Genomic DNA, 57,671 nt, shown 5'->3' with positions numbered 1-57,671 from the left:
AGTATTAAAACCAATTTTGATTAAGGACTTATTAAGGAACTTCTTAATCATTGAAGAAATTACCCAACCCACAAGTAAAAAGAGAATGGCAACAATTAAATCAGGTAGAAAAGTGACCACTTTATGCCAAACAGTCATAAAGCCAGAGTAAGCTTTGTCTGTAATATTTTCAGTATCCATTATTTTCTCTCATTATTAGTTGTGTTGGTGCTTGTTGTCTTCGAGGTCGTTGCCATCTGTTTAAATACAGGCTTTAAAATATTTATAAATAGGCTAATAAAAACCACCCAAATAGACGCCAGTCCTAGTGCAACAAGATCTTTCGTTCCTTGCTGATTGTTGGCGGTTATTGCTGCGTGCTTAAAAAACTCATCATCTGAAGTACGAAAGGTCAATTCACTATCATGACTTAATTGCTCAGCTAAACTCTTTTCTATGTCTTTCATCTCATCCTCTAGCAATAATTTATCGCTTTACTCTTTAACGTCTGAATAATTAAAAAGTCACATTAAATTTGTATAAATTTTATTCTTATTTTTTGTCTATACACTTCAATTTTTTAACGATGCACATTCTACGCTAATAAATTCATGGTTTTAGCCTTAATGTTAAAAAATAAATAAAAATTTGTGACTTTTGAGGTTATGATCCGTTATAGAGCCAGAAATTATTTAATATTGCATGAAACTCAATAAGGATTTATTCATGAAAACTTTTAACATTACTCTTTTAGCCGCATTAATCAGCTCACCACTCGCTGCAGAAACCATTGATAAAACATGGGAACTTGGTGTGTTTGGCGATTACGTAAAATCAAGTACCAGTAAAGAAAACAGCATTGACTGGCAACAAATTGAAGCAGGCAGAGGCCTAGGTATTGATTTACAAAAAATCATTAATGACCGTTGGAATGTTCGTTTTGAATTAGCGAAAACTCGCTACGACATTCAAAATGGCAATGATACTGATTACGGTAAGCGCTATGGCGTTGACGCTATTTATAAAATTGAAGATAGTGGCCTTTACATGTTCTCTGGTGTAAGACGTTTTAACAATGTGAACAGCTACAATGCCGTAAATGTTGGTGCTGGTTATTCCTTTCAAATAAATGACCGCTTTTCTTTATACAGTGAAGCAGCTGTTTACCGTGATGTTGATTATGGCCATACAGACCAAGGCTTTAAAATAGGTATAAAATATGCTTTTGGCGATGTAAAGCAAGCACCTATTGTTAACAAAGCTGTAAAACAAGAAGTAATGACAGTGAAGCCAGCCGTTACAAAAGTAATGGTGATTGATACTGATAATGACGGTGTTAGTGATGAAAACGACCGTTGTGCGAATACGCCAGCGAATGTAAAAGTTGATTCAAAAGGCTGTGCGTTATATTCAGAAAAATCGGTAGCGATTAAATTAAATGTTATCTTCGAAAATAACAGTTCATTGGTTAAGCCAGCAATGGTTGATGATATTCAGCGTTTAGCTGACTTCATGAAAGAATACAAAGATACAAGTGTTGTTATTGAAGGACATAGTTCAGCTTCTGGTACTGAAGAGTATAACCTTATGCTTTCTCAAAAGCGTGCTGATACCATTAAAGACCTATTAATCAATAAACATAGCATCGATGCTAGTCGCTTATCTGCGAAAGGTTTTGGTGAAACACAGTTGATTACTACAGGTTCTACTCGTGCTGACAATAGCGTAAATCGTAGAGTTGTTGCAAAAATAGAAACGACTGTTAAAGAAAAAATTATTAAATAAAGTTAAGTAATTTTATCTACGTTATTTAAAAAGGGGGGAGTATGTTTATACTCCCCCTTTCTTATTTAGTCTTTGCCAAATTCTTAGGGAAATTAATTTAATTGATTGGACTTCCCTGGTAACGTCGTGCAACGAAAAATCTTGCGTTATCCTTGGCTACATTATTGATTGTTATTCGTAATTTATCAGGGGTGCGGCAACACTTTAGTAGCAAACTGAAAAAGTATTTCTTCAGTAACGGGTTTGCTCATATGATAACCTTGCCCTATATGGCAACCTTGCTTAGCAAGTAACGCCATTATACTCTCAGATTCAATGCCTTCAGCGACAACCTTAAAGCCAAGGTTAATACCTACATCGATAATACTTTTAACAATCGCTTTAGATTTTTCATCCTTATGCATGCCAAGTACAAAGCTCTTATCAATTTTTAAAAAATCTAACTCCATATCACGTAAATAAGCAAATGAAGAGAATCCCGTACCAAAGTCGTCAATGGCTAATTTAATCTTTTTTGACTTTAATTTATCAATTTTTTCCTGTACTGATTTTATATCATTAAAAAAAGTTGATTCTGTTAACTCTAGCTCTATCAATGCTGGGTTGATTTTATACAGATCAATAAATTGAAAAACTTGTTCAACGAAAAGCGGATCAGCAAAATCTATTGCTGAAATATTTAATGACATTGGAATGTTAGCTAACGCAGTGTTTTCCCAACTTTTTAATGTTCGGCAAGCTTGGTTTAGTAGCCAATGGGTAATGTTTCTTATTAAACCATTTTTCTCTGCTATGTGTATAAAGCAGTCAGGGTAAACAAGTTCATTGGGTGTTTTTTGCCAACGAATAAGCGCTTCTACACCACACAAAGAATTATCTTTTAGACACATTTTGGGTTGATAATGCAGGACAAAATTTTCTTCTTTAATCGCTTCACGTAATTCGCCGTCAATCAGTACGCTACTAAGGGCAATTTTCTCTAATTTTTTATCAAAAAAGTGGTAGGTATTCTTCCCTGATTCTTTGGCTTGATACATTGCCATATCAGCTTTGCGAATCAGCTCTTCTGAGCTAACTGAATCATCGGGCGATAAACTCACCCCGATACTGCACGACATATAGTATTTTTTATCTTTAATATAAAAAGGAACTTTACATAACGTTAAAATGCGTTCATTAATTTGAACAACATGTGAAATATCATTTATGTCTTCTAGGATAACAACAAATTCATCCCCCCCTAAACGGCCTAAAATATCACCCGCTTTTAATGCTGATTGGATACGACTTGCAAATTCGATAAGGTACCGATCGCCTTCTTGATGCCCTGCAGTATCGTTAATCTTTTTAAAGTCATCTAAATCAATAAATAATAAACCTACCTTTAGGTTATGTCGTTGTCCCATGGCAATGGCATGGTTTAACACATCTAAAATTAATGAACGATTAGGTAAGTCAGTTAAGGCGTCATGGTTAGCTCTATACTTCAATAGTGCTTCATTTTTTCTAACATCAGTGATGTCACGACAACACCAAACTCGGCCAAAAAAATCACCATCGACAACTTCAGGCACAGAGTAAAACTCGTAAGAACGGTGATCTATAGTATCAAAGAAGCCATGCACTACCGCTAATTCATTATCTCTTATCGGCTGAATATCATTAGAAAAGCTATCATGATTTACTAATCTTGCCAGAAATAAGTCACAGGTAAGTACTTCGCCATTATTGAGGCGATCAACATCTAAATCCAAAAAATCAATGGCTGCCTGGTTAAGTTTTTCGATGATATTATCAGGACTAAAGCTAAAAATTGCTTCTGTACTTGCATTAAATAAAGCATCTTGCTTAGCAATAAGTTTTTCTGAATGACGCTGAATTTTTTCATTTTTTGCGAGATTTTCTTTTAAACTGACATTAATTTCATTGAGTTCAGTAGAAGACAGCGTTAGTGTGCGTTCCATAAATTCACGTTCTTCTTGCTGTTGGGCAAAAATTTCGTCAATACCACTAATAAAGTCTTTAATACTTTTATGATCATCATATTCATGTAAATGTCTTTTTATCAGACGATTGAGTAACCTATTCATCTGTTTCGCATAGAGTAGTAATGGTCATCGTTTGATTGTGTAATGCACAAGCCTCACTGTTTAACATTGGAGAAAGCTCTCCATAAGAGTAGAAGCCTGTATATGCCCATTTTTCACCCAGAATATCTTTAACAACCTCAACTTCTTCTTCACAGTAATTACCCAAAACTATTCTTCTACCTACGCAACTAATCAGTATAGCTAAGCCATTATTATAATTAGCAGGTATTCTACTTAACGCATGCTCTGCAGCGATTTCAGCACCATCAATTAAGCTACTCGTATTAGCACGCATTAATTGTACTGTTGCGCCTTCTGGCACATCACCTGCAAACGTCATAGAGCCATCTTCTTCATCGATACTCAAAATGGTTCTTGTCATTCTTTTATTGTCAATTTTTAAGACCAGAGGGAATAATAAAGCTGAGGCGGGTAAATCATCGGCGTGTGGACCCAAATATCTTTTATATAAAGCTAGAGCAGGAAGATTATCTAATTCATAAAGCACATTACTTTTTGATTTAGTGATAGTTCTGTCAGGGCCAAACGCATCCCATCCGCCGATGCAACCATAGCCCAACGACAACCTATCACCATAAAAACCCACTAAAACAATTTGGCCTAATTCAGTAGCACTATTATGCCAGACAAGTGTTTCATTAAAGTTGGTGCCATCTCCGGCTAAACCTCCTGTGATTAATATATCTTCAGGTAAAGAAGCCTTTAAAGCGTTGACCAGTTCAGTACCATTTATTTGATGCCCATCTGACAATACCATTACATATCGAAGCCCTTCTTTATTAAGACCATCAGCAAGATTTTTCACCACTTCAAGTACTGAGCTATTAGTAATTGATGCACTTTGAACAGAGATAAAAGAATGGTCAAATTCAATAGCTGTTAAACATAAGCTGTCGTCATAGATTTTTGTTCCTTGAATTTCACCTGCTGTTGTACAGCCAATAATATCTGCTTTTGGGTAGTGGCAGCGTATATCAGCCATCATCGCCTCGTTTTTAACAAGGTCTCGATTTCCAAAAAGTAAAACCAGGCTAGCTTTTTCAATACTCTCGATGGGGTTTTCCCATCGGCCTAAAAGGTAAGTGTTTTGATGAAACTTCATAGGGCCCTTACTCATTAACTTTAAAACGGGTGATATGACAATACTACAAAACACCGATAAAATGTTTCATACTGACGCGTTATACGTTGAGCTTGATCATGTGTATAAACTGATATTATTTGATATGACTGACTTTTAACTATAGCAAATAAACTTAGCAGGATAATTTTTTATTTACAGTCAAATTTATTGATAAATTTACCGATATTAAAAGCCTATATAACTTCTGACGAGTGATTTACTTTGACTCATGTAACGTTATAACCGGGGATATTAAACTTAGCAGGTACTATGCATTCACACGATTAACAATTGAAATTTACAGACAGTAATAAATAGAAAAGCCCGAATATTACTATTCGAGCTTTTTCGATGTTGAGCTATAAATGATATGACTATTTATGCGCAGAATAAATCATGTTAGAACAAGGCACTTCGCAACGCTGTTTAGTTTTCCTTAAACGAGTTACGAAGTAACACTGTTACCACTGATTTAGACCAGCATAATCTATTACATCATGCCGCCCATACGAGCTATAGACCACACAGATATGGGCACGAAATATTCTGAAAATCAAATACCCTTATTATAACCCTCCCCCTCTCTTTTAACATTTCGACTCAAATCAATAATTTTTTTTATTCATTGAATTGATATCTTAACGCTTTATAACCTTTTTCCCGTTTCTTCCACATACGCTGTAATATCGGGAAATCATCAATAAAATCGTAAACTTAAATAACAGTTTTACTACTCCATTCTCGCTGAATTCGTCCAGCGTATTGCGCTAAAATCCCTTCCCAAACTATCTGTAGTGCTATAAATAAAGTATCTAAATGCGGTAGATCAAAACCTTCACCAACGTATTTTCATGTAGTCAATATGACTAAAGCTTCATCTCCCTCAGCCTTATCAGATAATAAAGCTATTCCTTCCTGCCTTCGCTTTGTTGAAATACCTCCATGTAGTTCAACAACCTTTATCCCCTTATTAGTCATCATTTTAGCAAGTAATTCAATGTGCTCTTTTCTTTCGGTAAGCACCATGACTGACCTGTCATTATTAACAGACTGCTTGATGCTGTTAACAACCATTTCATTTCTAGCTTGGTCACAAACTAAATGTTCGGCTCTGTTATAGGTTAGCTTCACCAGATAGCAAAAGTACTTTTCTCTATGACACCCTATCAAAAACAGATAGTTCATCGACCCATCTGTTATGTAATTCCTTTTACATATAGCGTCCAGTTAATAAATAAAAAATTTTGGAATAAATAGTGACAAAAAAACAGAAACCAACGATTTTTTCCTGAAAGCTAACTGTGCCATACAACACAATTTCGTCCTTCTTCTTTTGCTTGATACAACATATCGTCAGCCAACTTAAACGTCGTTTCAGAACACATTTGCTGCGTTGGAAAACAATTGACTCCACCAATACTGATTGTCAGGTATTTATTGCAGGTGTTTTTTTCGTGCTCTATTTTCAGGTCTTCCACAGCTTGGCAACAAGATTCCATTATACTAAATGCATCTTGAGCTGGAGTGTTCGGCAGCAATACCACAAATTCCTCGCCTCCGTAACGAGCAACAAAATCAAAAGGTCTTTTTAATTGCTTAAAAATCACTTGTGCCACCATTTTTAAAGCTTGATCTCCTGCCGCATGCCCGTATTGGTCGTTATATTGTTTGAAATAATCTATATCAATCATAATCAGAGATAAAGGTGTGTTTTTTCTGACGGACATTCGCCACTCAAGAGCAAATATTTCGTAGAACTTTCGACGATTAGGGACACAGGTTAACGAATCTAAATTTGCTAACTGCTCAAGCTGTATGCGCTGCTCTGCCAATTTCAAATGTAGATTAACACGCGCAAGTACTATATCAATGTGAAAAGGTTTTTGAATATAATCACAGGCACCTAGTGCCAAGCCTTGACTTTCATCGACCACATCTGTCAGACCTGTAATAAAAATGACAGGGATAGCAGAAGTTTCCTTATTCTTTTTCAGTTGCTTGATAACTTCAAACCCACTCATTCCCGGCATGATAATATCCAATAAAATAAGATCAGGCTTAAATTTTATTATTTTTTCAATACCTTGCGTACCATTTTTTGCCAAAATAATATTAACCTTTGACTTAAAAAGTTCACTTAAGATTTTAAGATTAGCTTTTTCATCATCAATGACTAAGACAGTTTGTCGCTCAGATATTAAATTTTTCATAAATATTTTTTCCAGCTATACTCAGATATTAGACAAAGATAAATTCTACATGGCTAATGGCTAATTTGAGCATACAGTTTATCGGCATATTCCGATGCTTCTTCATACTCAATATTATCAACAAGTTCAATTATTTTGTTAATAACAAATGAATATTCACTATCCTTACACATTGATTGTATTCCGGGTAAATATTTTTCCACTGAAAAATCAGAAGCTTTCAGCAACGGTCTTATTTTATCCAAATCATTGAGTAGATTTTTGATTGAAAATGAAACTGTTAACTCAGTTTGAGCGGTATTAATTATGCGAGCAATCTCTGTAAGTAGTATATCCAATTCCTTTAATGTTATATCAAATAAAGCCCTGTTTGGGGATCCCTCTTGTAAGGTGTATTCCAGCTCATCACATAATGTCGATAATTCAACAGCGCCTATATAAGCAGCATTCGACTTTAGTGAGTGTATAATACGATGGAGAGTCTCCCAGTCGCCCTCTTGATACAACTGTTCAAGGACTTCTTTCCCTTCTTGACCATTCACAAAATCGTTTATTAAACCTAAGTAAAACTCAATATTGCCTTTTAAATTCCCTAAGGCTAAATCATATTTAATTCCTTTTAACTGCATAATTAAGGATAATTGGTCTTGCATATTTTTAGGAATATCAGCGAGTAAAACAGCCGTATTATCAATATTGAATTCTGCCTCTATAGATGTGTTTACATTCGTTTCAACCTTCACACTCAAAAAACTGACCAATGTTTTATACAAAACATCAAGATCAATCGGCTTCATTAGATGAGTATTCATGCCAACCTCTCGACTTTTGTCAACATCACTTTGCATCGCATGGGCTGTCATCGCGACTATCGGTAAATCAACCAATTTCAATGTCTGGCGAATTTCTTTAGTGGCAGTTAATCCATCCATTTCCGGCATCTGAATATCCATAAAAACTAAGTCGTAAGTCGATTTCTGTAACTTTTCCAAAGCTATCAAACCGTTTTCTGCAATATCTACCTGAATATTCGTCTCCTTCAAAAAACCTAACATTACTTTACGATTAAGAAAGTTATCTTCCACTAATAAAATATGAAACGAAGCTAAATTCGGCGTAGTAACTTGGGTTTTAAAAGTGCTCGGCCGCACTTCCATAAGAGGTGGTAGAACATTCATAATAGAATCTATTAATATCGATTGATTAACCGGTTTTTCAATAAATCCTTGGATAGCCGTACCACTGATGAGTGGTTGAGCCGCGTATTTGTCATAAGCTGAAACCATTAGAATATATGGAGATTTCTTGATAGCCAACTCACTAATATGACGCGCAGTTTCAATGCCATCCATATTGGGCATTCGCCAGTCCATAAAAATAATATCATAGTAAATATCATCGTTTTCAGAGCGTTTAATAAACTCAACTGCCTCTCTACCTGATTCAGCTTCATCAGCATGAATACCGAGGTCATTTAGAAGTGACTGCAATACAACTCTAGCCAGAGGAGCATCATCGACTATAAGTACCTTCAGCCCTGATAACTTATTTTTATCAACCAATATTTCCGAGTTGAAATCGACTTTGTCTACCATTACTGTAAAGTGAAACGCGGCACCTTTACCTGCTTCACTTTCAAGCCAGATTTCTCCATCCATTAATTCACTCAGCTGTTTTGATATCGCTAAGCCAAGACCTGTTCCCCCATATTTTCGTGTCACAGAATCATCTGCTTGAGAAAAAGACTGGAATAATCTGGATTGCTGTTCCTCAGTCATGCCAATGCCTGTATCAATAACAGAAAATTGCAACATTAACTGTTGTTTCCTGTCTTCTTTAATCTGTAATTTGATACAGATAGTTCCTATTTCAGTAAATTTAACGGCATTACTAATTAAATTAACAAGGATTTGCTGGAGCCTATAAGAATCTCCTACAAGCTTGGGAGGTATATTTTTATCTACATGCAGAATCAACTCAAGACCTTTATCATGAGCCTTTAAAGCATTAAGATTGATTGCTCTACATAATAACTTTTCTAATGAGAATGAACTTTTTTCAAGAGTTAGCTTACCCGCTTCTATCTTCGAAAAATCGAGAATTTCATTAATTAATATTAATAGGTCTTCACCTGACTCCAAAATACTTTTAATATTCTCTTCTTGTTCATTATCCAAGTCAGTTTTAAGAGTTAAACGGCTTAAACCAATCACCGCATTCATCGGTGTACGTATTTCATGACTCATTTTTGCTAAAAAGTCAGATTTAGCTTCACTGGCTGCTTTTAACTTTAAGTTAGATACTGCAAGCTCTGAAGTTCTTCGATCAACCTTAACCTCTAAGCCTTTATTTAATTCTATATTTTCTTCATTAATCAAACTAAATTTATTGGCCATCGCAAAAGCAAGTAATATAGATTCCAAGGCAAAACCAATCAGCCCCAAAAGATATCCCGTAATACTTATAGGAGGTAATAGATCAAACGTAATCAAATTATTAAGCATATTCGGCACGGATAGCGTTATATATGCCAATACAAAATATCTTGCAGGCCTAAAACCAAGTCGCCAAGAATAGATACCCGCATAAAAAGCTAACAGCACATAAATACTACTTGTTATCGTCAACAACCAAAATCCTGTTCCAGGATCTGCCATAACAACAGGTATGCAACAAATAACAAAGCGAGCAAAGTAAATGGAAAGTTTATTTAGTTTTGGATGAAACTCTTTCAACTTCAAAAAATGTGAATAAAAATAAATACCAAAAACTATCATCAGAGCAACACCTAACCAATGTAGATGTGGATAAGAGTCGCCTGATATTCGAGGGAAAATCAGTTGAAAATGAGTCCAATAGAAAACCCATGATCCTGTAAATAATGAATAGTAAAGATGACTGAGATCTTTAAAAGCCATGTATATCAAAAAATTATAGATGCACAGCGAGAGTCCGATCCCCAAACACAGTACAACAATTAAATTTTCTAGCGTAACTTGATCTTTAAACGCTTCAACCGGTGTGACACGTATATTAAGTGATAAGTAAAAATAGCTACTTTCAATAAAACCAATAATATAGTGTGTTTCACCTCTATTTAGTGTGATGTTATTACCGTAATGAAAATCGTATTCAGTTGGATAGTTTTCTCCTGAGAATACCTGCTGTACTCCGTTTTGAGAATAAATGGAGAAGCGCATTTCCTCAATTAACGTATTATAGGGGTACAAAACAAAGTCACTGTATTCCGACTGGTTATAAATTTTTATCACAAACCAGAATTTATCTCCACTGGCGTTGATTGCTGTAGGAGGTAATACTTTTTTATCTTCAAGCCACCCAGGTATGTCATCTAAACCGGCAGGAAATTGTACGTCGTCTGCTTGGTAATATGTGACAAGATCGCTAAAGTCTCGGTCAACGGTAGAAGAATTTAATATTAGCGGCTCTACCTTTGTAGCACTTACACTGAATGACATAACACACAACAGAGCGACACACAACAAAGCATTAGCATATATGAATGTTTTTCTTAACATAAAGTCAATCAACCTAATAAGACTAGAAGCGCTACACAGCAATAGTTAAATAGCAGAGGTTTTTAAAATCGCAAATTTACATCAAGACCAAAATGCCGAGGCATTGGCATAATATAATAATCAAACATAAACGTTTGCTGTGCATTAATGGCATAAACGGGCTCATTGTTTTCTTCAATATTTTTAATCCACAGTGATACATCATAACTTTCATTTGCAGACGACCAAGTAAACCTAGCATTTGACTGCATATAACCGTCTGCTTTAATTCCCTCATACCCATAGTCATCATTGTAAGCAGAGAACCACTGTTTACTCACATATTGACTATTAAAGTGCATTGATACCTCTCCCCAGCTCCCCCTAGCCGCAATGTAATCCACAGAAATGTTCATATTTACACTGGGCGCTGAAGGTAATTCGTTACCAGAAAGGTCAACGGGTAAACTTGTAGCCGGGTTTGTTAAGCTAAGTTCATCATACTCTGTATCGAGTAAACCAAGACCGATATTAATTGATAAGTCTTCGGACAGTAGCGCACGAAACTCTAATTCTGCACCATCAATGTACGAGCTACCTGCATTTTCCAGAAATCGTACAGCACCAACAATATTAACCAGTTGTTGATTCTTATAATTATTGTGAAATAGCGCACCATTAAACTGTAAGCGGTTATCCCACCAACGAGACTTTATCCCAATTTCGTAAGCCTCTACCGTTTCAGGCTCAGCTATTGTCAATTCAGTTGTGCTGAAGGTTGCACCACCATTGAAAGCACTACTGCGATACCCCTGACTATAACTACCATAAAGCATAAACTCATCGGATAATTGATATTTCAACCCCATACTACCGCTTACTTTGTCATCGTTGTAACGCTTAGATGACTGATCTACAATTAAGTCATAGACGTGATTAGCATCATAATCGCCCACCCATGAATGTACATTAGAAAGTCTTCCTTTATCCTTGGTATAACGCACCCCCAAGAAACCTTCTAACAACTTATTAATGTCGTAGGTTAAGTGCGTATAAATAGCCTTAGAATCACGCTGTTGTTGATAGCTTTGACCCACTGTAAAACCACTGGTCGCCAAAGAAGGATCAAAAGGCACTCCTAAAGACTCAGTGAATAACAAAAAGCTCAGGTCGTTTTGAATTTTCATTTTATCGTGACTTACAAACACACCAACAATAGCATTAAGGTCGCCCTCAAAATTGGTCGTTAAACGTAGATCTTGTGACCACTGTTCAATCTTACTACTCCAATCTATTTCAAGAATTGAGACAGGTGAACCATCGCCGTTTTCATTTAACGCTTTACCCTTCGACCATGCTGTCACGGAGGTATAATCAATATCTTTTGTCAATGCACCTTTTACGGTTAAATTAAGACTATCTGTTTCTGTGTTATAGGCACCCACTTTATCTTCAGAGCCTTCAAAGTCATCATAGTTTTGTTCAATACGTTGTTCTATTACGCCACCACTAAAAAAGCCCGCCACATCATAACCATTTGGACCTCGCCCTTTAGCAATAATACCCGCCGTATTGCCAAGCGTTTTACCCGACTGTAAACGTAATATTGCATCAATCGACTCTGTTTTATAACGTAACGAGGTTCGAAGCGCCCAATTGTTAATTTCTCGTAAATCTTCAGCGCCTTCATAGTTATTTTCATAAAACCCATCACTGTCGCTGTAGGTAAAAGCGGTTCTTAGTCCCAAAGTATCATCAAGAAATACGGTTTCACCTGCGCCTGAAACGCGAAGGTTATTATTATTGCCGTAGGATAAATGCAAGCGTGCATTTCGCTCAAATTCAGGGACTCTACTCGTAAAATTGATAGCTCCAGCGGTCGTATTTTTACCATATAACGTTCCTTGAGGACCACGTAAAACTTCGGCACGCTCAATATCAAACAACTGTGAAGCTTGCATAAAAGATGCCTCAACTGGTGACTCATCGAAATAAATACCAACAGGGCTAGATTGATTGGTATTAAAATCCGTCATACTAATTCCACGTAATGTGAAAATAGGCTGCGCATCTCCATAAGGTTCTGACACCTGTAGATTTGGCGTTTGTTGAGCAATATCTGATGGCAAGAGAATACCCAAGCTCGACAATGATTGGCTATCAAAAGCCGATATTGAAACCGGCACCTTTTGAATGTTTTCAGTGCGTTTCTGTGCCGTTACCACGATGACTTCCAACATTGGATGTGGCTTTGGGGTTATATTTGATGGTTCTGATAAGACTAAAAAATCTACGTTTGACGCCGATTCCCTCTGTTCATTTACAACTAGTACTTCCTGCATCTGAGCAGAAGAGAAAAAAGATAATAGAAAGAAAGGAACTACAAACTTTAAAGAAAAGCGTGAAGGAAACACCTGCATATTATATTGAAGTCCACAAAAAACCTTAGCATTAACTATAAGCATGCAATAGATTAATTTCAATGAACAATACCTCTATTCAACGGTATACGCTCTTACATTATGCTCTTTCTTATGAATAACATGAAAAATTATAATGTTTTTATTTTTAATATATTATCAAAGACCTATTTCATAAATATTTTATCATTACCCATAAATATAATTTTCTGAATTTTGATACTTAATACGACTATAAAAAATCCTAGTTGTTACTGATTGTAGGTCTACATCTAGCAAAAATATTAACTAATAACAGAAAAAATATAGTATAGATCCTATTTATATTTTCGGAAAAGTTAAGATCAGTAAGGATCCACATGGATGATATTTATCTTTACCAAAAAATTTGTTTTTACAAAATATCACGTTTAGAGTTTATGAACGTATCTAATTTATGATTTTTCATTTTATATCAAAAGGTTATATTAAGGACATAAGTATAAATAATCTCCCTCCCTATATTAATCACTCAGGCAACATAATTATACATCCACCTGCAATATGGATAATGCCGATATTTATGGTTTTTTTGTAAAAGGAAAACTTGATTAGTTGATAAAAATAGAAGATCTCTTTTCGAAATGAATAACGTAGCATAAACGTTTCTAAACCAAGCCCACAGTGAGCACCTGGGTAGTTTATACTTTTCATTTTCTCCTTCTTTAGATAATGATCATTTGACAAGATATCCTTTCACCAGAAAACTAGATAGGGTTGAAAAAAAGCCCGAATATCGCTATTCGGGCTTTCGTTTAATGATTTGAATTACACAAGAATAGAGTTAAAGCCCCACTCTACATCATGCCGCCCATTCCACCCATACCGCCCATATCAGGCATACCGCCAGCGCCGGCATCTTTAACTGGTGAATCAGTGATCATAGCTTCAGTTGTTAACATTAAACCGGCTACAGAAGCAGCAAATTGTAATGCACTACGCGTTACTTTAGTTGGGTCAAGAATGCCCATTTCTAGCATATCACCGTAAGTAGAGTTGCCCGCATTGTAACCGAAGTTACCTTTACCGTTACGCACTTCGTTTAATACGACTGAAGCTTCATCACCACAGTTAGCTACGATTTGACGTAATGGTGCTTCCATTGCGCGAATTGCAACGTTAATACCATGAGTTTGGTCTTCGTTGGCACCTTCAAGATCTTTAATAAGGTCAGCAGCGCGAACTAATGCAACACCACCACCAGCAACAACACCTTCTTCTACCGCAGCGCGAGTTGCATGTAATGCATCTTCAACACGGGCTTTTTTCTCTTTCATTTCAATTTCTGTTGCTGCGCCAATTTTAATAACCGCAACACCGCCAGCTAATTTAGCTAAACGTTCTTGTAATTTTTCTTTATCGTAGTCAGAAGATGAATCTTCGATTTGACCACGAATTTGCATTACGCGACCTTGAATATCAGCCTCGTTACCAATACCGTCAATAATCGTTGTATTATCTTTAGTGATAACAACACGCTTAGCTTGGCCTAAATCTTCTAATGTTGCTTTTTCAAGCTCCATACCGATTTCTTCAGAAATAACCGTACCACCCGTTAATGTCGCTATATCTTGTAACATTGCTTTACGACGGTCACCAAAACCAGGTGCTTTAACCGCTGCGACTTTAACGATACCGCGCATGTTATTTACGACTAATGTTGCTAAGGCTTCACCTTCAACATCTTCAGCAATAATTAATAATGGCTTACCTGCTTTTGCAACACCTTCTAAGGTAGAAAGTAATTCGCGAATGCTGCCTACTTTTTTGTCTACCAATAAAATGAATGGGCTTTCTAATTCAACAGTGCCACTTTCTTGGTTGTTGATAAAGTAAGGAGATAAATAACCACGGTCAAATTGCATACCTTCAACAACGTCTAATTCGTCAGTTAATGCCTGACCTTCTTCAACAGTAATTACGCCTTCAGTACCCACTTTTTCCATCGCTGTTGCAATGATTTTACCCACTGTTTCGTCAGAGTTAGCAGAGATAGTACCTACTTGCTCAATCGCTTTGTTATCGCTACATTCTTGCGATAAACCTTTTAACGCTTCAACAGCAGCAATAACTGCTTGGTCAATACCACGTTTTAAATCCATTGGATTCATACCCGCAGCGATTGATTTCAAACCTTCGTTAACGATAGCTTGCGCTAAAACAGTTGCGGTAGTTGTTCCGTCACCGGCTTCATCATTGGCTTTAGAAGCAACTTCTTTCACCATCTGTGCGCCCATGTTTTCAAACTTGTCTTCTAATTCAATTTCTTTTGCAACAGTAACACCATCTTTAGTGATGATTGGACCACCAAAAGATTTGTCTAATACAACATTACGACCTTTAGGGCCTAATGTAACTTTTACTGCGTCAGCTAAAACATTTACACCACGTAGCATTTTTGCTCGTGCGTCATTACCAAATAATACGTCTTTTGCAGCCATGTTGTTTCTTCCTATGTTTTGTTAGTTTGTCGAACATCGTTCGACTACAATAATTTATGCACTGTAAGTTGAGGCTTAGCCTAACGAATTCCTACAGTTTATATAAAGTCATTAACGTTACTATGACTCAACAATCGCCAAAATGTCTGATTCAGAAAGGATCAAAACTTCTTCGCCATCAATTTTTTCAGTTTTAACGCCGTAACCTTCACTAAAAATAACTTGGTCACCTACTTTTACGTCTAAAGCACGTACTTCGCCATTTTCTAAAATGCGACCGTTACCCACAGCAATAACTTCACCGCGCGTTGATTTTTCTGCAGCACTTCCTGTTAAAACAATACCACCTGCTGATTTTGATTCTATTTCTTTACGTTTAATTATTACGCGGTCATGTAATGGACGAATGCTCATTAATTTTCTCCTGAGAGTTTGTTCGCTCTCAATAAATTTAAAATAAAAGGTTATAAAACTTTGTTGCAATTAAAGATGGGGCTAATTTAAAACTTCACAAGCCCCGTTAAAACATTTTTTATTCTTTGCGCTCATACTCACCCTCAAGCGTTTCCCCTTGATGATGTGCAATCGGCTTTTTGGTGTCTGAACGATGTTCAAATGGTTCGGATGAAACGGGCTCTTCCTGTTGTGTATGTACCGAGCTTTGATAAGTAAAACCCGCTGCGGTTTGATTCATAACAAGACGCGACTGCACTGATTTTATTAACAGGCTTCTAACACTCGGTATCAGCAATGATAATCCAAAAATGTCAGTAACAAACCCTGGGGTCACCAAAAGTATGCCCGCAACCAGTAAAAGTAGTCCTGCAACTATTTCATCTGACGGCATTTCGCCTTGTGCCATTTTAGTTTGTACTGAGTTTAAGGTGGCAATCCCCTGCTGCTTAACATTTTTTGCGCCCAACCATGCGGTAATAATAACAATCGCAATCGTTGGCCATGCGCCAAGCCAAGCGCCAACATTAATCAGTACCATAATTTCGATAATAGGCACGGCAATAAAAAGGATAAATAAAAATCGAAACATTTAACATCTCTTCATTAAGAAAATTGATATAAGATGAAACATATATGGGGTTGAGCAGGTCTTTTTCAAGCATCAGGTAATAACAAAGGATTTCAAATAATGACCAGTGACTCATTTAAATTAAAAGCACTTAAGCTTTTGTTAAGGAAAGTCAGTTAATGTTTCAAGTAATAATGTGTACTTGCCCTGATATAAACAATGCAAAACTTATTGCACAACACCTAATAAAAGAAAGGCTTGCCGCTTGTGTCAATATTATTCCTAACGTTATCTCTATTTATCGCTGGCAAGATACGATTGAAAGTGATGAAGAAATACAGTTAATCATAAAAACACAAAGCGACAAATTTAACGAGGTAGCTAATGAAATAAAACGCTTACATCGTTATGATACCCCTGAAATTATCGCCATGAACATCCAGCAAGGCGACAATAGTTATTTAAACTGGATCAATGAGTCTTTAAAATAGTTGTTATGAAAAAAATTGTCTTACTTTTTTGGTTGGTCTTAACCAGTATCTTTTTACAATTACCCCATGCTCAAGCTCAGGAATCAATTTTTGACACTTCATCTTCGTCTTTATTTAGTAACGATGATGAGTTCCTTAGTGTTGAGGAAGCCTTTGAATTTAATTTCCATCAAAAAGAGGATCAACTAGAGGTCACCTTTACAATAGCTGAAGGCTATTATTTATATCGTCATCAGTTTAAGTTCAGCATTGAAAACGCAGAGATAACCCCCTTTGAACTGCCTAAAGGTGAAGACCATGAAGATGAGTTTTTTGGTGTTCAACAAATATTTACTGAGCAACTTAACTTTACGATTAAGCTGGTTAATGTTGAAAATGACGCCAGTATAAAAATACGTTATCAAGGTTGTGCAGCAAAAGGCTTATGCTTTCCACCAAAAAGTAAAGTGGTCGAGTTATCAAAATTTAGTCATCAAAACATCAGTGATGCTAACAATGTTTTAACGGCTATCTCGGCTGATAATGAAGCTGAAACAACATCGTTAACTGTTGAAAGTGCTAGCGAACAGCATCAATTAGCTGACATGTTAAAAAGTGATAATATTTGGCTAACGCTATTAGCTTTCTTTGTGGGTGGTTTACTGCTCTCCTTTACCCCTTGTGTCTTTCCTATGTACCCTATTTTGACCGGTATTATTGTTGGTCAAGGCGACAAACTTTCTACAGCAAAAGCCTTTCGTTTGTCGTTTGCTTATGTGCAAGGTATGGCAATAACGTACACATTATTAGGTATTGTTGTTGCTCTAGCTGGCGCACAATTTCAAGCAATGTTTCAGCACCCTGCTGTATTAATTGTACTAAGTGTTTTATTTATATTTTTAGCACTCTCTATGTTTGGCATTTTTAACCTTGCATTACCAAGTAGCTGGCAAAACAAACTAAATAACATCAGTAACAGCCAAAAAGGAGGTTCATATTTTGGCGTTGTGGTTATGGGCGCAATTTCTGGCTTAGTGGCATCACCTTGCACTACGGCTCCTTTAACCGGTGCTTTATTATATATTTCGCAGTCTGGTGATATTTGGCTAGGTGCTTCAGCGTTATACGCGTTAAGTTTAGGTATGGGTATTCCGTTACTTGTTTTAGGAAGTTCTGGTGGTAAGTTACTACCAAAAGCAGGAACTTGGATGACCGTAATTAAGAACGTTTTTGGTTTATTACTATTAGCTGTACCCATCTTTTTAATGGAAAGATTTTTACCAGAAGTTGTGACACAAACCATGTGGGCAATATTAGTCTTATCAAGTGCAGGTTATTTTTATACGGTTAATCAACAGACACAAAATAATTTTTGGTTTGGTGTTAGAAGTATCGTGATATTTGTGATGATATTTTTTGGCGCTAATCAAGCTTATCAATTAATCAATCCTAGCCAACAAGTTGCCGCAATCAATCAACAAGTATTGCAAAAACACTTTACGAAGGTAGTAACACTGACTGAATTATTAGCGGAAGTAGAACAAGCGAATAAACAAGGCAAAACCGTGATGGTAGATTTATATGCTGACTGGTGCATCGCTTGTAAAGAGTTTGAAGAATATACGTTCAATGCGCCTTCAGTACAAGAAGCGCTCAACAATACGCTGTTACTGCAAGTTGATATGACTGAGTTTGATTCTGTTGATAATGCGGCGTTTGCTAAAAAATACCAAGTCTTAGGTTTACCTTCTATCTTGTTTTTTAATCAACAAGGTAAAGAGTTAACTCAGCAAAGGGTAACGGGCTTTATGGGCGCTGAAGAATTTACTGAGCACTTACAGAAAATTCTCTAACCCCTCGCCTTCAATAAACAAGCACACTTTAACTCGCACAAATCTGCGGGTTAAAGTGCTGATACTTTCCAATAACCGTTGACAATTTTTGTGTCAATAAATTCCATCAGTTGTATTTCAGGAATAGGTTTAGAAAAGTAGTAACCTTGAATAATATCACAGTCGTTTTCCGTTAAACTGCGTAACTGAGCACTCGTTTCAACACCTTCTGCGATGACCTGCAAACCTAAGTTCTTCACCATAGCAATGGTTGACATAATAATTTGATAATCAGCTCGATTTTCTAACATGCCAAAAACAAAACTTTTATCTATTTTAATAACGTCGACTGGCATTTTTTTCAAATAAGCTAAGGACGAATAACCGGTACCAAAGTCATCAATAGCAAAGCTAAAACCTACATCTCTTAAACCATTCATCATTTCAATTGCACTATCAATATTTTTTACTAAAGTTTGCTCGGTCAACTCTAGCTCGAAGTGACTTGCCTCGAGCGAAAACTCAGCAAGTAAATCGATTAAATAAGGGGTTAGATGAGGATCTGCGAATTGCCCTGCCGACAAGTTTATTGCAATACGGACATCCGTTAGGCCCTTGTTGATAAATATTTGGCAGAGCTCAAAACAGCGTCTGATCACCCAATAACCCAGTTCAACCATATGCTGAGAATTTTCAAGAAGAGGAATAAAATCTTCTGGCGAAACCATACCTCGCTCAGGATGCTGCCAACGAAGTAACGCTTCAAAGCCGTATAGTTTTTTTGTTTTTGCATCTAATTGAGGCTGTAAACTTAAACTGAATTGGTTTTTGGCTAATGCCTGCCTGACTTCACTTTCCATCATCACCCGAAGCGCAACTTTCTTATACATCTCTTCATGGTAAATATGATATTTGGCGCCACCGTCATCTTTAGCTTCATACATAGCTATATCGGCATAGCTGATGAGATCTTCTGACTTAGTCATTTCTTCAGGAGCAAAAGCGATTCCAATGCTTGTACTTACATAAAAAAGGCTATTTTGTATTTTAATTGGTGCTTTAAACGCCTCTAAAATTTCTTCTGCAACAAGCACTGCGTCATTTTCATGGTCTAGATGCCCAAGAACGACAACGAACTCGTCGCCACCAAAACGACAAGCCATATCAATTTCCCTGATGCTAGAGCGTAAACGATTAGCCGCTTGAATTAATAACTTGTCGCCATCGGTATGACCATGGCTATCATTTACTTTTTTGAAGTCATCGAGATCTAAAAATAAAACGGCAATTTGTCCGTCACTGCGTGAAACGTTCAGCAACGCCTTACGCAGTTGATAGTTCAGCATATTACGGTTAGGTAAACCCGTTAATAAATCATACATTGCAATATTTTCGAGCTCTTTCGTTTTTTGATCAACTTCAATGTTTAATTGTTCAAGTTCAAAACTTAACTCGGTGGCCGCATCTGCCAAAACATCTAGTTCATCAATATATTTACCATTTCTTTGTAGGTCTGTTTGACGAAATCGATCAAATTCTTTTTTCGCCAGCAAAGGTAAAACATCTGATAACACCAGTAAGCGGCGCGTAAGAGGGCTAGCAACAAAGTGGACAACAATAGCTAATGCAATAAGAATAACAAGCGTAAAAATCAAAAATTGTTGGCGATTATGTTGAAATTTTCGAGTAAAGGCGGTGACATCATCGATAAGAGCAAGGTAGTAATAACGTTCATTGACATTAGCGATTGGAATTAAATTAATAAGATAACTGTTATCATTTACAGAGGCTTCTATCCCTTGAGTTTTAATGGTTTCGTTGTTAAAATTTTTCTGGCTAGCAACAAACAACTCGCTCACAAGTAAGGTATTTGTAGAAGAGATAAACTGAGCATCTGCAAGTTTAAGTGTCATCACACTATTTGTTGTTGATATAGGGTTATCAACCTGAGAGAAGCTCACCATTGCCAGCTCATTTTCAAGTGCTTGATTAATATCAAAAATCATATCAACAAGCGACACCGTCATGGCAACAACGGCCATATCACCTTTGCCATTTAATACGGGTACGGTTATTAACTGCACGCATTGCGCTTGGCAAAATAATGAATGTTCCGGTTGTTGAAGTTCGAGTACATTTTCGATACTCGCCTGAACAAACCTAGGGATGGGGTTAGACAGATATAGTTGTTCATTATTGTCAGAAATTAACCAAACATTTTCAACATTTTGATTCATTTGTAACGTATCAAATTGTGCAGAAAATTCTTGGGCTAACACATCAAAATTTTGTTGCTCTTTTAAACGGACAATGTCTGAAAAAGATTCCAGCCATATACGTCGTTGCTGCCGCAAAACGTTATTTTGTACGGTAAATTGTGCATGCCCTTTTCTTAAGGTGTCACTTTGATATTGTGTAAATTCTTGATTTAATCTTGATAAAGACTGATAAGAAAAAATAGCGCTCAATAATATTAAAGCACCAACGACTAACACTAATAATTTAACAGGAACACTAATAAATATTTTTTTCATCACTTAAAACCAATACATTAATTGTACAGCCCACATTTTCCAGTGTTCACTGTTTGCTTGAGGGTTAGGTAAAACAATAGGGTTAAGTCGAGCAGTGCCTTTTACCCAGTGGTATTCAGCATTAACTCTAAAGTTATCAGAAAAGTTGTATGAAAATCCTATCATGGCGTCATCTTGATAACCAAAATAGCTCGGCACTAATCCAGCACTTTGCTCTTGTAACTTATGGCCTCTTTTATCATTTTTATCTATATAAAATTTTTCGTAGCGACCAATCAGTGTGAGTTGTTGATCAACTTTGTAGCGAGCTTGAAAATAGCCCCCTTGACCAATGCTGTCTTGATTAAATGGTTGAGTATAAAAGCCTTCCGTTAAAAACCTTGTTTGCAAAATCTCTGAAGTAAATTCCCATTGTTCCCCTTCATACAACGCATTCATCGTGTAAAACTGAAAGACAAATCGTCCATCGACAAAAAAGTCTACCGCTTCTTTGTGATAATTAAACTCAGAGTCTAATAAGCTTAAACCAAATTTCCATTGAGAAAACACAGGGCGCCAGTATACACTCGCCTGTGTATCGAGTTCACTTTCTATACTTCCTTGCGCTAATCTACTTAAGATAACTTCTGAGTCGTCACTGTTAATCGGGCTTTTACCGCGACTAAAATTGAAATCGAATTCACCATATTCATCATTATTATAGGTTATCTTTAATGCAGCTCCATCTCCGCCTATAGCGATATCACGAAAACCATCAAAATAAGTGCCTTGCGGTAAAATAATGGAAGGACGCGCAAAAGGAATATCTCGAGTGCTTGAATGAAGCCAGTGAGCGTTTTTAAAGCGCCCTACAAACAAATTTGCCTGCAATTGCTCTGAACTATAGGCATTCCAATCCACCAAAAAATAGTCAACACGCAAACCTTCGTTGTAGCGATTACCACCATTTAAATACACAGCTTGTGCAGCAAAGCGAAAGTCATCAGACAATTGATAAGAGGTGTTAAGTCCAATTTCAGTTAACTTTAGCGAAAGTTCACCATCGTCATTCACAAAATTACTGCCATCAACATCGATAACACCTTGAGCAACAAAACCATGTATTTTTAAAGGCTCTGCTGAATGGTCATCTTGAGCAATGACATTACATGTCAGTAATGCTGATAAACATATTAATTTATAATTCACTTTATTCATCAATTTTAAGCCGATTGACATCACTTACCTCATTAATATTTTCAATATAACCAATAGCACCTGTTGTTGACTTAACAGCCTGTATTAATTCTTGTTCACTCGAAACAATGGTGGGTGCAATGCCCATACCTGAGAAAGTTAACTTGTTCCAAATACGGTCAAGTTGATAAGGGAATAAACGCAGGGTTTCTTTACAAAATTGTTGGTGAATTTTAGTTGTGCTCGATAAAACAAAAATGGTAATTGGAACACCATTTGCCCATTTGACTTGACGCATAGAATATATACGGCGAAGCTGAGTTGTTGTTATTGACGCAATATCAGCGCTGCTATTGGTAATAACTTCAACGGCAGAGACTGTAGGACTGCCAAAAAGCATGGCAAGCACCATTAACCTGAAGATAATTTGGTTGATAACTAAATCCTTGTTAATGGAAGTGGATAGTTTTTTATCTAGCCAAGCACTCTGTAATAACTATTTATAATAAGCTACTTACTACACAACAGCATACTTTCTGTTACTTATTTGTATATAAATAAGGCTAAACCAATGAATTAACTAATAAATATAGATAGTTATAGTGTAGTAAATTTTGACTGAAATACAAAACTTTATTGTCAGCTTATCAATAAAAAATACACCCCAAGTGATCAGACCAGTATTTTGCTGCTATATTCTGCGAAAACACTATAATAATCGCCTAACAGCAGAAATGTTCGATTTTGTTATTATCTATTCCATCATTGTAGTTTTTATGTGATGATATTTGTTAACTTGCTATTTAATAGGTTTTTCTCAGAAAATGACTACAAAGTTTAAAGTTTTAGTGATAAATGGCCCTAACTTAAATATGTTAGGAAAACGTGAGCCTGAAATTTATGGTGCGCAATCATTAACCCATATTATTGATGATTTAACGCTACAAGCTTTACCACTGGGAATTGAGTTAAGCCATTTGCAATCAAATGCCGAACACCTGCTTATAGAGAAAATACATAATGCTCATAATGAAATTGACTTTATTGTGATCAACCCAGCCGCATTCACCCATACAAGTATAGCGATACGTGACGCTCTTCTTTGTGTAGACATTCCATTTATTGAAGTTCATCTTTCAAATGTCCATGCCAGAGAGTCATTTAGACATCATTCGTATCTATCAGACAAAGCTATAGGTGTTATTTGCGGTTTAGGCGCAGATGGATATAAATATGCATTAGGGTCTGCGTATACATGGTTAACTCAACATAAAAGTTAACGCATAAACAACAGGGGATGGCTGATATTCAGTGGTTCTATTGACAACAAACATTACACATTGATAAAAAGGTATTCAAATGGATATTCGTAAAATAAAAAAATTAATTGAATTAGTAGAAGAATCAGGAATTAACGAGTTAGAAATCTCTGAGGGTGAAGAGTCAGTACGTATTTGCCGTGGTGGTACCTTAGTACAAGCCGCGCCAATGATGCATTCAGCTCCTGCACCTGCTCCAGTTGCAGCTCCAGTTACCAATGATACGCCAGCTGCACCTGCAGTTCTTTCAGGTCACGTAGTACGTTCTCCAATGGTGGGTACATTCTACGCTTCTGCCTCTCCTGATTCACCTGCTTTTGTAGAAGTAGGTAAACATGTAAATGCGGGTGATACTTTATGTATTCTCGAAGCAATGAAAATGATGAACCAAATTGAAGCTGACAAATCTGGTGTTATTAAAGAAATTCTAGCGAGTAACGAAGACGCTATAGAATTTGACCAGCCGCTATTCATCATTGAATAATCCTATATATATCAAAACAAAAGGGTCATTCCATGTTAGATAAAGTTGTTATCGCCAATCGAGGCGAAATTGCACTAAGAATATTACGTGCATGTAAAGAATTAGGTATTAAAACTGTTGCAGTACACTCTACGGCTGACAGAAACTTAAAGCACGTTTTATTAGCTGATGAAACTATCTGCATTGGTAAGGCACCAGCACCTGACAGTTACCTTAATATTCCTGCCATTATAACGGCAGCAGAAGTAACAAATGCAGTAGCTATTCACCCTGGTTATGGTTTTTTAGCAGAAAACGCTGATTTTGCTGAACAGGTTGAAAAGTCAGGCTTTGCCTTTATCGGTCCAAAGGCAGAAAGCATCCGTATTATGGGTGATAAAGTTGCGGCAATTAAAGCGATGAAGATAGCCGGTGTTCCTTGTGTTCCGGGTTCAGATGGCCCACTTAATGACGATGAAGCCGCAAATAAAGCCCATGCTAAACGTATCGGTTACCCGATTATCGTTAAAGCTGCTGGTGGCGGTGGCGGTCGTGGTATGCGTGTTGTGCGCAACGAAGAAGACTTAGTAGAATCGATTGCTTTAACAAAAAGAGAAGCTGGTACTATTTTCAAAAATGACATGGTTTACATGGAAAAATTCCTTGAAAACCCTCGTCATGTTGAAATTCAAATAATGGCTGATGGTCAAGGTGGTGCAATTCACTTGGGCGAGCGCGATTGTTCAATGCAACGTCGTCATCAGAAAGTTGTTGAAGAAGCTCCAGCACCAGGAATTACTCCTGAAATGCGCGCTAAAATTGGTGAGCGTTGTTGTAAAGCTTGTCTTGATATTAATTATCGTGGCGCCGGTACTTTTGAATTTTTATACGAAAACGGTGAATTCTACTTCATTGAAATGAATACCCGTATTCAAGTTGAGCATCCAGTTACTGAAATGATCACCGGTGTAGATTTGATTAAAGAGCAATTACGTGTTGCTGCTGGTCAACCATTATCTTATACCCAAGATGATATTAAAATCGCTGGCCATTCAATAGAATGTCGTATTAATGCTGAAGACCCACGTACCTTTGTTCCTTCACCTGGGAAAATCACTCGTTTCCATCCTCCTGGAGGTTTAGGTGTACGTTGGGATTCTCATATTTACGCTGAGTACTCGGTTCCACCAAATTATGACTCTATGATTGGAAAATTGATCACTTGGGGTGATAATCGTGATGTTGCTATTGCACGTATGCGCAATGCCTTAGCCGAATTAGTGATTGATGGTATTAAAACCAACATTGCCTTACATCAAGATATTTTAAATGATAAAGGTTTTGTTAATGGCGGTGCAAACATCCATTATTTAGAGAAAAAATTAGCTGAATCTGAATAGATTTCAGTAGATTTAATGATAAGCCCTGCATCGCAGGGCTTTTTTATGTTGGGATGGGTGTTCAGGTCTTAACCTAGTAACAAAAATGAAGCCCCGACATCCAAATAGGCGATGTCGTGATATCATGGCTGACAATGAACAACCTATATCTTACTCACTGAATTTTAAAATATGACTGAATTACTTGAAAAACCTTTACCACCTGCTGATGGTGAATGTTGTGATAGCGCTTGTACACCTTGTGTTTGGGACAATTTTTATGCGAAACGCAAAGCATGGCGCCTGCAACAAGTTGCCTTAAAAGAAAAGCAGGTTCAAGAAAGCGAGTCGAATTAATATTAATCGATTTTGTAAGCGATGTTTCTTATGAGTGAATTACTTAAAAAACCTTTACTCCCTGCCGATGATGATTGTTGCGGTGGTGGCGCTTGTTGTCCTTGTGTATGGGACCATTATTATAGCGAACACGAAAAGTGGCGTTTACAGCAAGCTGAATTACAAGCTAAAGAGCAAGCAATAAACGCTGAACAACCTTAGCTCAAGGCAATCACTTTCTTCACCAGTTTATTGATGCCACTGGCCGCTTCAACAAGCGACGTCGCTAGCATATAGGCTGGTGTTGAAACAAGTTTGTGTTTTCCATCAACAATAATATCACCCACTTCGCAATCAACGTGCGCTAAACCACGATTCATTAACGATTCTGCAATATCACGATCTTTACCAATGGTCCCTTGGGTATCTTCACCATAAATAAGGGGGATCATTGCGGGTGCAATACACATAAAGCCGAGGGGTTTATCTGCTTTAATAAAACATTGTGCCGCAGCAAGCACTTCAGCATTAATTTGATAATTTTCTGCATCAAGCGCAAAGTCACATAAATTTTTTGCTGCACCAAATCCACCGGGGAAAATTAATGCATCAAATTCGTCTTGATAGAGCTCGGTAATATCTTCAATATCACCACGAGCAATACGTGCAGACTCGACTAAAACATTACGTGTTTCATCTTCACTAACAACGCCCGTTAAATGATTAATCACGTGATGCTGATTAATATTAGGTGCAAAACAACGGTAAGTTGCGCCTTGCTGCTCGATAGCGAGTAATGTCAAAACACTTTCATGAATTTCACTGCCGTCGTAAACGCCACAGCCAGATAAAATAATCGCTACTCTTTTCATGTTAATCCTTAATTACTATACTTTTTGTCATATTCGGTAATTGACATAATAAAACGACTATTATCGAACACCACATTAATAATGCAAACGGTAAAGCACTACCATCGTAAAAATACGCTAATATCGGTCCCGCCAAGGCGCCAATACCAAAACGTAGTGTACCAATTACAGCGTTTGCTGTACCTGATTCACGGGTAAATTCTTGCATAATAAGTGCATCAGCATTTACCGCTATCATTGATAAACTCCCCATTAATGGCAACACAGCAATCGCGGTATAAACGAGCGAAAGTTGTAAAAAGTTAACCACTACTAATAAAGATGAAAAGCATAAAGCAACGATTAAACCGTACGCCAGCATTTTTGTTGAGCCTTTACGGCTTACTAAACGCGTATTAATAAAATGTGCCATCATCAACGCGACCACATTAACCGCAAAAAGCAGGCTAAATTCAAACTCAGAGACTTTAAAAACGCTCAGATAAACAAAAGGGATTGCGGTGATATAAGCAAAAAAAGCCAGCGATATAACCATTGAACTCACAATATTTAATTGTGATTTTTTATTGGACAACACAGTTTTATAGCGTTGAATAAAACTAACTGGCGCTAAATTCTGTTCTCGTTTAACTTCTGGTAAAAAGCGATAGACTAAAAGTAAAATAATAAAGCTGTAGCCCGCTAAACTTAAAAATATAAGCTGCCAACTATGCAGCAGTAACACTGAGCCAATAGCAGGCGCTATCATAGGCGCTATCATCATAATCATAGATACATAAGAAAACCCTTTCGCTGTATCTTTGCCATATCGCTCTTTTATCGTACCTGGCACAACAACCGTTGCCGCACTACTAATAAATGCCTGAAAAAATCGAAAGGATAAAAATTGTTCAATACTCGTGACAAACGTTATCGCTATACTCATGACGATAAAGCCGGATATACCAAGCATAACGAGTTTTCTTCTGCTGCGCTTATCCGCTTGAGGGCCAAAAAACAATAAACCTAGGGCATAACCTAACAAATAAATACTTAAGCTATTCTGCACCGTTGGCATATCTGTAGACAGTTGCTCAGCCAATATAGGCATTGCCGGTAAATACATATCAATTGCCAGAGGAGAAATAGCAATAATTGCTGCTAATAATGGCAATAGTAGCTTTAAGGATAGCTCTGCTTGTTCGCTAATTTTTAAGTTACTCATGATTTTTCCGGATAATCGTGAACAAGTTTGCCAAGGTCGGCGATAGCTTTATCTATTTTTTCACACCATTTTACACCATAGCTGATACGCATAAAGTTTTTGTATTGGCCTGTGGGTGAAAATATTTCACCGGGAGCAAAGCTAACGCCTTTCGCAATCGCTTGGCTGAAAAATTTACTGGTATCTACATGAGAACGACAACGGATCCATAAGACACTGCCTCCTTGAGGTTGTGAAATACATACTTCATTTGGAAAATGGTTGGCGATTAAAGCGCGCATCCGTTCACAGTTATAGCGTAAGGTTTTTCTTAAAACTTGTAAGTGGCGATCGTACTCCCCACTCATCAAATAATCGGTTAGTGTCCATTGTTGTAACATTGGGGTTGAACAAGACTGAGCGCGCTTAATACGCTTTGCTGCTTCTTCAAATTTCCCCGGTAATAGCCAGCCAACACGATAACCAGGCGCCGCTGTTTTTGAAAAAGACGAACAAGTAAGTACTAAGCCTTTTTCCGAATAAAGCTGGGCTGGCACAGGACGATTTTCGCTAAAATATAAATCACTATAAACTTCATCTTCAATAAGAGGAATATCATGCGATTCTAACAAGCTGACCATGTCCTGGCGCTGTTTGTCGGTCATCATAGAGCCAAGAGGGTTAGAAATAGCGGTAGAAAACAAACACGCTTTAACGGGATGTTGCTTGATAACCTTAGCGAGTTCTTCAACACAAACGCCCTCTTCAGTACAGGTGTAAACTTCTAAGGCTTTCATGCCAAGGCTTTCAATTAATTCAATTAACCCAAAGAAACAAGGAGATTCTACCGCGATAATATCACCGCGTTCCGCGACGCATTGTAAGGCAATTGACAACGCCTCTTGAGCACCACTGGTAATAATTATGTCGTCATGATTAATAGCAACACCCTGTTCCTGATAACGAAAAGCGAGGTTTAAACGTAATTTTGGATCGCCATTTACAGGGCCATAGCTCACCGCTTTCTCAGCATGTTTACTTAACACTGTTCGCATTAAGCGTGCTAAAGCTTTATCTGGTGGGTGCGCATTAACCGGATTAGAAATTCCCAACGCAACCGAGTCAGGTAGATGAACAGCATCGTACACTTGCTCGATTAAACTTCGACAAGAAATTTCAACAGGCTCGCAACTTGCCCATATAGCGCGCATTGGCTTTAAAGTACGTGCTTTTTTTGCTTTTAAATAATAACCAGACTGTGGCCTTGCAGAAATAGTACCTTGGCGTTCTAATTCAATATAGGCTTGCTTTACGGTTGGAATACTAATCTCAAACTGTCTACTGAGCTTTCGTAAACTAGGCAGTTTATCTCCAGCTCTTATGGCGCCACTTTTTTCTTGGAACTCAACAAAGTCGATAACTTGCTGATAGAGGAACTCTGAGGAAGATTTGTCTAAAAGACGCATTTTATCTAGCCATTACAAACTGTACAGGTTGCATTTTACATTTTTTGTATCTGTTACACAACAGAGTGTCCTATAAACTATCCACTAGTAGAGTTATTCACTAGTAGAGTTATTCACTAGTAGAGTTATTCACTTAAACGTTCGAAAGTATTAAAGAGAACACCAGTACTTTACATTGTAAGAAATCATTAGTAGCTAGATAAACATTTGATTAAATAATTATCGATTGAAAAGCCCTGTTGTTATTGAATACACAATATATAAATGTATCTAAACTGAGTAAAATAACGAAGTAATAAAACGTCAAACAAAAATGATGTTAACGTTATTAAGTTAAATGCAGTGTAGAAAAATGATCGTCTAAATTTTCAGGAAAGAATAATGAACAACACACTATTATATGTGATCACCGTACTTATCTGGGGAACAACTTGGATCGCCATTAATTACCAATTGGGTGATGTTCCACCTGAAGCTTCAATTGTTTATCGTTTTGGTTTAGCGGCAATACTTTTATTTGCCTATTGCCGTTTTAAAAAGCTCTCACTTGCCTTTAATAGCAGGCAGCACTTACAGTTTTTATTTTTTGGCTTAATGCTATTTGGCTGTAATTACTATTTTTTATATTCCGCACAGCAGCATATAAACTCTGCCCTTACCTCAATCGCTTTTTCAATGATCATGTTTTTTAATGTCATAAACGCACGTATTTGGTTTAAAACTAAAATTACTCAGCAGACTTACCTCGGTGCTTTTCTGGGTTTAATGGGTATTGTTGTTTTATTTTGGCCACAAATTAACGATACAGAATTAGGCACAGAAACGTTACTTGGTTTATCACTTTGCTTTGTCGGTACTTTATTTGCTTCAACCGGCAATATGGTTTCAATGAAAAATAAACTCATGAACTTACCGATGATGCAAGCCAATGCTTGGGGTATGTTTTATGGCTCGATATTTATGACAATACTGTTATTGGCGCAAGGTAAATCGTTTACGTTTTCATATACTTTACCTTATATCAGCTCACTCATTTACTTATCTATTTTCGGTTCAATTATCGCCTTTGCAAGTTACTTAACACTACTAAATAACATCGGTGCTCATAAAGCTTCGTACGCAAGTGTCATGTTTCCTGCTGTTGCTGTCGTCATATCAACGATTTTTGAAGGCTTTAGCTGGAATGTTTATACCGTAATTGGCTTATTAATTATTGTTGCCGGTAATGTAGTGGTGTTAACAAAACCGAGAAAAGAAAAGATAAATATACCAACAACACCCTAAAAACAGGTGGTTTTAACAAGAAACAAGCGGCATCAATCTATTTAACAGCGATTAAACTTTAGTGCACTATTTTTAGAAAAAACAGTGGCACAACAGCGTACACACCTTCCGGTTTACGCTGTTTTTTTTAGCATAAATTTATTTAAAATAAAGACATATTTTTATTCAAATGCTACTATTTTTAAAAGATCATTAATTAGGGACAGCATGTTTAATAATTCATTGTGTCAATTTTTAATCTTAGCGTTATCTTTACTTCCTTTGAAGAGCGTAGCATGCCAACAAGCTGATATTGCTTGTAATTCGCCTATCCCAACGTTAAAGTTTGACCCTTCGGGTTCCAGTGCTTGGTACCCTTATTATATTAACACGGGCGAAAAACGTGGCATCGTAACTGATGTGGTTGACGTTATACTCGTCAATGCCAATATCAACGGCCAAAAAGTTATTTTACCGCCAATGCGCACTAATTTATCGCTTGAAAATGCGGTGGTTGATTTTGATTTAATTAATCCTGATTGGTTATCTGAAGAGAAAAAGTCTAGCCGCTATGTTTTTAGTGATACGGTTATTCCAATCAAAGAGCATATTATTTATTTGGCAGGTACTCCTACCCCCAAAGATCTAGGAAAAGATGAACAATTAAAAGGTCAAAGTTTAGGTACTGTTAGAGGTTATTACTATCACAATGATCATTTATTTAATCGGCTAGATTACCCTTCAGAAAAAGAATTGGTGAAAGCACTTTTTAGAAAACGAATTACCTTTGCCATTAGTGGCGACAAGCCTGCACAGTATTGGGCAAAAGCGTTATCGGTACCTATTATTTTAGGCCCAATACATTCTGATGGTTTTTTAAGAATAAGACTTCGAAAAGAACTAGAGTACCTACTGCCTCAAATCAATCATGCGATTCAAACTTTAAAAGTGAATGGAAGTATTACCCGTATTATTGACTCTTATATATAAAGGTTATTATTGGCGCCTGATATTAATTGACGTTTTTTATGGTGATTAATTTTTTTCATTCATCGTTATTGTTAATAATAAGTAACTCTATTATTCTATCACCATAAAATAATCAGCTTTTTTTCGTCCTCCCTTAAGGATAAACATGAAATATTTCCACCCTTTAGCGTTACCTTGTTTCCTGACCAGCTCGCTATTACTCGTCACTCCTTGTTCTTTAGCAGCAAATCAAACCAATACAGATATTAATGAAAAACGAGCCTATACCTATCTTAAACAACTCGCTTCACCTACCGAAGGTATTGGAGCTCGCGAAGCTGGAACTGAAAAAGAACAGCAAACAGCAAGTTATATTAAAACCATGTTTGAAAAATTTGGTTACCAAGTTACTGAACAAAATTTTTCATTTAAAAGTGGAAAAATGGAAGGTGAGTCAAAAAACATTATTGCCCAATGGGGTGATTCTACTAAACCTACTATAATTTTGGGTGCTCATTATGATTCGACCGCAATGAAAACAGGTTCAATGGGAGCAACCGATAACGGTGCTGGGGTAGCAGCAATGCTGGCAATAGCCGAAGCACTCACCACTCAGCTTCCTAAAAATTATAATATTCGTTTCGTCGCGTTTGGCGCAGAAGAAATAGGTTTAAAAGGCTCTAATCACTACGTTAGCGATTTATCAGCACGTAACGAAATTGGTAATATTGCTGCCATGATAAACTTTGACACCATTGCCGGTGGCGATAAAGTTTATGTACACAGCGCACATTCAACCCCTTATAAGCGTTGTAAAAGTGATGAGTACAACAGCGACACATCAATGCGCAATGCTTTACTCAGTGCATCAATTAACGTTTTAGGTGAAGACAATAAGTATGTTATTCATCCTGATTATGCGGGCTACCCTGAAGGTGTAACAGGTTCTTGGTCTGATCATGCGAGCTTTGCCTGTGCTGGCGTGCCCATTGCTTATGTTGAATCAACAAACTTTTCTATTAACGGTAAGGATGGCTTTGATGGTTATTCTCAATCGACCAAAGAAAAGCTGTGGACTTGCTATGATCAAAAGAACGCTACCGCTTGTGATAAAAAGACCGAGAAAAACTGGGGAAATATTTGGCACACGCAATTTGACCGTTTAGATCAACTAAATGAAATATTTCCTGGCCGTGTAAAACAACAACTCGATAATAATGTTGATGTGTTAATTGAATTGTTAACTAATCCTGATAAATACTTATCTTTAAAATAAAATTTCAACATAATACCTGAGATTTGTGAGTGGATTTATTAAGACTAAAGCCACTCACGTCATTTAGACCCGCAGCAGTCAACTTCCCTTTATTAGAGTCAAAAAGACTAATAGCTTTGCTTTCCCCAACCATACTGTATTTTCTATACATTCCAATACTCTTTTGCTATTTCTCTTGAAGATGTAACCCCATAATTTTTTTACTTGCAGTGTTATCAATAAATAAATCATTTTCCTTCAAAATATTACGACCATAGCTACTAATTGGTCAAAGAACCTCAACTGCTACAAACTGAGATTAATTCTGTCTCTTCCTTCTGCTTTAGCGCGGTACAAAGCGGTATCTGCTGAACAAATAAGGGCTTCTGGGGTACGGTATTGGCCACTATGTTCGCATGATATACCTTGGCTAACACTCACTCGTAGAGTTGAAGGCAGACCCAGATCGCTAAAATTAATGATGTTTATCTGCTGCTGAATTTGTTTGGCAATTAACTCAGCATCTGCTGTATGACTGCGGGGTAGAATGACGGCAAATTCTTCGCCACCATAACGTGCCGCTAAGCTATCGTTCGAAGGCAAACAAGTATCGATAACCTTCGCTATTTTTTGCAAACATTTGTCGCCATTAACATGGCCAAATTGGTCGTTGAAGTGCTTGAAATAATCCACGTCTATGAGGATTAAACTAATGGGTTGACCATTCATAATGCTGTCATTCCAACTTTTATTCAGCGTTTTTTCAAGATTATACCTATTCGCCAAACCTGTTAAATGGTCAGTGCTGGCTTGTTTGCGAAGCTCGCTATATTCAGCTTTATGTTCTGTTAAGTTATGTAACACGCCAACAAACATCGGGCTACCTTGTGTTAGTGATTCCGGCAAGCGAGAAATCGATAAGTCAGCCTCCAACCAAGTGCTATCCGCACGGGTTAATAACACTTCTTTGGGACCATGACTTAATGGCTGTTTTTTATTATCTTTCCAGTTTAGGAAGATATACTCATATTGTTCCCGATAGCGATCATGTAAAAAGTGAAACCACCGCTGCCCAACTAAAGCGTCTTGGGAATCACCAAAAAATTTCGCGGCCATTGGGTTAATGACTTCGATGACACCATCAGCATTGACTACAAAAATACCTTCCGCAATAACATTTATCATCTCAATAAATGCACCTATTTTTTCGTTTGAAAGGGAAATAGAAAATTTTTCAATCACTGAAAATGAGTCCAGATTATGACTGTTAGCCTGTCTTGAATTGTTAGCTGGAGTCATCAATAAATCCTTAGTGTGTTTACGGCATCAACCTGATGTCAAACACTCTAAAGAAAAAATCACCTTACTACCTTCTGATAATCTTCTGCTTTTAACCCATTGTTTTAAAAGTATTTATTTTTATTTTTTAGGCTTGGATTTAAGGTTTTTATAAGACGGATTATAAACCTGCAAGATAAAGTATCAACATTCAAGTCTCTGATAGCTATGAAAAAACTTGTATTAGTTAGAAAAATTAATTAATGACACGGGATATTTATTCTTAATTATTTAAACTTTTCTGAGTAAGTGTCACATACTATTTACCGTTTCAGGTTAAGATCTCAAGCCTGACACAATAAAATTTTGGCCTTACCTATGCCCCTATTCTTTGGTGTTGGGGATGGGGTTTGAAGTTATTCATCACTTGTTCTGCGGCGTAACAGAAATTTTTTCAAATTAGGTAGTGAGTGTTAACAAACATTGGCTCATCGGTTCTATATTCCAGATCCACTTTCGCTAGAAGAATGAAGATCCTCTAGTAAGCAGCGCACAGTAACAATTCCATTCCTAACTGCTAGCGCCCATTCAAGAGGAAAATGGCTATTTGTCGCCTGCTGAGTCGATGAATAAAAGAATTAACAAGACACCGACGCAAAAATTATCGTGGGTGTCTTCGTAAATTGTTCTTGTCGGTCTTCATGAAATCCCTCTTACAATAGGGCGGCCCCCCAAACTTTTGGGGAACCCGTCGCTGAAAACGTAGCCCTTAACAAGCGACCTTCCCGACCCTAGCTGGACGCTGCGAACATGTAGCCAATCAGATGTTCGTTGTTTTTTTCGGCTCCTGCCTGACCGTAAATCGACGCGCAGGCCCACTTTATTTTTTGGGCCGGTCCAAGCGTTTTGTGGCCATGAGAACCGCCAATTGTGCCGTTTTTCATAATCAAATTCATCAAAATGCTGTGAACGATGTTTTCAGATGTGCCTTCCGGCGCGGTGATCTCCCAGTTTTCCAGATCTTGTGACATTTGCAGAACCGCACAAGGTACTTTCATATCGATTGTCAGGATCGCAGGTGCGATCAAAAAGCCCATATCGGTATCGCCTGGCATGGTTTCACCCGGAAAGCCTTTGGTCCATTCGACGGCCAGGGTGGTCAACATGGCTTTGCTTAGCGTAGCTTCGACAGCGGCAGCATCGCTGCCTGCGGGGATTTTGGAAATTCCCGGTGCGCCAGAGGCAGCTGAGGCATTGATCATATTGATGATGACTGTGGTATTGTTCTTTACAACGGATGAAGAGGATGATTGAGAACCCATGGTAGTACTCCTAATATATGATTGTTTAAGCAGGTTGAAATTGACCCGCACAATGACTATATAACGCTAAAAATTAATAAACCTTTGCCCAATCCCCTAATACCTTTGTTTAGTGCATTAATACTCCTAAGATAACGATTTCCTGTAATGTCTGGGCAATAATTTATACTCAAGCTTGAATCCGGTTGAGAAATTATTAGAGTCTGGATAACCCAAGCGGTCACCCACCTGCAAAACACTAAAAGTGATTTTTTTTAATAGTTTTTAGCTAGTGATATGCGTTTTAATGCAGCCAGGCGAACCCAATTAAGCCATAACGGGTTTTAAAAGCATCATTGGGTTTATTGCGATTAGTGCCTATTTTAGCGATCAGCTCACTGATTTTGATATCTTCAGAAAGCTTGATTTGCAGATATGCAGCGATATTTTTCGCCATGGCCATGGTTTTTTGCTTAATTAAGGGTGTGGCCTCTTTTAGCCGATATTTACTGGGAAAGTTAAAGGCGTACAAAGGTGCTTACGCAGTTTCAAAATAATTCATGGCATGGGTTATTCTGAGGGTTAATTCCTGAGAGATTAACAGACAACTTTACATCTTGGTTATCAGCCATCTTTAAATCCTTTCAAAAAATAATAATTTTAAGGTTCTCAGAACTAACCGCATACCCTTGAAACATGGAAACTAGAGGGTGAATTTACCCTAGCCCGGGGGGGGTGACGTCAAGATTGATCGTCCGGTTTTTACCAACGATTGCAATGCCCTTTGAACCGGTATGATAAACGTTTTCATAAAGGGTTATAGGTATAACAACAGGACCGATCCCGCTTTTAGGATTCCAGCCAGGGCCACTCCGAACTTCCGTAACATAGTAGTTTAGATATTCTGGAATGACTTCGGATGCGCCTAAATCTTCAACTGTGATATGGACTTTCCAGTTGAATCCAGAGGGCTGAGCAACAACTTCGGCCACAGACGGATTTATTAAAATTGAACTTCCATTGATTTTCGCAGAATTTACATTCGCAAATTTCGCGAGATCGGCGGGAACAGATTTACCTATCATTTTTTCTCTCCTAAGTAAAAACACATGATTAAAACAGTTACAACTTATTAAGATTAGTGACTTTGTAATTTTTTTGATTTAGAAAAAGCTAGTAACTTCTGAGACATTAAACAGCGCGCCGCAGATTAAAGATGGCTCAGACTTTTTCCACATTGCACTCGTAGGTATTGTCTCCAACGGTGAACGTTCCCTGCCCATTCCAATTATTGTCGACTCCGAAATCAGCACTAAATGGTGATAAGTAGGTACCTATAGCTGGTGGTGCGAATGAAACTGCTGCCTGTCCACGCACTGCGCCAACATTAACAACATCCCCAAACCCAGTGCTATGTGTAGTGCCGTTGCACGACGCGGTAAAACTGGGGGAGTGCTCGGTGCCTTTGAGAATTGTTCCCTTCGCTTGACCGCTCAGGGTTTGATGGATGGGATCGACCGCCAACCTCAGAATCATTGAACCACCACCGAGAACTTCAGATTCGAACTTGAGGGTTACTAGATATAAAGCATCATTTTTTGACATTGTATTTTCTCCATGCTGATTCGACAGCTGTTTTAAATTAAAGAATTAACAAGACATATATGTTTTGTATTTCTTATTCATTTCTTCCTACACCATTACTATATAACCCTGAAAATTAATAAACCTTTGCCTAATCCCCTAATACCTTTGTTGGGTGCACAAATGATCCTAAGATAAGGATTGTCTGTAATGCCTCGGCGATAATTTATACTCACGCTTGAATGCGGTTGAAAAATTATTAGAATCTGGATAACCCACGTGATCACCCACCTGCAAAATACTCAAAGTGGTTGTTTTTAATAGTTTTTGAGCCAATAACATGCGTTTTTCATGTAGCCAGGCGAACACGGTTAAGCCATAACTAGTTTTAAAAGCATCATTAAGTTTATTGCGATTAGTGCCCATTTTAACGATCAGCTCATTTAGCTTGATATCTTCACCAAGTTTCGTTTGCAGATATGCAGCGGTATTTTTGGCCAAGGATATGGTTTTTTGCTTAATTAATGGTGAAGCCGCTTTTGGGCGAGCCTTTCTAGGTAAGGAAAGGGTGTACAAAGGTGCTTGCGCAGTTTCAAAATAATTGATGGCATGGGTTATTCTGAGGGTTAATTCCTGAGGGATTAACGGACAACTGATATAGTCAAATACCCCAAGAGTATACAGTTCATGCTTATTACGTTTGTTGACATCAACAAGTGATAACACAGGGCGGTGTAACCTAGATTGAGAAAATATCGTATTTTGCGCTTCGTTAACTGACTTGAGCACCTTTTGGTCATGACTTTCGTCATCAACAATGATCAGGCAGCTATTGCTGATTTTTAAGATGCGGCTTTCGTTGTTGTCTGCATTGATGATTTCAACTGGGACATAACCCATTGTTTTTAACTCAAAACTAAGTTGTTTTTTATCTGGCGAACGAATATCAACCAGCAACACATGTTTTTTTTCATAGCTAACTTGCTTGCTATTAGTGTGTTTGTTAAAAGGTCCTAAAATATTGTCAAGGTGATGTAAATGTTCATCCATGTGTTTTTTCCAACCAATTTGTTGTGTCTTTTTACCATCCATTTATTGTCAAATAATTTAGTAAGAAAATCGCATAATGACCTTCCGGTAATCTTCTGATTTTCAAAGTGTTGGTTTTATTGTGTATATTTTATTTTATTTGTCGGAGTTGTTAGCTAGCTAAAGATTGAATTTTAAAGCAGCAAATTTGAGTGCAAACATTAATGTCACTTATTGGTCCACAAAAAAAACCGTAATAAAAAAGCATTAAATCACCAGCGAAAAGCAGCGTAATGATTGGGAGGTGGGAGTTCATAGACCCGTTGAAGAGTAGTTAAATTGTGAAGATTATTAAGACAGAAATAGCCATTAACAAAGAGTTAATGGCTATCACTTTAATAAAAGCTATTTAAGTAAAATGTAATTAAATTATCGTGGGAGTCCCTATAAAAACATTATAAGGTCACGTCTAAACTTAGTCAGGTTTATTTTTAATCATAGGGTCTGCACTAATCAATCGATCTAAAGGGTTTTCGTCACCTCGTGGTATTAGACAAAGTTTAATTTCAATATTTTGTTCGTGTTTGCAATCGTTATTGAAACTGAGGGTATTACCTGCACCGTTTATCATAAAATCCCAATTAGTATCTGGGTTACAGCCATCCTCTGTTTTTTGTAATGCGCCGAAAAAGATATAGGGCTCTTGTGTATTATCAGTATTTAAAGTAAAAATGGCCATGCCCTGACGGTTAAAGTTTAACGTAATCTCTTCTTCCCATAAGCCTTGATTATAATTATAAAATTCAACGACAGGTTTAGACCCTTTATTTATAACTACGCGAGTTTTGGTTTTCTTTATTTTTGGAAACATATGTACTCCATTTTATGTGGTTATTGAATTAAAATTGGTAATTGCTGATTTGCATTTTTGCTAATTTATCGACATAACTATGTACCTCCATCAATTTACCTAAACAATCGTGGGCTTGCACATAAGGCAGCAGTAATTCATAGCTACTAGATGTGCTAATAATAGGCTGTATTGTTAAAATAGCCTGCTGACAAGCATCGAATTTTTCCTTGTTACGGTCAATAACCTTATTACTCGAAACTTGTTTGGCTTGCGTTAAATAGATATTCGCTAGGGATGAGCTTAGCTTAAAATTCTTAGGATGATTCGCGAGTAATTTCTCTATCTTTGGAATTGCTAATTTGATTGCGTGTTGTGCCGTATTCCATTGCTCACTTATTTGATAGTTTTTTATGACCATAGCGATAAGTGAAGATGATGTTTCAGCACCTTTCAGTATTATTTTAAAATCGTCAAGGCTAGTAAGTGGTATTGACGGTTCAATATGGCCAATTTTAGCCAAATATTGCTGAAAAGCTTTAGCGCTGAGCAGTTGCAACCGCCACAGTTTATTAGAAGGATCTTGACCTAACATTGCCTTAAAATGAGTAATAGATGATCGGATCGATTGATGAGCCGCGAGATAATCAGTTAGATAATAGAGATTATTGGCATGATTAAAGTAGGAATAAGCTTGGGTTTCTAATAAGTCTCCATTGTCAAAATGCCTTGTTAACAAGGCTGCAATAATTGTTTGCACTTTTTGCCTAGTCTGCTTAGCCTGTTGCAAATCACCCAATTGTTCTTCGGTTTCAGCTAGCCATTCTAATGTATTGGCAGTATTGGCGTGGGATATATCATCTTTGGTTAGCGTTTTAGCTAAATCGTATTGAATATCAAGAGCTTTTTCAAAGGCGATTTTGGCGGCACTAGGGTGCTGTAGTTTAGTATTAACGCTGCCCATGGCGAGGTAAGCATAAGAAAGTTCAAGTTGGGCAACTTTATCATCTGAATAATGTTTAACCATTGCTTGGCTATATTCAAGATAAAGTCCAAAGAATATTTTGGCTTCAGTGAACGCAGCCTCATCTGTTGCCAACTGGCCTAACCAAAACGCATTCGCCCCCAAAGTTTTTAACAATTCCAGATTATCAGCCTGCTCAACATACAACTTATCCAAGATAACCTTCGCCGCAATAAAGGCCTGCTCAGCCTCATCAGCCTTAGCCCTAGAATAAGCCACCTCACCCATGGCCCCTAAAGTCAAAGCATGCTGAAACCTTGCTTTAAAGTTAAGTGAGCTGTCCGACAATATAAACAAACTACTATCGTCGTAATCGTCCTCTTGATGACTAAAATATTCCAAGGCCTTATTACTGATGCCATCGAGTAAATCCATACGTTTAACACTACGCAATTTATCAGCAAATTCGCCGACCATAAAACCCAATAGGCTTTCGGCTTCTAAACGTTTTTGCAGGGCTAGGCCTTCAGCCTGTTGGCTTTTTACGCTCATAAATATGGCGGTTAAGGTTAATAAACATAATAAAGCGAACGTTGAGCGCCTTAACCAGCGTTTGCGCTTCACTTTTTGTTGTGAGGTATTAATTAACGCCAGTTCATTGCTATCTAACGTAAACACCGGCATATTTTGCAGGCTAAGTGCTTCTTCTAGAGGTTTGCCTTGTGGTAATAAGTAAGCCGAACTTTTATTTTCGCTTAGCCAGTTCTCAGTTGATTGTTGTAAACGACTTTTGATCACAAGGCTGTCTTTGTGAGTACTTATCCATTCACTGGCTCTGAGCCAACGTCTTAATAAAGCTTCGTGCGCTAAACTAAAACAAGGTTCGTTATTTTGTAAGTGAGACACAAATAAACGGCTGTTGACCATAGCCTGCACAAAAGAGGTTTCACTGGCTTGGGATAATTCTGACCAACGCGCCGTGCGACTCGTAATAGTTTCGCCGTCGGGGCTTAATGTGACAAGGTGCGATAACACAGCGGCCAGTTGCGGTTGATGTTCTTCAGGTAATTGTTGATAAATTTCCTCCGCTTTTTTACCAATTGCCCCTTCAATGCCACCTAGTGATGTATAGACAGACACTTGTAACTCATCCGCCTCACTGCGCTGTAAATACAACTCTTGCAAGGTGTATTGCAACATGGGCAATGCGTCTGGGTTATTGGCCGCTTCAGCGCATAACATTTGGTCAAGAGGGGTCGCTGAATTGGCATCGACTGACCATGTTAAATTAGCGGCTTTCGCTGGTAATCTGATCATTTGCATCAGTTCAGCCCGTGTCGGGGCAAGTAAGTCAAAATGTCCCCCGTTACTTTTGTTTGCCATTAAACTGGGGTGATTCACAACCAAAGGATAAAAATCATTGCGGCAGGCACTGAGAACCATAATGGCACCGCTGGTGGCGAGTTTTTGTATTAAGTCTAAAAACGCCCCTCGAGTATCGTTGCTAAAAACAGGTGACGACAACAACACTTCAAGTCGGTCGATAAATAACAAAAACTGCGGCTTGCTATAACGTTTATCTGTTTGTTTAAGTGACTGAATACATTGTTCTATCGAGGTAGTCGAGTCACCTTTAAGCTGTTCCGCTAAACTTTCAGCACTCATGCCAGCAAATACTGGCTGGTCGTTTACGTCCAAGTCGAGCATGGCAGAGGCTAAATCTATGAACAGTCGTTCAAGGCTAATGTCGGCAAAATCAATACTGGTGTGTGATATCACGCCAATACCGTTATACCCATTTGAACTGGTTAACGCTGGCAATAAACCGGCATTCACTAAAGATGATTTTCCAGTTCCACTGGGGCCTAGGATTAAACAAAAAGTATGTTGTGCGCTAACTTGGTTTGATAGTCGTTCTAACAGGGTGAAAATTTGGGTGTTACGACCAAAAAATACTTGAGCGTCTTTGGCTTCAAAGGCCACTAAACCAGGAAAGGGGGAGGCCCCTTGCCAATGACTTTGAACGGCCTTAAGCTCGTCATCAAGAGGAAAGTCTAGTTTAGCAATAATGTGATAGCCGCGTTTACGGATGGTTTCTATATAGGTGGGTGTACTGGGTTTATCGTTTAGTGCTTTGCGTAATTGGGTAATGGCTTTATGTACTGGGTTGTCACCAATATCCATACCCCAACATTGGGTCGCGATATCATCAGCACTTAATACTTGCCCTTGCTGCCCACATAAAAGTAGTAATACATCCATTGCCTTAGGTTCAAGCTGCTTAGTCAGTTCGCCACGGCGCAAGGTGTTAGTACTGGGATTAACTTGCCAATCTCCGAGGAAAAAAAGTGAAGTGTCCTTTAACACACACCATTCCTCTCATTATAACGAACATCCATCGGGTCTGTATCAACTCGGTAATAAGTATTGATCTGACGAAGAAAAATTTTCTCGCCCAATTTTTCAAAGCGAACTAATCGTTTATCTCCCCGTTGGCCTCGGTCAAGTCCAATATTCTGAGCACCAAGCCCTTGTGGTAAAACACTTTGAAATAAAAAACCTTGCTGATGATCTTTGGCTTTGACAAAGTCACTATAACTTTGAGTATCTGCGCTAAGCGCGGCTATTGAAAACGTACTACAAATAAACATTAAAAAGACACGAAGTGTGAATTTCATCGTTTTTCCCTATTTTATTTTTGGTTCTATAAATATTTATTCAAGTCATTCCATTATTTTTGTTATCATTGACACAAAGGTAAGGTTGAACGATTTCATCGCTACCTTCCATAATAAAATATGACAATAAATTAAAAATGCACCTGCTATTATTTGCTATGTAACGGCATTAAGTAGCCAACAATTTTATGACTCGATATATCAGAGTCTTACTCTAAATCAATTAGGTAACCCGATGCAACGACTAGCACCAGCTTTACGCCAAGATAATGTTCCACTCGATTTAATTTCGCTGATCAAAACAATTTTAGCGGCAACTAAAGAAATTTCATTTCGTGTTAGCCAAGGCCATTTAAGTGACTTAATGGGTTCAACATTGGATGAAAACATTCAAGGTGAAGTTCAGAAAGAATTAGATGTTGTTGCAAATGAACTACTTAAAGATATTTTACTGGAGTCTGGTTTTGTTAAAGCGATCTCTTCTGAAGAAGAAGACACCTCAGTTGCTGGTGAAAAAGACGGGAAATACCTTGTTTCTTTCGACCCACTTGATGGTAGCTCTAATATTGAGATTAACTCATTAATTGGTACCATTTTCTCTATCCATGAAGCGCCAAGCGATATGGATGCTAGTGATCCGGATATGTTTAAGCAAGCGGGTAATAAGCAGATTTGTGCCGGCTATGTATTGTATGGTCCATCAACGATGTTGGTAATGACAACTGGCAGCGGAACTCACTTTTACGTGCTAGATCGCACCCACGGTGGTTTCTTATTAGTTGAACGTAATGTTCAAGTGCCTAGCGATACACAAGAGTTTGCCGTTAACATGTCTAATCAACGCTTTTGGCAAGCACCAATGCAGAATTACATTAGTGACTTACTCGCTGGCGATACCGGCCCGCGAGGAAAAAACTTCAACATGCGTTGGATTGCAGCAATGGTAGGCGACATTCATCGTGTATTAACACGTGGTGGTATTTTTACTTATCCCCAAGACAGTAAAAACCCGAAACAACCTCACAAGCTGCGATTAATGTATGAAGCCAACCCAATGAGTTTTCTCATTGAACAAGCCGGTGGACTAGCAATGACAAGCGAAGGCCGCATTATGGATATGCAGCCAAACAGCATACATCAGCGTGTCGAAGTTATCATGGGCTCTAAAAACGAAGTAGAAGCGTGTTTAGCTTATTACAAGTAACTAACACTTTTCGTTTGCCAATATAAAAAAAGCTCAATTGATTGAGCTTTTTTTATCATTAAATTTAATATCCCCTTCATATTTTTACGATATAATAACCGATATAAGTGGTTGGCTTTTAGCGAAATTGTTATGAAAAAAATATTCGAAGTATTTGGGCGTTTTTTAGTATTAGGCTGTATTAGTTTTGGTGGCCCTGCTGCGCATATTGGCTACTTTCAAAAAATATTTGTTGAGAAGCTTAAATGGTTAGATCAAGCAAGCTTTGCAAACTTGATCTCGTTAAGTCAGTTTTTACCCGGTCCTGGCTCTAGCCAATTAGGTTTTGCTATTGGCCTAAGACAAGCTGGACTATTAGGCGGTATTGCCGCATTTTTGGGCTTTACACTCCCCTCATTTACACTGCTTTATTTACTTGCTATAAATATTACTGGTGCTGAAAAACCCTGGGTTGGTCACGTAATTCATGGCTTAAAATTATTAGCGGTTGTTGTTGTTGCTGATGCTTGTTTCACGATGTTTAAAAGCTTTTGTAATAATTACACGCATAAGTTAATTGCGACTATAACAGCGATAGCTTTAATTGCTTTACCGAGTTTAACGACGCAAATTTTCATACTTATCATCGCCGCAGGCTTTGGTTTTTTCGTCAATCAGTCATTAACATCGGTTAGCTCTGAAGTTGCTAAACCTGCAGTACTCACCTCAAGACAGTTTAAAATACTGCCATTGACTTTGTTCTTCGTCATTCTTTTTGCTTTACCATTATCAATCTATGCTGGGGTTACTAAAGCCCCCTCTGAACTTATTATATTATTCAATCAGTTCTACCAAGCAGGCAGTATGGTCTTTGGTGGCGGGCACGTGGTATTACCGTTATTACAGCAAACAATTGGGGAAGCGTTATCTAACGATGTTTTTCTTAGCGGTTATGCTGCGGCACAAGCAGTGCCTGGCCCGATGTTTACCCTCGCGACTTTTCTAGGTGCGGAGCTGTTCACACAAAGCCCATTATTAGGTGCTGCAATCGCCACTTTAGCTATTTTCTTACCCGGATTTTTATTACTGTTAGCCTTTGAGAACTCTTGGCATTCCTTAGCAACAAAACCGAGAATAGCCAGTGCAGTGATGGCCGTAAACGCCGCGGTCGTTGGATTGTTATTTTCTGCGCTTTATCATCCTATTTTTAGTAGTGCTGTTAGCTCAGTGGTAGAATTTAGTTGTGTACTATTGGGATTTTATTTACTAAGAATAATCAAACTTCCTATTATTGTTTTGGTACTAACCTTTGTTGGTTTGGGTTTATTACTCGCTCAGTTAACCCATTTGAATATAATTTAGTGCCTTAATGTAAGCTTTAACTTTTCACTCGCGGTGTTTATTTGCTAAAATATTGTCAATTTAAAATATAGCCTCAATATAAACGCTAATACGAGAAAACTTTATGCCTAATTACGTTGTTGGACACAAAACCCCTGATTCAGATTCTATCTGTTCAGCTATCGCCCTTTCCTATTTAAAAACTACTTTAGGTGAAGAAACTGTACCAGCCCGATTAGGAGAGCTTTCACCAGAAACATTGTTTATTTTAGACAAGTTTGGTTTTGAGCAACCTGAATTAAAAACAAGTTTTGCTGGTGAAGGTATCTACATTGTTGATCATTCAGACCGTATTCAAGGGCCTGATGATATCGATGAAGCAACAATATTAGGTATTATTGATCATCATAAATTAGGTGACATTACCACTTCTACACCTCTAGAAATTTGGGTTCGCCCTGTTGGTTGTACCAATACCATCATTAAAATGATGTACGATTTTTACGATGTAGAAATTCCAAAAGATATTGCTGGTGCAATGATGTGCGCTATTTTATCAGATACCGTTATTTTTAAATCACCCACCTGCACCACTGCTGATATCAAGTGTGTTGAAGCATTAGCTGAAATTGCTGGCATCAGCGACGCTAAAGCCTTGGGTATGGAAATGTTTGAAGTTAAATCAGCCGTATTAGGCACACCAGTACGTGATTTAGTTTTACGTGATTTTAAAGATTTTAATATGCATGGTAACTTAGTGGGTATTGGTCAATTGGAAGTACTCGATCTTGCAATCTTTGATGATATGAAGCTTGAACTATTTGCTGACATTGCAAAATTAAAAGCCGAAGGTAAACGCCATACTGTTTTATTATTGCTCACTGACATCATGAAAGAAGGCTCTGAAATGTTAGTGATCAGCGACAATGCTGACTTAACTGAAAAAGCGTATGGCAAACCACTTGTTGATGGTAAAGTTTGGTTAGATGGTGTACTAAGCCGTAAAAAACAAGTTGTACCACCACTACAAGACTCTTTAGTTTAACGATACCTCGGTCAATAAAATGAAAATTAATAACTCTGCTCGACTAAGCTACCAATTAATGACAATTGACGACGCAGAGTTATTGTATCAACTTGATCAAGACCCTGAAGTTATGCGTTTTATCAGCGACGGTAATCCATCTTCACGTGAGACTATTTATAACGTTTTAGTGCCTCGCATGCAAAAATACCTTAACTCAACAAAAGGTTGGGGAATATGGCAAGTTAATATCACTGAAACCAATGAATACATTGGTTGGGTGCTTGTTAGGCCAATGAATTTTTTCTCTACTTCACCTGAATTTGATAATCTAGAACTCGGCTGGCGATTTTTTCAAACTTCGTGGGGCAAAGGTTTTGCCAGTGAAGCGGCGCAACATATTAAAGATGTCTTAGCAGCCAAGTCTGAATACAAAAAATTTAGCGCCATTGCTGACGAAAATAATCTCGGTTCAATTGGTGTGATGAAGAATATAGGTATGTCTTACATTAAGACATACCTTCATATTGACCCGTTATTTGAATGCAACGTCGCTTACTATCAAATAAAGAATTAACTCTCTGCCTTCGTACCATTCATTTTTTTTCACTTACCAACTGACATTACTCTTTTATCCACTTTAGAGCAGACATAAAAAAACTCACCGAAGTGAGCTTTTTACTGCTTTACCATAATTTTCAACGTGAGTGATTAAACGCGTTCAATTACCGTTGCAATACCTTGACCTAAACCAATACACATAGTCGCTAAACCTATGCTGACATCTTGACCTTCCATTAGGTTCAATAATGTACCTGTGATACGCGAGCCAGAACATCCTAATGGATGACCTAAGGCGATAGCGCCACCGTTTAAGTTAATCATATCTTCAGCTCGGTCTTCTAAACCTAAAGATTTAACACACGATAAGGCTTGCGCCGCAAAGGCTTCGTTAAATTCAGCTAATTCAATATCAGCTAAAGATAAACCGGCACGTTTTAATGCTTTTTTCGTGGCTGGAACAGGACCAAAGCCCATCGTAGAAGGATCACAACCTGCAACCGCCATACCACGAATACGCGCACGAGGCGTTAAACCAAGCTCTTTTGCACGATCAGCTGACATTACTAACATTGCTGATGCACCATCAGACAACGCTGAAGAAGTACCTGCCGTTACTGTCCCGTTAACTGGGTCGAACACTGGACGTAAACCAGCAAGTGTTTCAATCGTAGTTTCAGGGCGAATAACTTCATCGTGTTCAACAAGCGTTAACGCGCCCATTGCATCGTGTCCTTGGGTGGCAACAATTTCATTGTCCCAACGACCAGCGAGCTGTGCTTCATAAGCTTTTCTGTGTGAACGTGCTGCAAAAGCATCTTGTTGTTCACGAGTAATACCAAACTGCTTACCAAGTAACTCTGCGGTTAAACCCATGTTGCCAGCCGCACGAGAAATATACTTACTCAAGGCCGGATCAAAATCTACGTCGTACATCATAGGAACGTGTCCCATGTGCTCAACACCACCAACGATAAAGACATCACCTTGGCCACACATAATATTGGTTGTTGCATCATGCAAAGCTTGCATTGATGAACCACATAAACGGTTAACCGTTACCGCGCCAACAGTTTTTGGAATGTCAGTTAATAACTGTGCATTACGCGCAATGTTAAAACCTTGTTCTTTAGTTTGCTTAACGTTGCCCCAAATAATATCTTCAATTAATGAAGGGTCCAAATTAGGGTTACGCACTAATAATTGCTGCATTAAATGCGCTGATAAACCTTCAGCACGAACGTTACGAAAAACGCCAGCTTTAGAGCGTCCCATTGGTGTACGAATACAATCTACAATGACTACTTCTTTCATGTTCTTTTCCTTAGCTTATGCTGTTTTTACGTCGGTGTTGAAATAAGATTTACCTGATTTAGCCATTTCGCGTAATCCGTCAGTTACCTGATAAATTTCACCTAAATGCGCATACTTATCGGCCATAGCAATAAAGTTAGTTAAACCTAACGTTTCTAAATAACGAATTGCACCACCTCTAAACGGAGGAAAACCAATACCGTAAATTAAGCCCATATCAGCTTCAGCGGCAGTATCAACAACACCTTCTTCTAAACAACGCACCACTTCATTGACCATAGGGATCATTAAGCGAGCAATAATTTCTTCACTACTGAATTCTTTTTTGTCTGCACAGGTACTTTCAAACAATGCGTAAGCATCAGCAGAAGCTACTTTTGTTGGACGGCCGCGCTTGTCTTGACCGTAATCATAAAAGCCTTTGCCATTTTTTTGACCAAGGCGCTTATTACTATACAAAGTGCTTACTGGGTCTTTATCGATTTTTGCCATACGCGTAGGAAAGCCAGATGACATGACACCCGTACAGTGATCAGCGGTATCAACACCAACAACATCAAGTAAGTATGCTGGGCCCATTGGCCAACCAAATTGTTTTTCCATAATTTTATCAACAGCTGCAAAATCAACGCCTTCAAGCATTAATTGGCTAAAGCCAGCAAAATATGGGAATAAAACACGGTTGATATAAAAGCCAGGGCAGTCGTTAACAACAATCGGTGACTTACCCATTTTAGCGGCGTAAGCAACAACAGCTGCAACAGTTTCTTCAGAAGTTGCTTTACCACGAATAACTTCAACCAATGGCATTTTGTTTACCGGATTAAAGAAATGCATACCACAGAAGTTTTCTGGACGCTTTACACTTTGCGCTAACAAATCGATAGAAATTGTTGAGGTGTTAGAGGTTAAAATCGCATCTTCAGAAAGAAAACTTTCTACTTCAGCAAGTACCATACCTTTTACTTTAGGGTTTTCTACTACGGCTTCAACCACAATATCAACATCTTTAACACTATCGTAGCTAAGTGTTGGTGTGATGTTATTTAACACGCCAGCCATAGTCTTAACATTCATGCGACCACGTTCAACTTGCTTCGTTAAAATGCCAGCAGCGGTATTTAAACCTAAATCCAGTGCCGCATCATTAATGTCTTTCATGATGATTGGTGTACCTTTATAGGCAGACTGGTAAGCAATACCACCGCCCATAATGCCAGCACCTAATACAGCGGCTTTATTCACTTGTTTAGTTGCCATTTTAGCGGCTTTCTTTGCTTTGCCTTTAACCACTTGGTCTGCCATAAACAAGCCAATTTGCGCGGTAGCAGCATCAGTTTTAGCAAGTTTAGCAAAGTTAGCATTTTCAATAAGCATCGCTTCTGTTCTACCGAGTAAAGCTGCAGCTTCGATAGTTTTTACCATCATCATTGGTGCAGGGTAATGTTTACCGGCTTTAGCGGCGATCATACCTTTACACGTATTGAAGGTCATAATTGATTCAACAGGGCTAAGTTTTAGCGCGTCGAGTTTCTGTTGACGTTTAGCTTGCCAATTTAACTTGCCTGCCATTGCTTCTTTAAGCATGCTAATAGCCGCTTCACGCAAATGCTCAGGGGCAACAACAGCATCCAATAAACCGACAGCCATAGCTTGTTCTGGTTTAAAAGCTTTACCGGTAGACATCCATTCAACCGCGTTATCAGCGCCAATAATTCTGGGTAAGCGCACTGTGCCACCAAAACCAGGAATAAGACCTAATTTAACTTCAGGTAAACCTATTGAACATGTTGTATCAGCAATACGGTAGTCACAAGCTAAGCTCATTTCACAACCGCCACCTAAAGCAAAACCATTAAGCGCAACAACTGTTGGCAAATTAATGTCTTCAAATGAGTCAAAAACATCTGAACCACCTTTGATCCAAGGAACAAGTTCCGCTTCTGGCAGTTTAAACATTGCTAAAAATTCAGTGATATCCGCACCAACAATAAAGTTAGACTTTCCAGACGTCACTAAAACGCCTTTCGCATCGCTACAATTATTAATCGCAGCAACCACTTCAATATATTCTTTAAAAGTTTCCTGATCGAACTTATTCACTGAGCCTTGTGCGTCAAATTTAAATTCAACAATGCCGTCATTCAGTAATTCGGCAGAAAGGTTTTGACCTTGAAATAACATGCCTAGTTTCCTCGTTTAGTGGGATAAAAATAGGGTCTGATACCGATTAAATAATAATTTAATGATCAGTTTTTATAATAATAGACGATTGAGTGTGCCTTGAAAGAAAAATAAATGCAAATTATTTAAACAGGCGTTTTAATTAGGTGTATTAATCTATCGTTTTTTAGCTAAATCACTAAAAAACAGCTTAGTCGAAAGCTCATTTATCGAGTCGACAGGTCAATAGACTAAGCAGTCATTAAAGATGTGATGGACCATTTAACGAAGTAAGAAATAGACTTGACCATTTGCTCAGTGCAAACCTACCGCGTTAACGTTCCTGTGAAAAAGATAACATTAATTTATCCAAAAGCGTTTACAAGACATGTAAACGCTTTTGAAAGCCGTTAGTCACTTTGTAAGGCGTCGATAGGGTCGAGTTTTGATGCTTTGATTGCAGGGTAAACACCGAAGGTTAACCCTACAAGTGCACAAATACTAAAAGACAAAATAATTGCACTCGTTGACCATGACACGGCCCATTCAGAATAAAGTGCGATAAGCTCTGAGAGCATGATCCCAAAAAATACCCCCAAGATGCCCCCCATAATTGAAATAGTAAAACTCTCGGCAATAAACTGTAAACGAATATCTTTTTGCGTGGCACCAACCGCTCGCAACAAACCAATTTCTTTGGTTCGTTCTAATACGGTAGCAAGCATAATATTCATAATACCGATGCCCCCCACTAATAAAGAGATACCGGCAACACAAGACATCACAATATTAAATATTTGTTGTGTCTGTTTTTGCTGAGCTAATAAAGCGGCGGGAATAACCAAGTTATAATCATCGACTTCATTATGGCGACGATCAAGTAAATGACTCACCGCTTTCGCGGCGCTAATAGGATCAACACTGTCATCAAGTTTGAGTTTAATGCTAGTGACTTCACTTGCAAGTTTTTTACTGGCAAATTTATGTATCGCTGTTTTTAAGGGAATAAACACCTGACGTTGGTCGCCACCGAGTTTTATACCCTGAAACTCCTGCTTCTTTAAAAAAGGCGCTTGTAATACTCCGACCACTTTAAACCAAAGGTGATTGATTTTAATATTTTGGCCAATAGCATTACCTTGTGGAAAAAGCTGCTTTGCTGTCGATGAACCAAGCAGTGCCACCTGAGAAAAGTTTTGATCGTCAGTTTCGTTGAGTAAACGCCCCTGTGCTAAATTGAATTTAGATAATGCAAAAAAGCTGGCACTTACTCCTGTTGCTTCACCATCACTTTTACCCTCACCACTAAATATACTGTAAGTATCTATTAGTTTTTGCGCACTGAATGCCGTAACAAAGGGTAATGAACTCGCACTGATTTCACCATCTCTGATACTTAGCCCTGTGGAGTGCTTACGTTGTTCTTGTAACTCTTTTTCTTCAAAAACCTTCCCTTCTATGATCAAGTTATGCAGTCCCATTGAGTCGATCATTTTCATCGCTTCAGCTTCAGCTCCCTCACCAATATTGAGCATCGCGATAACTGCGCCAACGCCGAATATCATACCGAGTAACGTTAATAAAGTACGTAGCTTATGCTGGGCAAGCTCGGAAAAAGTATCGAGAAAAATCGCTAAATATTTCATTAACTATGCTCCTTATTGGTTAATGCTATTTTCTGACCTTCTTTAAGCCCTGATAAAATTTCAACATGACTTAAACTTGCCTGCCCTAATGTAACGGGGGTAGAGATGTAATCGCCATTTTTATATAAATAAACAAAAGATTGTTTCGCTTCTACAAATACGCTCTGCAGTGGAATAACCATTTTCTTACTGGTGGCGATAATTTCAATATTGGCTTCTAACTTTCTTCCAGGAACAAATAGCTCAGTGTTTTGCTCTGTTAAAACAACAATAACTTCAAAATATTTTTGCGGATCGCCCCGCTTTATCGACGTAGGAAAAGGGGCAACTGTTTCAACAGTGCCTTTAAAGGGTTTATCCGAATAGGCGTTTAAAGTAATACTTACCGGTTTATCTATCGCTAAGTTTATTGCTTCACTTTCTAAGACGAATAGCTTCACTTTCATGTTACTGATATCAGGTAATTCAGCGATTTTTTGCCCTGGCCATAGTGATTGCCCTTCGCGAGGTTTTTCACCACGCCAATTGGCTTTATAAGCAAGTAAACCATCGTGGGGTGCTTTAACTTCTAGCTTTGCTAAACCTTCACTCAACTGCTTTAATTTACTCTTGCTCTGCGCTTGCTTCATTTCTAATAAGCCCATGTCTCCTGCTGAACTTGCGCTAAAACTATCATTTTTCCAATAAAGATATTCTTCTTTTGATCCCAAGTATTGGGTGTTTTGTAATGAATCAAGTATCTCTAATTTTGAACGTATTTGATCATCATTGATTGAGAAATTTTCAGCAAAACTTTTCTCTTGCCCCACCATACCAATATCTTTACTTATTGAGTCAAGTGCTTGGTTGAGCATACCTGTTTTTTCAATGATTTCTTGTTTAGTGATTGATAATTCGTTACGTCTATCTTTGCTTTGAATTTCCATGGCTTCGCCGTCAAAGCGGGCAATAACATCTCCTTTTTTAACACGTGAAAACTCTGGTGCTAGCCAAGAAATATTTTGCGGTCCTTGCCTGCTTATCGGTGCACTTATAACGGTTGCTTTTGCTGCAAACAACTCTCCTTTTGCAGGTACATTAACCACAAATTCTTGCTGAGTAACCTCATATAACAAAGGATCACTTTCTTGGCCTGAACAGCCTGTTATTGCAATAAACAGTAAACTGACAATTAATGTTTTTTTCAGTGTTTTTTGTTGTGAATATCTCATAAAGTCACTATATCTCCTTGTGATAAGCCACTTTTAATGACCACTTTATCTCCCACAATATGGGCAATTTTAATCCTTTGAATATGATCAGATAAAAGACCAGGAATTAACACACTCCCTTGACCATTATCTAACTTAACCGCTTGAGAAGACAAGGTTAACGCGTTATCGATCACTTCAGTAACCACCTCTATACGTGCGGTCATCCCAGGACGTATAACAATGTCTTCAGGTTGTTCAAAAGCAATGATTGCATCGAACACGCGGCGTTTATCTTGAGAAGATTTATCACGAAAAACACGACCTAATTCAACAATTTCTCCCTGTAGAACAATTTCTTGTGTACCATCAATCATGATTTTAACTTGTTGGTTCAGCTTGATTTTGCCACTATCAGGTTCAGCAATTTGTGCCTTTAATTGCATTTGTTCAATAACGGCAAGCTCAACAACCGGCTGACCAAATTGAATACTCTCGCCAACCGCTGGTTTTTCTCCTTGAAAGTTTGCTCGATAAATAACCATACCGTCAATAGGCGCTTTCACTTTCAAACGTTCGATATCACTTTTAAACTCATCAACTTCAGCCGTTAATCGATGTACCTTCCCTTTAGCTAACTTTAAATTTAGTGCCTTATTATTCTCATGAAATTTAAGTCTTTCTTTTGCAAGAAAAAAATCATTTTCAGCAATAGTGAAATCAATAATCGATTTTTTACGATCGTTATCAGAACGACTGTAATCGATAATATCAGCCTTGCGTTCGGCTTTTTCATAGTCCATTTGCTTTTCAGCGATACTGAGAATCAGCTCTTGTTCTGTCTCTGTTGCCTTAATTTCCTTATTTTCTAATTCCTTTTGAGCACGTGCTAAATCGGCTTGTTTATCAACCAACCTATCCATGACTTTTTTACTGTCAAAAGCAACAATCAATTCACCTTTTTTAATACGCGTATTTTCTTGTGCAAGCTTTTTAATTTGATACTGCCACATACCAGAAACAGATGGAGGAGCTATCATTGCGGTTTGCTTTGACTCTAATTCACCACTGGCGGTTACAATAAGTCTTACCTTTTCTAACTTCACTGTTTCGCTGGGTACTTTTTCACATGCACACAACAATACTAGCCATATAATGGGAAGATATTTATTCACTTGGGTCTACTCCTGTAAACTCTAATTGAGCGCTCATGCCTGGTAATAACGTTAAGGCTTCGTCAACGGTAAAAGAAAAAACAGCGCGATAATAAACATCGCTTCCCCATTCTTTACGTTCTTCGGGTTGGCTAGATATTTCGGTTAATGTTGCAGCAAGGTTATATTGTGGAAAGGCGTCAAGTTTGAAATCTACCACTGACTTTAATTGCAAATTTTTATAGTCAACCTCATGGACCCAAGCTTCAATGTACAAACCATTCACCGAAGGAATTTTGGCAATTTCCCACGAAGGTTGCGCTGTCATACCGACAAACACTTTCTCTCCGTACCATGGATGAGTACCATAAAGAACAGGACCAGTGCGCTCAGCATAACCACTCATTTGCTTGAGTTTATATTCATTGTATTGCAACTTATCTTGATGTTTTATGATGGTAATTTTTTGCTTAGTCACTGCAACCGTATTAGCCAGGTTGACTTGCTTTAAATTTTCAAGGGCTTTCGCATTAGCGACAACCGTTTTTTCGAGCTCAAGTTGGTTTTTTTGGTATTCATACTTACTTAAATGCACAACAGAAATACTGGCATCGATACGTGCTTTATCAAGAAGCAGCGCGGTTCTTTTTTGCCCGTAAGTTGCTTCCAAAAATGATTGTTCTGCCGTACTGGTAATTCGAAATAACTCTTCATTGGCAGCAATTAAACTCACTTTTTCTTGTTCTATTTGACTTTGGATTGAGCCACTATCAAATACAACAACTAAGTCGCCTTTTTTGGCAATGTCACCCTCAGGCAACAACCACTGCACTTGTACATTCCAACTATCTGTTTTAGGGGAATAAAATGTTTGATTGTCACTGGCTTTAATTTGACCTGATAATATTAAAGGGGTTTGCGTTAAGGCTAAAGTACAGCAACTATAAAAAAGTGTAATGCTTGATAATATTAGTTTTTTATACATAATCGGTCCTCAATCACGTTACCATCTTTCATCCGGATCATTCTGTCAGCATATGCCGCAATATCTTCTTCATGAGTTACCATCACAATAGTTTGTCCCTGAGCATGCAATTCACAAAGTAAATCCATGATTTCATAAGACGTTTTTGAATCTAGGTTACCTGTCGGTTCATCAGCAAAAATGACTTCAGGGCGATTGACTAAAGCTCGGGCAATAGCAACACGTTGGCGTTGCCCACCAGACATTTCGAAAGGTTTATGATGCCATCTTGAAGATAAGCCCACTTTATCGAGCATTTCCATGCCGCGTTTTTTTGCATCCTCGGGATCTGCATTACTGTAACGTAAAGGTAAAATAACATTATCAAGTGCTGTTAATCGGGGTAATAAATGAAAGGTTTGGAAAATAAAGCCTATTTTTCGATTACGTATTTGCGACAAGCTTTCATCATCAATATTTTTTATCGACTCTCCTGACAATAAATATTCACCTGACGTGGGTGTATCGAGGCAACCCAAGATACTCATTAAGGTCGACTTACCTGAACCCGAGGTTCCCATTACCGCAACGAATTCATTATTTCCAATGGTTAATGAAACATTATTCAGTGCTATAACTTGTGTTTCACCTTCGCCATAAATTCGACTGATGTTATCAATCTTGATCACTATTACGCTCCATGAAAATTAATCCTTATTAATGCGATAACTTTTACCCAATAAATAAAGGTAAAATATCTAACGCAACAATATATCGTTTTAAATTTCAATCACAAACGTCTGAATTGTAATAATTTATTTCAACAAAGACAAAATTTAATAGCAAAAAACTTTAGAAAATATGTCAATGAAATATTAAAAAAATATCGAGTAGGTTAACCTTTTTTAAACATTCAATACGATTAGTTATAGATACAAAAAGTTAATTATATGTATATATTGCGTTAAATAAAAAACAGTACTAGGCTACTTTTAAAGATTGTTCGGCGGTTTTTTAGACAGTCTTTTGTATTTTTATATAAACCTATACTCATTTTAATAATCTAATAAGGATACTTATGAGAATCAAAACTATAATTTTAGCGATAGCAATCACTGCATCAACAGCATTTACTGCATTAGCAGCTACACATCAGTCTGTATCAGGCTCTAGTATTTGGGGAGATACTTATGGTGAAGCTTATGGAGGAGCATACCAAAACCTTACATCACAGTATCCTGGCGTTCATGAAATTAACGTACGATGTCTTGATATGAAAGGTGCTTGGAAATGTTATGCAAGCGGAGTTATAGACATTTAAATATATATTTTTTACTGTATCGATTACAGTTGAAGGAGTAGAGACATTAAAAGCCAGGATAATATATCTTGGCTTTCTTTTAATGAAAAAAAAGATTAATTAACGTTAATTATTATTACGTAAAAACGTTAAAAATTCATCAGCAGGCATGGGTTTAGCGTAAAAGAAACCTTGTACTTCGTCACACCCTTGAGCAATTAAATGCGCTTGTTGTGCTTCTTCTTCAATACCTTCAGCAATAACTTTTAAGTTCATTTGCTTGCCTAAGTTTATAATGGTGTCAGCAATTAATGATTGTCCTGGCAGTGCAATATCAGTAATAAAGGATCGATCCACTTTTAAACGATCAAGTGGTAGTTTTTGTAAGTAACTCATTGAAGAGTACCCTGTACCAAAATCATCAAGAGCGATACTAATACCTTCTGCTTTTAATTTAACTAATGCGTCAATAACAACTTGAGGCTCGTCCATTAAAATATTTTCGGTTATTTCTAATTCAAGCTTACTCGGTTTAACATCATGTCTAATCGTTGCTTGAATAATACTATCAACAAAGTTATCACGTTTAAATTGAGGAATAGAAACATTCACTGAAATACCTACATGGTCAAATTTCTGCTGCTCTAATACTTTAATTTGTTTACATGCTTGGTTAATAACCCAGTCACCAATCTCAACGATTAAACCTGAGTATTCTGCAAGAGGAATAAACACGGCAGGTGAAATAAATTTACCTTCAGCAGTGCGCCAGCGCAGTAATGCTTCAGCGCCAATAACCTTGCGTGTTATTAAACTCAGTTGAGGTTGATACCAAAGTTCCAAACGATTATCAGCAAAATCAGTACGTAATTGCCTGATCATGCCTAAACGCCATAGGGTTTCATCTTCCATTTCTTTTTTATAATAAACAAAATTCACATTGTCGCTTTTTTTAGCTAAATTCAATGCGATGTTTATTT

Annotated in this window: 50 protein-coding genes (2 of these 50 running past the window's edge); 16 read left to right on the top strand and 34 right to left on the bottom strand. The window is 37.7% G+C overall.

What is annotated here, in order from left to right; all coding sequences use genetic code 11:
- Positions 1-180 carry the start of a mechanosensitive ion channel family protein gene (locus H4J39_RS09665; RefSeq protein WP_182227772.1) on the bottom strand. It extends 645 nt beyond the left edge of the window, so only the first 180 of its 825 coding nucleotides appear in the window; it begins with the start codon at positions 178-180; its stop codon lies beyond the left edge, outside the window.
- A complete protein-coding gene (locus tag H4J39_RS09660; RefSeq protein WP_182227770.1) occupies positions 180-446 on the bottom strand; it encodes a hypothetical protein in 267 nt (88 codons plus the stop codon). Before H4J39_RS09660 ends, H4J39_RS09665 begins: the two co-directional genes overlap by 1 nt.
- A gap of 259 nt (positions 447-705) precedes the next feature.
- Here H4J39_RS09660 and H4J39_RS09655 point away from each other — a divergent pair, with 259 nt between their 5' ends.
- Positions 706-1,764: an OmpA family protein gene (locus H4J39_RS09655; protein WP_182227768.1), complete on the top strand. Its 1,059-nt coding sequence runs from the start codon at positions 706-708 to the stop codon at positions 1,762-1,764.
- A gap of 185 nt (positions 1,765-1,949) precedes the next feature.
- Here the strand turns inward: H4J39_RS09655 and H4J39_RS09650 are convergent, their stop codons facing one another.
- The 9 genes from H4J39_RS09650 to H4J39_RS09610 all read right to left on the bottom strand — a co-directional run bounded on the left by H4J39_RS09650 (position 1,950) and on the right by H4J39_RS09610 (position 16,671).
- A complete protein-coding gene (locus tag H4J39_RS09650) occupies positions 1,950-3,854 on the bottom strand; it encodes a bifunctional diguanylate cyclase/phosphodiesterase (RefSeq protein WP_182227766.1) in 1,905 nt (634 codons plus the stop codon).
- Entirely contained in the window at positions 3,847-4,977 is a 1,131-nt protein-coding gene (locus H4J39_RS09645; protein WP_182227764.1) for an FIST signal transduction protein, read from the bottom strand. Before H4J39_RS09645 ends, H4J39_RS09650 begins: the two co-directional genes overlap by 8 nt.
- A gap of 870 nt (positions 4,978-5,847) precedes the next feature.
- Positions 5,848-6,129 carry a helicase-related protein gene (locus tag H4J39_RS09640; RefSeq protein ID WP_182227762.1) on the bottom strand — a complete coding sequence of 94 codons (282 nt, stop codon included), beginning with the start codon at positions 6,127-6,129 and terminating at the stop codon, positions 5,848-5,850.
- A gap of 164 nt (positions 6,130-6,293) precedes the next feature.
- Entirely contained in the window at positions 6,294-7,208 is a 915-nt protein-coding gene (locus H4J39_RS09635) for a diguanylate cyclase (RefSeq protein ID WP_182227760.1), read from the bottom strand.
- A 53-nt stretch (positions 7,209-7,261) separates the two neighbouring features.
- Positions 7,262-10,747, bottom strand: coding sequence for a response regulator (locus tag H4J39_RS09630; RefSeq protein WP_182227758.1), 3,486 nt, complete (start codon positions 10,745-10,747; stop codon positions 7,262-7,264).
- Between the two features lie 62 nt (positions 10,748-10,809).
- Positions 10,810-13,209, bottom strand: coding sequence for a TonB-dependent receptor (locus H4J39_RS09625; RefSeq protein WP_182227756.1), 2,400 nt, complete (start codon positions 13,207-13,209; stop codon positions 10,810-10,812).
- Positions 13,210-13,982: 773 nt separating this feature from the next.
- Entirely contained in the window at positions 13,983-15,626 is a 1,644-nt protein-coding gene (groL, locus tag H4J39_RS09620; protein ID WP_182227754.1) for a chaperonin GroEL, read from the bottom strand.
- Positions 15,627-15,746: 120 nt separating this feature from the next.
- Complete coding sequence (locus H4J39_RS09615) at positions 15,747-16,040, bottom strand: co-chaperone GroES (RefSeq protein WP_182177327.1); 294 nt, start codon at positions 16,038-16,040, stop codon at positions 15,747-15,749.
- Between the two features lie 118 nt (positions 16,041-16,158).
- The gene (locus H4J39_RS09610; protein WP_182227752.1) at positions 16,159-16,671 is read right to left on the bottom strand and encodes an FxsA family protein; all 513 of its coding nucleotides are present in this window, start codon (positions 16,669-16,671) and stop codon (positions 16,159-16,161) included.
- A 158-nt stretch (positions 16,672-16,829) separates the two neighbouring features.
- Here H4J39_RS09610 and cutA point away from each other — a divergent pair, with 158 nt between their 5' ends.
- On the top strand, positions 16,830-17,141 hold the full coding sequence (gene cutA, locus H4J39_RS09605; RefSeq protein ID WP_182227750.1) for a divalent-cation tolerance protein CutA: 312 nt from the start codon (positions 16,830-16,832) through the stop codon (positions 17,139-17,141).
- A gap of 5 nt (positions 17,142-17,146) precedes the next feature.
- Positions 17,147-18,973 (top strand): protein-disulfide reductase DsbD, encoded by a 1,827-nt coding sequence (locus tag H4J39_RS09600; protein WP_182227748.1) that lies wholly within the window; start codon positions 17,147-17,149, stop codon positions 18,971-18,973.
- Between the two features lie 50 nt (positions 18,974-19,023).
- On the opposite strand, the gene H4J39_RS09595 is transcribed toward H4J39_RS09600, so the two are convergent.
- The 3 genes from H4J39_RS09595 to H4J39_RS09585 are packed head-to-tail and all read right to left on the bottom strand — an operon-like array spanning position 19,024 to position 23,062.
- A complete protein-coding gene (locus tag H4J39_RS09595) occupies positions 19,024-21,486 on the bottom strand; it encodes a bifunctional diguanylate cyclase/phosphodiesterase (protein ID WP_182227746.1) in 2,463 nt (820 codons plus the stop codon).
- A 3-nt stretch (positions 21,487-21,489) separates the two neighbouring features.
- Positions 21,490-22,704, bottom strand: coding sequence for a hypothetical protein (locus H4J39_RS09590; protein ID WP_182227744.1), 1,215 nt, complete (start codon positions 22,702-22,704; stop codon positions 21,490-21,492).
- On the bottom strand, positions 22,676-23,062 hold the full coding sequence (locus tag H4J39_RS09585; protein WP_182227742.1) for a hypothetical protein: 387 nt from the start codon (positions 23,060-23,062) through the stop codon (positions 22,676-22,678). Before H4J39_RS09585 ends, H4J39_RS09590 begins: the two co-directional genes overlap by 29 nt.
- A gap of 424 nt (positions 23,063-23,486) precedes the next feature.
- Between H4J39_RS09585 and aroQ the strand changes: the two genes are divergently transcribed.
- From aroQ to H4J39_RS09560, 5 genes are all read left to right on the top strand, one after another.
- Positions 23,487-23,942 carry a type II 3-dehydroquinate dehydratase gene (aroQ, locus tag H4J39_RS09580; RefSeq protein ID WP_182227740.1) on the top strand — a complete coding sequence of 152 codons (456 nt, stop codon included), beginning with the start codon at positions 23,487-23,489 and terminating at the stop codon, positions 23,940-23,942.
- 79 nt (positions 23,943-24,021) lie between these two features.
- Positions 24,022-24,465, top strand: coding sequence for an acetyl-CoA carboxylase biotin carboxyl carrier protein (accB, locus tag H4J39_RS09575; RefSeq protein WP_182227738.1), 444 nt, complete (start codon positions 24,022-24,024; stop codon positions 24,463-24,465).
- 32 nt (positions 24,466-24,497) lie between these two features.
- Complete coding sequence (gene accC / locus H4J39_RS09570) at positions 24,498-25,844, top strand: acetyl-CoA carboxylase biotin carboxylase subunit (protein WP_182227736.1); 1,347 nt, start codon at positions 24,498-24,500, stop codon at positions 25,842-25,844.
- 171 nt (positions 25,845-26,015) lie between these two features.
- Complete coding sequence (locus H4J39_RS09565; RefSeq protein WP_182227734.1) at positions 26,016-26,180, top strand: oxidoreductase-like domain-containing protein; 165 nt, start codon at positions 26,016-26,018, stop codon at positions 26,178-26,180.
- Positions 26,181-26,210: 30 nt separating this feature from the next.
- On the top strand, positions 26,211-26,381 hold the full coding sequence (locus H4J39_RS09560) for an oxidoreductase-like domain-containing protein (RefSeq protein WP_182227732.1): 171 nt from the start codon (positions 26,211-26,213) through the stop codon (positions 26,379-26,381).
- Here H4J39_RS09560 and elbB read toward each other — a convergent pair.
- The 3 genes from elbB to H4J39_RS09545 are packed head-to-tail and all read right to left on the bottom strand — an operon-like array spanning position 26,378 to position 29,680.
- Entirely contained in the window at positions 26,378-27,031 is a 654-nt protein-coding gene (gene elbB, locus H4J39_RS09555) for an isoprenoid biosynthesis glyoxalase ElbB (protein ID WP_182227730.1), read from the bottom strand. The two genes, H4J39_RS09560 and elbB, sit on opposite strands and share 4 nt — an antisense overlap.
- A gap of 1 nt (position 27,032) precedes the next feature.
- Positions 27,033-28,235, bottom strand: coding sequence for a multidrug effflux MFS transporter (locus H4J39_RS09550; protein ID WP_182227728.1), 1,203 nt, complete (start codon positions 28,233-28,235; stop codon positions 27,033-27,035).
- The gene (locus H4J39_RS09545; protein ID WP_182227726.1) at positions 28,232-29,680 is read right to left on the bottom strand and encodes a PLP-dependent aminotransferase family protein; all 1,449 of its coding nucleotides are present in this window, start codon (positions 29,678-29,680) and stop codon (positions 28,232-28,234) included. Before H4J39_RS09545 ends, H4J39_RS09550 begins: the two co-directional genes overlap by 4 nt.
- Positions 29,681-30,061: 381 nt before the next feature.
- Here H4J39_RS09545 and H4J39_RS09540 point away from each other — a divergent pair, with 381 nt between their 5' ends.
- From H4J39_RS09540 to H4J39_RS09530, 3 genes are all read left to right on the top strand, one after another.
- Positions 30,062-30,964 (top strand): DMT family transporter, encoded by a 903-nt coding sequence (locus H4J39_RS09540; RefSeq protein ID WP_182227724.1) that lies wholly within the window; start codon positions 30,062-30,064, stop codon positions 30,962-30,964.
- A 207-nt stretch (positions 30,965-31,171) separates the two neighbouring features.
- A complete protein-coding gene (locus H4J39_RS09535) occupies positions 31,172-31,933 on the top strand; it encodes an ABC transporter substrate-binding protein (RefSeq protein ID WP_182227722.1) in 762 nt (253 codons plus the stop codon).
- Between the two features lie 145 nt (positions 31,934-32,078).
- Positions 32,079-33,188 carry a M20/M25/M40 family metallo-hydrolase gene (locus H4J39_RS09530; RefSeq protein ID WP_182227720.1) on the top strand — a complete coding sequence of 370 codons (1,110 nt, stop codon included), beginning with the start codon at positions 32,079-32,081 and terminating at the stop codon, positions 33,186-33,188.
- A 285-nt stretch (positions 33,189-33,473) separates the two neighbouring features.
- Here H4J39_RS09530 and H4J39_RS09525 read toward each other — a convergent pair whose 3' ends face one another.
- From H4J39_RS09525 to H4J39_RS09485, 9 genes are all read right to left on the bottom strand, one after another.
- Positions 33,474-34,466, bottom strand: coding sequence for a GGDEF domain-containing protein (locus H4J39_RS09525; protein ID WP_182227718.1), 993 nt, complete (start codon positions 34,464-34,466; stop codon positions 33,474-33,476).
- 770 nt (positions 34,467-35,236) lie between these two features.
- Positions 35,237-35,767 carry a hypothetical protein gene (locus tag H4J39_RS09520; RefSeq protein ID WP_182227716.1) on the bottom strand — a complete coding sequence of 177 codons (531 nt, stop codon included), beginning with the start codon at positions 35,765-35,767 and terminating at the stop codon, positions 35,237-35,239.
- A 283-nt stretch (positions 35,768-36,050) separates the two neighbouring features.
- Positions 36,051-36,209: a hypothetical protein gene (locus H4J39_RS09515; protein WP_182227714.1), complete on the bottom strand. Its 159-nt coding sequence runs from the start codon at positions 36,207-36,209 to the stop codon at positions 36,051-36,053.
- A 253-nt stretch (positions 36,210-36,462) separates the two neighbouring features.
- Complete coding sequence (locus tag H4J39_RS09510) at positions 36,463-36,831, bottom strand: hypothetical protein (RefSeq protein ID WP_182227712.1); 369 nt, start codon at positions 36,829-36,831, stop codon at positions 36,463-36,465.
- Between the two features lie 136 nt (positions 36,832-36,967).
- Entirely contained in the window at positions 36,968-37,351 is a 384-nt protein-coding gene (locus H4J39_RS09505) for a DUF1842 domain-containing protein (RefSeq protein ID WP_182227710.1), read from the bottom strand.
- Positions 37,352-37,519: 168 nt separating this feature from the next.
- Positions 37,520-38,422 (bottom strand): AraC family transcriptional regulator, encoded by a 903-nt coding sequence (locus H4J39_RS09500; protein WP_182227708.1) that lies wholly within the window; start codon positions 38,420-38,422, stop codon positions 37,520-37,522.
- A 412-nt stretch (positions 38,423-38,834) separates the two neighbouring features.
- Positions 38,835-39,230, bottom strand: a complete 396-nt coding sequence (locus H4J39_RS09495; RefSeq protein ID WP_182227706.1) for a DP-EP family protein — start codon at positions 39,228-39,230, stop codon at positions 38,835-38,837.
- A gap of 28 nt (positions 39,231-39,258) precedes the next feature.
- Positions 39,259-42,540: a winged helix-turn-helix domain-containing protein gene (locus H4J39_RS09490; RefSeq protein WP_310649737.1), complete on the bottom strand. Its 3,282-nt coding sequence runs from the start codon at positions 42,538-42,540 to the stop codon at positions 39,259-39,261.
- Entirely contained in the window at positions 42,534-42,851 is a 318-nt protein-coding gene (locus tag H4J39_RS09485; RefSeq protein ID WP_182227704.1) for a hypothetical protein, read from the bottom strand. The genes H4J39_RS09490 and H4J39_RS09485 overlap by 7 nt, the downstream gene beginning before the upstream one ends.
- A 235-nt stretch (positions 42,852-43,086) precedes the next feature.
- On the opposite strand from H4J39_RS09485, the gene H4J39_RS09480 reads away from it, so the two are divergent.
- From H4J39_RS09480 to H4J39_RS09465, 4 genes are all read left to right on the top strand, one after another.
- Positions 43,087-44,055, top strand: coding sequence for a class 1 fructose-bisphosphatase (locus tag H4J39_RS09480; protein WP_182227702.1), 969 nt, complete (start codon positions 43,087-43,089; stop codon positions 44,053-44,055).
- 132 nt (positions 44,056-44,187) lie between these two features.
- Positions 44,188-45,396 carry a chromate efflux transporter gene (gene chrA, locus H4J39_RS09475; RefSeq protein ID WP_182227700.1) on the top strand — a complete coding sequence of 403 codons (1,209 nt, stop codon included), beginning with the start codon at positions 44,188-44,190 and terminating at the stop codon, positions 45,394-45,396.
- 103 nt (positions 45,397-45,499) lie between these two features.
- Positions 45,500-46,420: a manganese-dependent inorganic pyrophosphatase gene (locus H4J39_RS09470; protein ID WP_182227699.1), complete on the top strand. Its 921-nt coding sequence runs from the start codon at positions 45,500-45,502 to the stop codon at positions 46,418-46,420.
- 19 nt (positions 46,421-46,439) lie between these two features.
- Positions 46,440-46,976, top strand: a complete 537-nt coding sequence (locus tag H4J39_RS09465) for a GNAT family N-acetyltransferase (protein WP_182227697.1) — start codon at positions 46,440-46,442, stop codon at positions 46,974-46,976.
- A gap of 134 nt (positions 46,977-47,110) precedes the next feature.
- Here H4J39_RS09465 and fadA read toward each other — a convergent pair whose 3' ends face one another.
- The 7 genes from fadA to H4J39_RS09430 form a co-directional block, all read right to left on the bottom strand.
- Entirely contained in the window at positions 47,111-48,274 is a 1,164-nt protein-coding gene (fadA, locus tag H4J39_RS09460; protein ID WP_182203291.1) for an acetyl-CoA C-acyltransferase FadA, read from the bottom strand.
- 15 nt (positions 48,275-48,289) lie between these two features.
- Entirely contained in the window at positions 48,290-50,458 is a 2,169-nt protein-coding gene (gene fadB, locus H4J39_RS09455; protein ID WP_182227695.1) for a fatty acid oxidation complex subunit alpha FadB, read from the bottom strand.
- 389 nt (positions 50,459-50,847) lie between these two features.
- Positions 50,848-52,083 (bottom strand): ABC transporter permease, encoded by a 1,236-nt coding sequence (locus tag H4J39_RS09450; RefSeq protein ID WP_182177444.1) that lies wholly within the window; start codon positions 52,081-52,083, stop codon positions 50,848-50,850.
- Positions 52,083-53,294 (bottom strand): efflux RND transporter periplasmic adaptor subunit, encoded by a 1,212-nt coding sequence (locus H4J39_RS09445; RefSeq protein WP_182227693.1) that lies wholly within the window; start codon positions 53,292-53,294, stop codon positions 52,083-52,085. Before H4J39_RS09445 ends, H4J39_RS09450 begins: the two co-directional genes overlap by 1 nt.
- Entirely contained in the window at positions 53,291-54,448 is a 1,158-nt protein-coding gene (locus H4J39_RS09440) for an HlyD family efflux transporter periplasmic adaptor subunit (RefSeq protein WP_182227691.1), read from the bottom strand. The genes H4J39_RS09445 and H4J39_RS09440 overlap by 4 nt, the downstream gene beginning before the upstream one ends.
- A complete protein-coding gene (locus H4J39_RS09435; protein WP_182227689.1) occupies positions 54,441-55,412 on the bottom strand; it encodes an HlyD family efflux transporter periplasmic adaptor subunit in 972 nt (323 codons plus the stop codon). The genes H4J39_RS09440 and H4J39_RS09435 overlap by 8 nt, the downstream gene beginning before the upstream one ends.
- On the bottom strand, positions 55,397-56,080 hold the full coding sequence (locus tag H4J39_RS09430; RefSeq protein WP_182227687.1) for an ABC transporter ATP-binding protein: 684 nt from the start codon (positions 56,078-56,080) through the stop codon (positions 55,397-55,399). Before H4J39_RS09430 ends, H4J39_RS09435 begins: the two co-directional genes overlap by 16 nt.
- Before the next feature lie 389 nt (positions 56,081-56,469).
- Between H4J39_RS09430 and H4J39_RS09425 the strand changes: the two genes are divergently transcribed.
- Positions 56,470-56,712, top strand: a complete 243-nt coding sequence (locus H4J39_RS09425; protein WP_182227685.1) for a hypothetical protein — start codon at positions 56,470-56,472, stop codon at positions 56,710-56,712.
- Between the two features lie 105 nt (positions 56,713-56,817).
- On the opposite strand, the gene H4J39_RS09420 is transcribed toward H4J39_RS09425, so the two are convergent.
- Positions 56,818-57,671, bottom strand: the end of a protein-coding gene (locus H4J39_RS09420) for an EAL domain-containing protein (RefSeq protein WP_182227683.1). Its footprint extends 1,369 nt past the window's final position; only the last 854 of its 2,223 coding nucleotides appear in the window; the start codon falls outside the window, past its right edge; it ends in the stop codon at positions 56,818-56,820.

The organism is Colwellia sp. Bg11-12, assembly GCF_014076955.1.
GTDB lineage: Bacteria > Pseudomonadota > Gammaproteobacteria > Enterobacterales > Alteromonadaceae > Colwellia_A.
The sequence above is the reverse complement of the archived record's forward strand: the minus strand, read 5'-3'. Positions and strand labels throughout refer to the sequence as shown.

Excerpts from the sequence above, each read along its gene's own strand:
- H4J39_RS09635 (WP_182227760.1), bottom strand. The coding sequence starts at position 7,208 with ATGAAAAATTTAATATCTGAGCGACAAACTGTCTTAGTCATTGATGAT.
- H4J39_RS09530 (WP_182227720.1), top strand. The coding sequence starts at position 32,079 with ATGAAATATTTCCACCCTTTAGCGTTACCTTGTTTCCTGACCAGCTCG.
- H4J39_RS09610 (WP_182227752.1), bottom strand. The coding sequence starts at position 16,671 with ATGTTTCGATTTTTATTTATCCTTTTTATTGCCGTGCCTATTATCGAA.
- H4J39_RS09480 (WP_182227702.1), top strand. The coding sequence starts at position 43,087 with ATGCAACGACTAGCACCAGCTTTACGCCAAGATAATGTTCCACTCGAT.
- H4J39_RS09655 (WP_182227768.1), top strand. The coding sequence starts at position 706 with ATGAAAACTTTTAACATTACTCTTTTAGCCGCATTAATCAGCTCACCA.
- groL (WP_182227754.1), bottom strand. The coding sequence starts at position 15,626 with ATGGCTGCAAAAGACGTATTATTTGGTAATGACGCACGAGCAAAAATG.
- H4J39_RS09425 (WP_182227685.1), top strand. The coding sequence starts at position 56,470 with ATGAGAATCAAAACTATAATTTTAGCGATAGCAATCACTGCATCAACA.
- H4J39_RS09645 (WP_182227764.1), bottom strand. The coding sequence starts at position 4,977 with ATGAAGTTTCATCAAAACACTTACCTTTTAGGCCGATGGGAAAACCCC.
- accC (WP_182227736.1), top strand. The coding sequence starts at position 24,498 with ATGTTAGATAAAGTTGTTATCGCCAATCGAGGCGAAATTGCACTAAGA.
- H4J39_RS09545 (WP_182227726.1), bottom strand. The coding sequence starts at position 29,680 with ATGCGTCTTTTAGACAAATCTTCCTCAGAGTTCCTCTATCAGCAAGTT.
- H4J39_RS09650 (WP_182227766.1), bottom strand. The coding sequence starts at position 3,854 with ATGAATAGGTTACTCAATCGTCTGATAAAAAGACATTTACATGAATAT.
- cutA (WP_182227750.1), top strand. The coding sequence starts at position 16,830 with ATGTTTCAAGTAATAATGTGTACTTGCCCTGATATAAACAATGCAAAA.
- H4J39_RS09470 (WP_182227699.1), top strand. The coding sequence starts at position 45,500 with ATGCCTAATTACGTTGTTGGACACAAAACCCCTGATTCAGATTCTATC.
- H4J39_RS09520 (WP_182227716.1), bottom strand. The coding sequence starts at position 35,767 with ATGGGTTCTCAATCATCCTCTTCATCCGTTGTAAAGAACAATACCACA.
- H4J39_RS09435 (WP_182227689.1), bottom strand. The coding sequence starts at position 55,412 with ATGTATAAAAAACTAATATTATCAAGCATTACACTTTTTTATAGTTGC.
- H4J39_RS09595 (WP_182227746.1), bottom strand. The coding sequence starts at position 21,486 with ATGAAAAAAATATTTATTAGTGTTCCTGTTAAATTATTAGTGTTAGTC.
- accB (WP_182227738.1), top strand. The coding sequence starts at position 24,022 with ATGGATATTCGTAAAATAAAAAAATTAATTGAATTAGTAGAAGAATCA.
- H4J39_RS09525 (WP_182227718.1), bottom strand. The coding sequence starts at position 34,466 with ATGACTCCAGCTAACAATTCAAGACAGGCTAACAGTCATAATCTGGAC.
- elbB (WP_182227730.1), bottom strand. The coding sequence starts at position 27,031 with ATGAAAAGAGTAGCGATTATTTTATCTGGCTGTGGCGTTTACGACGGC.
- H4J39_RS09505 (WP_182227710.1), bottom strand. The coding sequence starts at position 37,351 with ATGTCAAAAAATGATGCTTTATATCTAGTAACCCTCAAGTTCGAATCT.
- H4J39_RS09515 (WP_182227714.1), bottom strand. The coding sequence starts at position 36,209 with ATGGCCATGGCGAAAAATATCGCTGCATATCTGCAAATCAAGCTTTCT.
- H4J39_RS09485 (WP_182227704.1), bottom strand. The coding sequence starts at position 42,851 with ATGAAATTCACACTTCGTGTCTTTTTAATGTTTATTTGTAGTACGTTT.
- H4J39_RS09465 (WP_182227697.1), top strand. The coding sequence starts at position 46,440 with ATGAAAATTAATAACTCTGCTCGACTAAGCTACCAATTAATGACAATT.
- H4J39_RS09585 (WP_182227742.1), bottom strand. The coding sequence starts at position 23,062 with ATGCTTTTTGGCAGTCCTACAGTCTCTGCCGTTGAAGTTATTACCAAT.
- H4J39_RS09495 (WP_182227706.1), bottom strand. The coding sequence starts at position 39,230 with ATGTTTCCAAAAATAAAGAAAACCAAAACTCGCGTAGTTATAAATAAA.
- H4J39_RS09565 (WP_182227734.1), top strand. The coding sequence starts at position 26,016 with ATGACTGAATTACTTGAAAAACCTTTACCACCTGCTGATGGTGAATGT.
- fadA (WP_182203291.1), bottom strand. The coding sequence starts at position 48,274 with ATGAAAGAAGTAGTCATTGTAGATTGTATTCGTACACCAATGGGACGC.
- H4J39_RS09600 (WP_182227748.1), top strand. The coding sequence starts at position 17,147 with ATGAAAAAAATTGTCTTACTTTTTTGGTTGGTCTTAACCAGTATCTTT.
- H4J39_RS09660 (WP_182227770.1), bottom strand. The coding sequence starts at position 446 with ATGAAAGACATAGAAAAGAGTTTAGCTGAGCAATTAAGTCATGATAGT.
- H4J39_RS09560 (WP_182227732.1), top strand. The coding sequence starts at position 26,211 with ATGAGTGAATTACTTAAAAAACCTTTACTCCCTGCCGATGATGATTGT.
- fadB (WP_182227695.1), bottom strand. The coding sequence starts at position 50,458 with ATGTTATTTCAAGGTCAAAACCTTTCTGCCGAATTACTGAATGACGGC.
- H4J39_RS09540 (WP_182227724.1), top strand. The coding sequence starts at position 30,062 with ATGAACAACACACTATTATATGTGATCACCGTACTTATCTGGGGAACA.
- aroQ (WP_182227740.1), top strand. The coding sequence starts at position 23,487 with ATGACTACAAAGTTTAAAGTTTTAGTGATAAATGGCCCTAACTTAAAT.
- H4J39_RS09510 (WP_182227712.1), bottom strand. The coding sequence starts at position 36,831 with ATGATAGGTAAATCTGTTCCCGCCGATCTCGCGAAATTTGCGAATGTA.
- H4J39_RS09445 (WP_182227693.1), bottom strand. The coding sequence starts at position 53,294 with ATGAGATATTCACAACAAAAAACACTGAAAAAAACATTAATTGTCAGT.
- H4J39_RS09590 (WP_182227744.1), bottom strand. The coding sequence starts at position 22,704 with ATGTCAATCGGCTTAAAATTGATGAATAAAGTGAATTATAAATTAATA.
- H4J39_RS09615 (WP_182177327.1), bottom strand. The coding sequence starts at position 16,040 with ATGAGCATTCGTCCATTACATGACCGCGTAATAATTAAACGTAAAGAA.
- H4J39_RS09500 (WP_182227708.1), bottom strand. The coding sequence starts at position 38,422 with ATGGATGGTAAAAAGACACAACAAATTGGTTGGAAAAAACACATGGAT.
- H4J39_RS09450 (WP_182177444.1), bottom strand. The coding sequence starts at position 52,083 with ATGAAATATTTAGCGATTTTTCTCGATACTTTTTCCGAGCTTGCCCAG.
- chrA (WP_182227700.1), top strand. The coding sequence starts at position 44,188 with ATGAAAAAAATATTCGAAGTATTTGGGCGTTTTTTAGTATTAGGCTGT.
- H4J39_RS09550 (WP_182227728.1), bottom strand. The coding sequence starts at position 28,235 with ATGAGTAACTTAAAAATTAGCGAACAAGCAGAGCTATCCTTAAAGCTA.
- H4J39_RS09535 (WP_182227722.1), top strand. The coding sequence starts at position 31,172 with ATGTTTAATAATTCATTGTGTCAATTTTTAATCTTAGCGTTATCTTTA.
- H4J39_RS09630 (WP_182227758.1), bottom strand. The coding sequence starts at position 10,747 with ATGTTAAGAAAAACATTCATATATGCTAATGCTTTGTTGTGTGTCGCT.